Here is a 57,671-nt window from a genome sequence, read left to right as displayed (position 1 = left end):
CGCGGCTTCGAGGTGACGGTGGCGGAGCCCGCCGGCTGGGGTGGCAAGGCCCGCAGTGCGTGGGTGGCGGGGACCGGCCGCGGCGGGCGGCTGGACCTGCCCAGTGAGCACGGGTTCCGTTTCTTCCCCGGGTTCTACCGGAGTCTGCCGGACACTCTGCGCCGTATCCCTGTCGACGGCAGCACGGAAGGGGTGGCGGGCAATCTTCGGGAGGCGACACAGATGCTCTCCGCGCGCTCGGGCCGGGTGGGTGAGCGGGTCACGGACGTGTCCGCGGCTGCGAGTACGCGCACTCCGATGGAGTTCCTGCGTGCTGTCGGGTTGGAGGCGGGTGGCAGGGGGCTGACGAGCGAGGAACTGCTGTTCTTCGCGAACCGGATGCTCGTCTACATGACGAGCAGTGACGAGCGGCGGCTGGGCCAGTGGGAGTCGACCTCCTGGTGGGACTTCGCCGCGGCCGACGGCGCCTCCGAGGAGTACCTCAAGGCGTGCGTGGTGGGGGCGACCCGCACGGTGGTCGCGGCACGGGCCGAGGTCTGCAGCGCGCATACGGTCGGTGGGTTCCTGGAGGCGTTCAGTTTCGGATTCCTCGGCCGGGGTGAGGAACCGCAGTCGGCGGACCGGGTGCTCAACGGCCCCACCACCACAGCCTGGATCGACCCGTGGATCCGTCATCTGATGTCCCTGGGAGTGCGGCTGGAACTCGGATGGGGGGTCGAGCGGCTGGCCCTGAGCGGTCGCCGTGTCACCGGGGCCCACCTGCGCGATCCGGCCGGTCGGCGGCGGGAGCTGGAAGCTGACTGGTATGTCTGCGCGCTGCCGGTCCATCGCATCGGCGCGCTGCTGGACCGCGGACTGGCGGAGGCCGACGCCGAGCTCAAGAACGTGACGGGACTGCACACGGACTGGATGGTCGGCATGCAGTTCTACCTGACCCAGCCGGTGCCGGTCATCCACGGCCATGTCCTGTTCCTGGACTCGCCCTGGGCGCTCACCTCGATCAGCCAGGCCCAGTTCTGGGACTGCGACTTCCCGTCCACCTACGGCGACGGGACGGTGGCCGACTGCCTGTCGGTGGACATCTCCTCCTGGGACACCCCGGGCATCCTGTACGGCAAGCCGGCCCGTGAGTGCAGCCGGGCGCAGATCGCGGCCGAGGTCTGGGCGCAGCTGTGCGACGGGCTCAACGGATCTGGTCGAACCCGCCTGCACAAGGGGTTGCTGCACTCCTGGGAGCTGGATCCGGCGGTGCGGAACCTGGACGAGCCGGGGCCGGCCGTCAACGACGAGCCGCTGCTGATCAACACCACCGGTTCCTGGGAGGCGCGCCCACGGGCGGTGACGGCGGCGGCGAACCTGTTCATGGCCGGGGACTACGTGCGCTCCCCGGTGAACCTGGCGACGATGGAAGGCGCGAACCAGGCCGCCCGCCTCGCCGTGAACGCCCTGCTGGAGGCTGCCGGTGACACCGGGGTCCCCGCGGCCGTGCACGCCCTCTACCAGCCGCAGGAACTGCGCAGGCTCAAGGAGGTGGACGCCGAGCTGTTCGAGCAGGGCCGCGCTCACCTCATGGACGGGCCGCCTCCGTGGAAGGTCAGTGCACGCGACTGATCACGACCGTGCACAGCGCTTCAAGGTCTTCGAGAGCCGAGGGTACGGTGGTGAGGCGGTGCAGGCGGTCGCGTGCGGCCGTCGCGTGCTGGGCGGCGCGGTCGCTGGTCCAGCGCCGGCCGCCCGCCTCCTCGACCAGGCGGGCGATGCCGGCCGTATCGCCCCCGGGCTGCGAGTACAGGAGAGCGAGTTCGTCGCCGGCCGGGGTCGCGGACGTCAGCGCGGCAACCACGGGCACCGACATCTTGCGGTTCTTCAGATCGTTGAAGACGGGCTTTCCGGTCACCGCCGGGTCGCCCCAGATGCCGAGCAGGTCGTCCACGAGCTGGAAGGCCATGCCGAGGTCGTGTCCTGCCTCCGCCCATTGGGCGCAGACGGCCGGGTCGGCGCCTCCGTAGAGGGCACCCAGTCGGCAAGCGCAGGCGAACAGCGAGGCGGTCTTGCCCGAGACCATCTCCAGACACTCCGCCAAGGTCACCCGGGTCCGTCCTTCGAAGACCAGGTCCAGACTCTCGCCGACCGCCAGTTGGATCAGCACGTCCACCAGAGCGGCCGACGCCTCACGAGCCACCGGCCCGTCCGGCCCGTCGGCTTCCGACAGGACGTCGAACGCGGTCAGCATCATCGCGTCCGCGGACCGGACGGCGGACGACGGGCCGAAAACCTGCCAAGCGGCCGCACGGTGGCGCCGCACCGTGTCACCGTCCAGAACATCGTCGTGGAGAAGCGACAGGTTGTGCACCATCTCCACCGCCGCGGCCGCCGGCACCGCCCGCCGGTCCACACCTCCCACCGCACGCGCACACGCCAGAGTCAGGGCAGCACGAACGTACTTACCGCCTTGACGTACGCCCTCCCCCGACCAGCCGAACTGATAGGCAGCCACCTCAGCAGCGGGCCCCTGCAGCGATCCCACCCACCGCCGCAGCTGCTCCTCGCAAGCCTCGCTCGCGCTCCGCAGCACCTCATCGACCGTGCCCACCGTCAAACCCCCGTCGTCAGCTCCACACGAAACCATGCTGCCCCGGCTGTCGGCGGGCAGGATCCGTCCTGGGCCCCATGATGGTGGGTCCGACAGGTGCAGAACTTCGCCGCCACCTCGGCAGTGCGTCCGAGCGGGCACGAGAAGCGTCAGAAATACTGCTGCACATGAATGAACCCCTACCCACCAGCACGTCCGGCAGGTCCGGACTGTCGCGACGGCTGGTCCCCATGACCGGCCGTGACCCGGACGAGCACGGACGGACCGCCTCACCGCTGGAGCTCTTGTTCGATCTGACGTTCGTGGTCGCCGTCGGTACGGCGGCGTTCCAGTTCGCCGAGATGGTGGCCGGGGGGCATGCCGGGCAGGCGGTCATCGCGTTCGTACTGGCGATGTTCGCGATCAGCATCGCCTGGATCAGCTTCAGCTGGTTCGCCTCCGCCTTCGCCACCGACGACTGGCTCTACCGGGCCCTGACGATGCTGCAGATGATCGGCGTCGTCGTGTTCTCACTCGGCCTGCCGGCGATGTTCCACTCCGTAGAGGAGGGCAGCCACCTCGAACTGCGCGCCATGGTCATCGGCTACGTCGTCATGCGGATCGCGATGGTGCTCCAGTGGTGGCGCGCCGCCCGGCAGTCTCCCTCGTTCCACGACGTCGGCATGGCCAACATCCGCTGGACGCTGATCGTCCAGGCGGGCTGGATCGTCGCGGCCTTCGTCCACATGCCGATCGCCGTCGTCTTCGCTGCGTTCGGCGTCCTGGGCGCCCTCGAACTCGTCCTGCCGGTGCTCACACAGGGGTCCGCGGGCGGCACGCCCTGGCACCCGCACCACGTCGCCGAACGGTACGGACTCTTTGCGATCATCGTCCTCGGCGAGGGCGTCGTCGGTACGGTCGCTTCCTCCGGCGATCTCCTGGGCGGCGGGGACGGCACGCACTGGACCTGGAACGCCATCGCCGTGGTCATTGCCGGTGTCGGGCTGACCTTCGGCATGTGGTGGATGTACTTCCTGACGCCGTTCGGCGACATCCTGGTACACCGACGCAAGCGCGGATATCTCTTCGGCTACGGCCACATCCCGCTGTTCATCGGCGTCGCCGCAGCCGGCGCCGGGCTCCACGTCGCGGGCCTGTACATGGAGCATCACGCCAAGACCTCCGGCACCGCCGTCGTCCTCGCCCTCGCGCTCCCGGTCGGCCTCTACATGCTGATGGTCTATCTCCTGCATACCCTGCTGCTGTCCACGGCCGACCGCTTCCACCTCCTTCTGGTCGCCCTCACCATCGCCGTGCTGCTCACTGCGGTTCTCCTGGCCGCCGCCGGCGTGGGCATCGCGGTATGCCTGCTGGTCGTCATGCTCGCGCCGTTCGTCACCGTGATCGGCTACGAGACGGTCGGACACCGCCATCAGCAGAAGATGCTGCGAGAACTTGGCGCGCAGTAGGCAGGGCGCCACCTTCATCGGACAACACATCTCACCAGCAACGCGCACAGTACGGGCGGTGCAGGCCCCACCCCTCACGGCTGCATCTAAAGGCCGGGCTCTCCCCGGTCCGCGGTGAGGAGTGTGGAGATCGGCCTGCTCTGCCGGAATCCGCCGGAACCGCGTAGCCGGTGCGCGTCTCATGGGTACAGCGCGCACCGGATCGCGGAACCTGCACCCGCCGGGACCGCCGCGGCTATCCGTGCCAGGACCGCCACAGCGCCGCGTACGCCCCGTCGGCGGACACCAGTTGGTCGTGGCTGCCGAGTTCACTGATACGGCCGTTCTCGACCACCGCGATGACGTCCGCGTCGTGCGCGGTGTGCAGGCGGTGGGCGATCGCCACGACGGTGCGGCCGTCCAGGACGCGGGCGAGCGAGCGTTCCAAGTGCCGTGCGGCACGCGGGTCGAGCAGCGACGTCGCTTCGTCCAGGACCAGGGTGTGCGGGTCGGCGAGGACGAGCCGGGCGAGCGCGATCTGCTGGGCCTGTGCGGGTGTCAGCGCGAATCCGCCGGAGCCGACCTCGGTGTCCAAGCCGGCGTCGAGCCCCCGTGCCCAGTCGGCCGCGTCGACGGCGCCGAGCGCGGCCCACAGCTCGGCGTCCCGCGCACCGGCCCGGGCGAGCAGGAGGTTGTCGCGGAGGGAGCCGACGAAGACGTGGTGCTCCTGGTTGACCAGGGCCACATGGGCACGGACTTCCTCGGCCGGCATGTCCGACAACGCGGCACCGCCCAGCGTCACCTGACCGGTGCGCGGACCGTAGATGCCGGCGAGGAGCCGGCCCAGCGTGGACTTGCCCGCCCCCGAAGGGCCGACGAGAGCGACGCGCGAGCCGGGCTTGACGGCGAGGGACACCTCGCGCAGCACGTCCACGCCTTCGCGGTAGCCGAAGTGCACGTCGTCCGCGAGGACGTCACGGCCCTCGGGGACCACGGACGCGTCACCCGCGTCCGGCTCGATGTCGCGCACGCCGACGAGCCGGGCCAGCGACACCTGCGCCACCTGCAGCTCGTCGTACCAGCGCAGGATGATTCCCAGGGGGTCGACGAGCATCTGGGAGATCAGCACACCCGCGGTGAGCTGGCCCACGCCGATCCAGCCCTGGAGGACGAAGACTCCACCGATCATCAGCGTCGAACAGAGCACGGTGGTGTGGGTGAAGTTGATCACCGGGAAGAGGACCGAGCGCAGGTAGAGGGTGTAGCGCTCCCAGGCGGTCCACTCCTTGACGCGGCGTTCGGACAACTCGATGCGGCGCTCGCCGAGCCGGTGGGCCTCGATGGTGCGGCCCGCGTCGACGGTCTCCGCGAGGGCGGCGGCCACGGCGGCGTATCCGGCCGCCTCCGAACGGTAGGCGGCGCCCGCCCGCTTGAAGTACCAGCGGCAGCCCACGACGAGGAGCGGCACGGCGACGAGGACCGCGGGAGCCAGCGGCGGCGCGGTCACGACCAGGCCGCCGAGCAGCAGCGCCACCCACACCACGCCGATCGCGAGCTGCGGAACGGCCTCGCGCATGGCGTTGGCCAGGCGGTCGATGTCCGTGGTGATCCGGGAGAGCAGATCGCCGGTCCCCGCGCGCTCCAGGACACCCGGCGGCAGCCCGACGGACCGCACGAGGAAGTCCTCCCGCAGGTCGGCCAGCATCCGCTCGCCGAGCATCGCCCCGCGCAGCCGCACCTCCCGTACGAAGTAGGCCTGCACGGCGAGGGCGAGCGCGAACAGGCCGATGGTGCGCTCCAGATGGAGGTCACGGGCACCGTGAGAGACCTTCTCGACGAGGTCGCCGAGAAGGTACGGGCCGGCCATCGAGGCGACCACGGCGAGTGTGTTCACCGCGATGAGCAGCAGGAAGGCCCTGCGGTGGCGTCGGAACAGGTCGCGGACGTAGGAGCGGACGGTCGCGGGCGCGCCGATGGGCAGGGTGTCCGCGGTCGTGGGGGCCGCCGGGTCGTACTCCGGTGGCGCCAGGCCGATCATGCCGTCTCCTCGATGTCGAATGCCGTGAGGGCGTCCGCGCGGGCGCGCTCGTCGTCGGTCTCGCGGGTCACGACCGCGCGGTATCGCGGTTCGCCGTGCACCAGTTCGCGGTGCGAGCCCACTGCCGTGACCTCGCCGTCGGCCAGGAAGACCACCCGCTCGGCGCGGTCCAGGAGCAGGGGCGAGGAGGTGAGCACCACGGTGGTGCGTCCGGACCGCAGCCGGCGGATGCCGTCGCCGACCCGCGCCTCCGTGTGCGAGTCGACGGCGGAGGTCGGCTCGTCGAGGACCAGCGCCTCGGGGTCGGTGACCAGCGAGCGGGCCAGGGCGAGGCGCTGGCGCTGGCCTCCGGAGAGGGAGCGGCCGCGCTCCGTGAGGTGGGCGGCCATCGGGTCGTCGTCCACCGAGGTCTGGGCCAGGGCGGTCAGTACGTCCGCGCACTGGGCGGCCGCGAGAGCTTCCTCGGGAGTGACGGCCCCGGAGGCGGGCACGTCGAGGAGGTCACGGAGCGTCCCGGAGAGCAGGACGGGATCCTTGTCCTGGACCAGGACGGCGGTACGGGCGGCGGACAGCGGCAGCTCATCGAGCGGTACGTCCCCGAGGCGTACGGACGGCAGGTCCGAGGCCTCCTCGAAGGCCGGGTGGCCGCCGAGGCGTTCGGCGAGTCTGCCCGCCTCGTCCGGGTCACCGCAGACCACGGCGGTGAAGCGGCCGGCCGGGGCGAGGAGCCCGGTCACGGGGTCGTACAGGTCGCCGGTGGGCCGGACGCCGCCCGGCCACGGGCGTGCGGCGCGCCTGCCGCCCATGACTGCGCCGGCTGCCGCGGCGGCCGGCGGCTCGGCCGGGCCGCCGGGCTTACCCGGGGTGTGTTCCCGGTCCTGCCCCGAGGTCCGGCCCGAGGCCTGCTCCGGCATCCGCGCCGCACCGGACCCGGCCGTGGGCTCAGCCGTCCGTTCCAGGGCCAGCACCCGCGCCGCCCGCTTCGCGGAGGGGCGGGAGAAGGAGTACGCCATGGCGATCTCCTCGAAGTGCCGCAGCGGGTAGTTGAGCAGCATCACCGCGCTGTAGACGGTGACCAGTTCGCCGACGGTGATCCGGCCCTCGCGGGCCAGATGCACGCCGTGCCAGACGACCGCGATGAGCAGCAGTCCCGGCATCAGGACCTGGATGGCGGAGATCGCCGCCCACATGCGGGCGCTGCGCACCGCTGCCGTTCGGACCTCCTGCGAGGCGCGGCGGTAGCGGTCGAGGAAGAGTTCCTCGCCGCCGATGCCGCGCAGGACCCGCAGACCGGCGACGGTGTCCGACGCCAGTTCGGTGGCCCGTCCGGCCTTCTCGCGCTGGAAGTCGGCCCGTCGGGTGGCGCGCGGCAGCAGAGGGAGCACGGCGAGCGCGAGCACCGGCATCCCGGCGGTGACGACGACGCCGAGGGCGGGCTGGTAGACGAGGAGGCCGACGCAGACCAGGACGACCGTCAGGGCGGCCGCGGCGAACCGCGACAGCGTTTCCACGAACCAGCCGATCTTCTCGACGTCACCGGTGGAGACCGCGACGACCTCACCGGCCGCGACGCGCCGGGTGAGGGCGGAGCCGAGCCGAGCGGTCTTACGGGCGAGGAGCTGCTGCACGCGGGCCGCCGCCGTGACCCAGTTGGTCACGGCGGTGCGGTGCAACATCGTGTCACCCAGGGCGATCCCCACGCCGAGGAGACCGATCAGCATGCCCGCGAGGGCGAGCCGTTCCCCGGACCGGTCGAGTACGGCCTCGACGGCGAGGCCGACCATGTAGGGCAGGCCCGCGATGGAGGTGAAGTGCAGCAGGCCCCAGGCGAGGGACTTCAACTGCCCCCCGAGTTGGTTGCGGCCCAGCCACCACAGGAAGCGTGGCCCTGACCGGACATCGGGGAGGCCGGGGTCGGAATACGGAAGATCGCGAATCTGCATGACGTCCCAGGACTCGGAGCGGCTGCCGTCGGCTCGGGTGGGCCGCGAGGCGACGAGATCTCGCACGTGAGATCACGGTCGGGCTCGGACCGGGGGAAGCGGGCGGCGGTGACGAGCGGTGAAAGGTTCGCCTCGGACGGTGGTCCGAGGCAAACGGTTTTCCGGCCGGGGGTAAAGAATCGGCTCCGAACTTCGCGTCGGCTCCGGGGCTGGAGGGGGGAACCGGACGCCGGATGCGACCATGGGCGGATGCGTATAGCCGGTGCGGTGCGAGCGGTGGTCGCGGCAGCGGCCTGCGGTGTCCTTCTGACGTCCTGTGGGAGCGGCGGTTCGTCACAAGCGAAGACGAAGGATGACACCAGAGCCGGGGGAGCGGGCGGGGCGGGGGGTGCCGACCGGCGTGCCACCGGTCTGAAGAGCATCCCCGAGGTCGGCGCCCGCTTGCAGGCGCGGATTCCCGAGGACTCCCGGCAGGTCGTCGCCGTGTACGGCGACGGTGAGAACTCGGCGAAGTCGACCGTCGTGCTCTACACGAAGGCCGCGAAAGCCGCAAAGCCCACGAAAGCCGGGCGCGGGGAGAAGGGCGCCACCTGGTCGAAGGTCCGCGGTTGGTCCGCGCACAACGGCAAGAAGGGCTGGACCACCGACCACCGCGAGAACGACAAGCGAAGCCCGGTCGGAGTGTTCACGCTCAGCGACGCGGGCGGTGTCCTCGCGGACCCGGGGTCCAAGTTCCCGTACACGATGTCGTCCTCCATGCAGGCGCCGCACTACTGGCCCAAGACGCACTGGCACGATTTCGACTACGTGATCGCCATCGACTACAACCGTGCCAAGGGCACCCCGCCGAACGACCCGACGCGCCCGCAGGGGCAGGCGAAGGGTGGCAGCATCTGGCTGCACATGGACCACGGCAGCGGCACATCGGGCTGTGTGAGTCTGTCCAAGTCGGCCATGGAGTACCTGCTGCGCACCCTGGACCCGAAGCAGCACCCGGTCGTGGTGATGGGGGACAAGGCGCACCTCAAGGCGTGAGCGCGGCCATGAGGGCCGCAGACGCAAGCGGGAGCACGAACACCGGTGAGGCCCCATTGCGGTGCACGACGACCGCCCCATAGAACACCTCCATGAGAAGACGCGTCATGTCCATGCTCGTGGGGCTCACTCTCGCCGCGAGCGCACTCCTCGGCACGGGCCAGGCCACGGCCACGGCCGCCACCACACCCCCCGCCGAGTTCGGCACCGACTGGCACGACCCGATCACCGCCGCGCCCCCGGTCCCCAAGCCGCGCACGAAGTCCTGTGCGGTGACGGTCGCCGAGGCGCGGTTCAAGGACTTCACGCCCTTCCGGGGGCGCTACACGCCTCCCGAGGAGTGCGGTGACCGCTGGGAGAAAGTGGTGCTGCGTCTGGACGGCAAGGTCAAGGGGCGGCAATACGACCGGCTCGGCTATCTGCGCATCGGGGGTGTGGAGGTGTTCCGCACCTCCACTCCGGAGCCGTCCCCCGAGGGCATCACCTGGTCCGTCGAGAAGGACGTCACCCGCTACAGCGAGACGCTGGGGCACGACCAGCCGGTCGAGATGCTCATCGGGAACGTCGTCGACGACACCTACACCGGAATCATCGACGTCAAGGTCACACTGACGTTCTACGCGAAGAAGAAGGCCACGGCCGGGGCGAAGGCCGAGGCTGCCGCCCAGGCGAAGGCCCAGGTGAAGGCCAAGGCGGAGAACGCGCCGCCCGACCGCGTCCTCCCCCTCGGGGACGCCGTGGGGGACGGCGCCGTCCTCACCACCCCGCGCAACAGCGAACGCATCGTCGCCGAGGTCTACGCGACCGGCTCCGGCGGCGGCTGCGAGGAGTACTGGTACCTGACGGTGCCCGACACCGCGCCCTACTCCTGCACAGCGGACAACGGCCCCTACCGCGAGGTCCAGATCAAGGTCGACGGACGACTGGCCGGGGTCGCCGCGCCGTTCCCGACCGTGTGGACCGGCGGCTGGTCCAACCCGTTCCTCTGGTACGTGATCCCGGGCCCCCGCGCCTTCGACGTCAAGCCCGTCGAGTACGACCTGACGCCGTTCGCCGGGCTCCTCAACGACGGCCGCCCGCACGACGTGGAGGTCTCCGTCGTCGGCGTACCAAAGGCGCGGGCCGGCTGGAGCACCCCGGCGAACGTGCTGGTCTGGCAGGACGAGAAGCGCGAGCGCGTCACCGGCGCCCTGACCCACCACAGGGTGGGCACCCCCGCGAACACATCGACGTACACCCCTGGTTCGGGGGATGTCGCGCACCGGCTCGACACCAGGGGCGGCCACCGTCTGAGCGTCTCCGGGTACGTGAACACCTCGCACGGCCGCGTCGCCACGACCGTGACCCGCACCCTCGCCACCACCTCCGCGCACCGATGGACCGACGGCGAGTCGATGGACGCGCTCAAGGCCACCTGGACCGACCGTGAGACGGTCACGACGGGCGCTGGGGCGGTGCGCACCGACCGCACGTACACGATGGACGGCACAACGACGCTCGGCACGGGGGAGCGGCTGCGCACCGCGATCTCGCTCGGTGACCGCGCCGAGAAGGTCACGACCCGCGGCCACCGGCGTGTGGGTGGGTCGGTGACCGACGACCGGTACGAGGGCGACGCGTCGTACCTCACTCAGGTGCCCCGCGAGGAGCGGCACGCCGTGGGCACCTCCCGCGAGCGCTATCGGCAGTACGGCGACACGGGGTGCCACGACCGTACGTTGACCACCGTGCAGGGAGTACTGACGGAGGACCGGCTGCGCTGCTGAGGTGGCCCACGGCCTGTGGCCCGACGCCCCGGGGGCTCACGCCGAAGCCGGCAAGTACGCCTACGCGTCAGGCTTCGGCGAGTCCACCCCCGGACGCTCCCTCTCCCACAGCCCGCGAGTGAAGTCGGGGATCGCCTGCGGCGCGCCCTTCGCCTTGATCGACAGGTGGCTCAGCGGCACGGGTGCCGTCCATGTCGCGGCGTCGTACACGTCGAAGTCCGGGACGAGGCCGAGCCGCATGGTCTGCATCAGCCGGAAGATCATGATGTAGTCCATGCCGCCGTGCCCGCCCGGCGGGTTGGCGTGCTCCTTCCACAGCCAGTGGTCGAAATCGGCGTACTTGGAGAAGTCGGCCCACTTGTCGTCCGTGTGGTCCGGTTCGAGGTAGATGCGGGCGGGGTAGTCCTCGAAGACGCCCTTCGTGCCGCCGAGGCTGTTGACGCGGCTGTAGGGGTGCGGCGTCGAGACGTCGTGCTCCAGGCGGATCACCCGCCCCTTCGCCGTCTGGACGAGACTGATGGTGCGGTCGCTCTCGATGTACGTCTCCTTCCAGCTCGGGTCGCCCGCAGGCATGTGCGCCTCGCGGTACTCGGCGAGGCCGAGCGCGGGAGTGCCGAAGCTGGATATGTGGGTCACACGGTCGCCCCGGTTGACGTCCATGTAGTTGGCGACCGGGCCGAAGCCGTGGTTGGGATAGAGGTCACCGCGCAGCCGGGTGTGCCAGAGGCGGCGCCATGGCCCCTCGTAGTACCCGGGGTCGAACATCAGGCCGCGCAGGTCGTGGTTGTAGGCGCCCGCGCCGTGCAGCAGCCGGCCGAACTTGCCCGCGTGCGCCATCCGCAGGACCCGCATCTCGTTCTTGCCGTAACAGCAGTTCTCCAGCTGCATGCAGTGTCTGCGGGTGCGCTCCGAGAGGTCCACCAGCTCCCACAGCTCGTCCAGACGCATGGCGAGGGGACACTCCACGCCCACATGCTTGCCGCCCAGCATCGCCGACTTGCAGATGGCGAAGTGGGAGTCCCAGGGCGTCGCCGCGTACACGAAGTCGATGTCCCCGCGCCGGCAGAGGTTCTCATAGTCGTGCTCGCCCCTGGTGTACGTCGCCGGGGCCGGCTGACCGGCGGCGGTGACCTTCTTCGCGGCGGCCGCCGCCTTCTCCTTGACCGGGTCGCAGAGGGCGACGACGCGGACACCGGGAATCGCGAGGAACAGATCGATCATGGAGCCGCCGCGGTTGCCGAGCCCGACGATGCCGACCCGTACCGTGGAGCGCCGCTGGAACGGCACGCCGATCATCGTCCTGCCCTTGCGGGCCGGCGCCTGCCCGGTGTCCTCGGCAGCGGCGCCGGCGTGGGCGGGGGCGGCGGTAGGGGCGGCGGCCGGAGTACCGGCGTGTGCCGTGCCGCCCGCGAAGGCGCCGACACCGAGCCCGGCCCCGGCGAGCCCCGCCGTGCGCAGCACCGCGCGGCGTGAGCGGCCGTCTCCAGGTGTGCTCGTCGTGCCCGCCGCACTCTCCTCGGGAGTGGCGCCGTCAGGGGTCGGTGTCGCGTTCTCGTCGTGCATCGGACCTCCGTAGCCGTATGTCGGGTGGTCTCCGCCACTGGGGCGGAAGCCACCCTGAGGGGGCCGCGACGGGGACGCAAGAGGCTGAAGTGGTCGAGGAGTTGGACTTCTCTGCGGGGGGATCCGGATCGCACGGCGCCAGAGGTGAGGCGAGGTCCGGGAGCGAGGCCCCTCGGTCACCAGTCACATGCGGGGGCGCGGGCGCGTCGCACGCTCCAGTTCCAGAAGTACGGAGTAGTAGTCGCGGCCCGTGGCATGGTCCATGCCGACCTCACACATGCGGTTCGCCGAGAGGTGGGCGTCGAAGGGGCGGGCGGTGACCTCGGCGGCCTCCTTGCGGGTGGCCGACTCGGTGAGCTCCCGGTGGAGCATGCCTCGGTCGCCCGCGAACGCGCAGCACCCCGCGTCGTCCGGCACGACCACCTCGTCCGCGCAGGCCTCCGCGACGGCGCGCAACTGCGGCTCGTCCCCGAGGTGGTGCGTGGAGCACGTGGGGTGCAGGACCGCGGAGGCGATCGTGCGGTGCACGGTCAGGTGGGGGAGCAGCTCGTCGGCGGCCCAGACGACGGAGTCGACGACCGTCAGTTCCCGGTGCAGCGCGCGGTTGTCGGCCGTCAGGTACGGCACCACCTCGTGGGCGATGCCGAGCGTGCACGACGAGGCGTCGACGACCAGCGGCAGCCGGCCGCCCGCGGTCCAGCCCCAGGCCGCCTCGACGACGCGATTGGCCATGACCCTGTTACCGGCGTCGTACCCCTTGGAGTGCCAGATCGTCGCGCAGCACGTCCCCGCGACGTCCTCGGGAATCCAGACGGGCCTGCCCGCGCGCGCGGAGACCGCGACGACCGCCTCGGCCAGCGTACGGTCGCCCGGACCACCGAAGACGCGGTTCACGCACGCCGGGTAGTAGACGGCCGCGGCGCCCGTGCGCGCGGTGCGGGGCAGGGTGCGCGGCGCGGCCCCGGGCATCCGCGGCAGCCACTCCGGGACGAGGTCGTGGCGTACGGCCTTGCGGGCGGTGCGGGTCACCGCGGTGAGCAGGCGGTCGTTGATCCGGTCCGCGGCGGCCACCGCGAGCCGCGCGGCCGCCTCGACGCCCTTGAAGTGGCGCGCGGCGAACGCGGCCGCCCTCTCCTCGCGCCGTGAGTGCCGCGCGTGCCGGAAGTCCTTCATCAGGGCGCCCGTGTCGATGCCGACGGGGCAGGCCAGTTTGCAGGTCGAGTCGCCCGCGCAGGTGTCCACGGCGTCGTATCCGTACGCCTCCACCAGGCCGTCCTCGACCGGGGAGCCCGGCGCCTGGCGCATCATCTCGCGGCGCAGGACGATGCGTTGACGCGGTGTCGTGGTCAGGTCCCCGCTGGGGCAGGTGGGTTCGCAGAAGCCGCACTCGATGCACGGGTCGGCGAGGGGCTCCACCTTGGGGATGGTCTTCAGGCCCCGCAGATGGGCCTTGGGATCACGGTCGAGCACCACGCGCGGGGCGAGCACGCCGCCCGGGTCGATGGTCTGCTTGGTGCGCCACATCAACTCCGTCGCCTTCGGGCCCCATTCGAGCTCCAGGAAGGGTGCGATGTTGCGGCCCGTGGCGTGCTCGGCCTTCAGGGAGCCGTCGAAGCGCTCCACGGTCAGGCGGCAGAACTCGTCCATGAAGGCGGCGTAGCGCTGCACGTCGGACGGCAACGCCGCGTCGAAGGCGAGCAGGAAGTGGAGGTTGCCGTGCGCGGCGTGGCCCGCGACGGCGGCGTCGAAGCCGTGCCGCGTCTGGAGGTCGAGGAGTGCCTCGCAGGCATCGGCGAGCCGGCCCGGGGGCACCGCGAAGTCCTCGGTGATCAGCGTGGTCCCCGCGGCGCGGGCGCCGCCGACGGCGGTGACGAACGCCTTGCGCGCCGTCCAGTAGCCGCCGATCGTCCGCGCGTCGCGCGTGAAGGTGTTCGTCACCGACGGTACCGGCGCGATCAGTTCGAGCCGCCGCACCACCTCGGCGGCCGCCGCCTCGTACGCCTCCCGGGTCGCCTCGTCCGGCGCGCGGAACTCCACCAGGAGCGCTGCCGCCGACTTCGGGAGCCGGGCCCAGTCGGCCGGCACCCCGCGCACGCTGACCGAGGCGCGCAGCGTATTGCCGTCCATCAGTTCGACGGCGAGCGCGCCCGCCGCGTTGAACAGCGGCACCGCCGCCGCGGCCGCCGGCAGTGAGGGGAAGAAGAGCAGCGCGGCGCTGAGGTGCCGCTCCAGCGGCAGCGTGTCGAAGACGACCTCCGAGATGAAGCCGAAGGTGCCCTGCGAGCCGACCATCAGACCGCGCAGGATTTCCACGGGCGTCACACCGTCGAGGAAGGCGTCCAGGCGGTAGCCGTTGGTGTTCTTGATCTGGTGCTTGGCGCGGATGCGGGCCACCAGCTCCGGGTCCGCCTCGATCTCGCGTTTGATCGCGAGCAGCCCCTCGCACAGGGCGGGCTCGGCGTGCGCCAACCGCTCGTCGGCGTCCGGCCCGCCCGTGTCCACGACCGTGCCCGAGGGCAGGACGAAGGTGAGCGAGGCCACCGTGCGGTAGGAGTTGCGGGTGGTGCCCGCGGTCATGCCCGAGGCGTTGTTCGCCACGACGCCGCCGATGGTGCAGGCGATGGCGCTCGCCGGGTCGGGGCCGAGCACCCGGCCGAAGCGGGCGAGGGCGGCGTTGGCGCGGACGACCGTGGTGCCGGGGCCGATCCGGGCCCGCTCGCCCGAGCCGAGCACCTCGACGCCCGCCCAGTGCTTGCGCACGTCGACCAGGATGTCCTCGCCCTGGGCCTGGCCGTTGAGCGACGTGCCCGCGGCGCGGAAGACGACCTCGCGGCCCTTGCCGTGCGCGTACGACAGGACGGCCGAGACGTCGTCGATGTCCTCGGGGACGACCACGACCCGCGGCACGAAGCGGTAGGGGCTCGCGTCGGAGGCGTACCGCACCAGGTCGGAGACCTTGGTGAGGACCTTGTCGGCGCCGAGCAGCGCGGTCAGTTCGCGGCGCAGCGGCTCCGGGGTGCCGGCGGCCCCGCGGTCCGGCACCCGGTCCGGTGACGGGCCCTCGGCGCGCGCCGGGGGGCGCAGGGCGTCCGGCTCGGGCTCCAGCAGCGGCATGGGCTCTCCCTCGACGGTGGCGGCGTGCCGGCGACGACTGCTTCCGGCGTGCCGGTGAGCACTCCCTCCGGCGCGTCAGCAGCGGCCTTCCGGTCCTTCCGCCGGGTCAGCAGCGGCCTTCCGGTCTGTCCGGCGCGTCCGCAACAGCCTTCCGCTCCTCCCGGCGGGTCAGCAGTGGCCTTCCGGGTCGTCCAGCAGCGTGGTCAGCAGACCGCCGAGGACTTCACGCTGGTCGGCGGTCAGTGGAGCCAGGATGTCCTCCGCGGCGGCCCGGCGCGCGGCGCGCAGCTCTTTCAGGGCACTGTGCCCCGCATCGGTCAGTTCGATCCGGATGACCCGGCGGTTGCTCGGATCCGGCACGCGCCGCACCAGAGCGTCCGACTCCGAGGTGCCCGATTCCAGGGCGTCCACCAGGCTTGTCACCGCGCGCGGCACCACTTCGAGGCGCTGCGCGAGGTCGGCCATGCGCGGCGGCGCCTCGTAGTGCGCGAGGGTGCGCAGCAGCCGGGACTGGGCCGGGGTGATGCCGACCGGCCCCAGGTGGTGCTTCTGGATGCGGTGCAGCCGGCGGGTGAGCCGCAGCAGCTGTTCGGCGAGAGGGCCGTCGGTGTCCGGGGCGCTCATGACGGGAAGTCCGGGGTACGCATGGCGGGAACATTATCAGGACCTAGTGCATTGTGAGTATAGGTAACAGTGAGCTATGCTCCCCGAAGAGCACCGTCCGACCTCCCGTAGGAGCCCATGCGTCACGACGAACCCACCTGGACGCCGCCGCCCCAGGCCCCCGACCAGGAACCGCCGCGGCAACTGCGCCGCATCCTCCGTCTCTTCCACCCCTACCGGGGCCGTCTCGCGATCGTGGGCCTGCTGGTCTGCGCCGCCTCCCTCGTCTCGGTCGCCACCCCCTTCCTCCTGAAGGAGATCCTCGACACCGCGATCCCGCAGGGGCGCACCGGCCTGCTGAGCCTGTTGGCGCTCGGCATGATCCTGAGCGCGGTCGTCACGAGCGTCTTCGGGGTCCTGCAGACCCTGATCAGCACCTCCGTGGGGCAGCGGGTCATGCACGACCTGCGCACGGCCGTCTACGGCCGGCTGCAGAGCATGTCCCTGGCCTTCTTCACCCGCACCCGCACGGGCGAGGTCCAGTCCCGCATCGCCAACGACATCGGCGGCATGCAGGCGACCGTCACCTCCACCGCGACCTCGCTGGTCTCGAACCTCACGAGCGTGATCGCGACCGTCGTCGCCATGCTCGCCCTCGACTGGCGGCTGACCGTCGTCTCGTTGCTGCTGCTCCCGGTGTTCGTGTGGATCAGCCGCCGCGTCGGCCGCGAGCGCAAGAAGATCGCCACCCAGCGCCAGAAGCAGATGGCGGTGATGGCCGCGACCGTCACCGAGTCGCTCTCCGTGAGCGGCATCGTCCTCGGCCGCACGATGGGCCGCGCCGACTCGCTCACCCGGTCCTTCGCGGACGAGTCCGAGCGGCTGGTCGACCTGGAGATCCGGTCGAACATGGCGGGGCGCTGGCGCATGGCCGTCATCTCGATCGTCATGGCCGCCATGCCCGCCGTCATTTACTGGAGCGCGGGCCTGGCCTTCCGGCTGGGCGGCCCGACCGTGTCGATCGGCACGCTCGTCGCCTTCGTGTCGCTCCAGCAGGGGCTGTTCCGGCCGACCGTCAGCCTGCTCTCCACCGGCGTGCAGATCCAGACCTCGCTCGCGCTCTTCCAGCGCATCTTCGAGTACCTGGACCTGCCTGTCGACATCACCGAGCCGCGCCGGCCGGTCCGCCTCGACGTGATCAGGGGCGAGGTCCGCTTCGAGAACGTCGAGTTCCGCTACGACGAGAAGTCCGCGCCCACGCTCCAGGACATCGACATCGCGATACCCGCGGGCGGCAGCCTGGCCGTCGTCGGGGCCACCGGCTCGGGCAAGTCGACCCTGAGCCACCTCGTCCCCCGGCTGTACGACGTCACGGGCGGCCGGGTCACCCTCGACGGTGTCGACGTGCGCGACCTGGACTTCGACACCCTCGCGCGGGCCGTCGGCGTGGTCTCCCAGGAGACCTACCTCTTCCACGCCTCGGTCGCCGACAACCTCCGCTTCGCCAAGCCCGACGCCACCGACGAGGAGCTGGCCGCCGCGGCCCGGGCCGCCCAGATCCACGACCACATCGCCTCCCTGCCCGACGGGTACGACACGGTCGTGGGCGAGCGCGGCCACCGCTTCTCCGGAGGCGAGAAGCAGCGCCTGGCCATCGCCCGCACCATCCTGCGCGACCCCCCGGTCCTCATCCTCGACGAGGCGACCAGCGCCCTGGACACCCGTACCGAACGGGCCGTGCAGGAGGCCATCGACGCTCTGTCGGCCGACCGCACCACCCTCACCATCGCCCACCGCCTCTCCACCGTCCGGGGCGCCGACCAGATCGTGGTCCTGGAGGCGGGGCGCACCGCCGAGCGCGGCACGCACGAGGAGCTTTTGGCCCGCGACGGGCGGTACGCCGCCCTGGTCCGCAGGGACGCCCAACTGGAGCCGACAACCTAGATATATGTCGGGATTAAGACTATTTACGGGTTAATGTGCCCCCATGCAGACCAAGACTCCGCGACGGGGCACGATTCGACTGACGCGGCGGGGCCGGATCGCCCTGATCGCGACCGGAGCCGTCGTGGCGGCCACCGCCGTGGCGGTGCCGCTGCTGCTCCCGGACGACAACGCGCACCCTCAGACCCTGACCATCCCCGAGGGCTGGCGATCCACCCAGGTGTACGCGGCCGTGGACAAGGCCTTGAAGGTGCCGCCCGGCACCACGAAGAAGGCCGTGCCCAAGGCCGGTCTGAAGCTCCCCCGCGACGCGGGCGGCAATCCCGAGGGCTATCTCTTCCCGGCGACGTACCCGATCGGCTCGCGGTCGACCCCGGCGTCCGTACTGTCGTACATGGTGGACACGGCCAACAAGAAGTTCGGCGGCGGCCAGGTCACGGCGGGCGCCGAGCGCAACACGGTGAACGTCTACCAGACCGTCACCATCGCCAGCATGATCGAGGCGGAAGCGGGCTCGAAGCGGGACATGGGCAAGGTGGCCCGGGTCATCTACAACCGCCTGGATCGGGGCATGCCGCTCCAGATGGACTCCACCATCAACTACGCCCTCAATCGCTCCACGCTGGCCACCAGCGACCGCGACACGAAGGTCGACAGCCCCTACAACACCTACGCCCGCATGGGGCTGCCGCCCACGCCCATCGGCAATCCCGGTGAGGCGGCGATGCGGGCGGCGGTCAGCCCGACCGCGGGGGACTGGCTGTACTTCGTGACGGTAAAGCCCGGGGACACGCGCTTCACGGCGAACTTCGAGGAGCACCAGAAGAACGTCGTGGAGTTCAACAAGCAGAACGCCTAGGGCGAGCGGTGCGGGCGGTGGCGCGTGTGCCGCGGCCTCGCGGGGGGCGGGCCGAGTGGGCCAAGTGGCAGTACGCCGAGGTCCGTTCGGGTGGAGAGCGGGTGCTGCACCGTTAGGCGGCCCGGTTGTCGCGGCAGATGACATGGCGACAGTACCGGCATATTCCTGGAGGAATATACTCATGCGTGTTCGCTCGACCATCCTCGCCGCCGCTCTCACCGTCTCCGCCCTGGCCGTCGGGGCCGGCGCGGCCGTCGCCGACGAGGACCACGACCGCTACACCCCACGCCACGAGACGGGCTACGACCACGAGGGCTACCACCGCTCGTACGACAGCGTCGGCGGCCCGCTCGGCATCGTCTGGGCCGAGGCGTCGGGCTACGACCACGAGGGCTCGGGCCACGCGCCCGGCCACGGGCGCTGACGCAGCCGAAGGCGGCGCGGTGGCGAGAAGGGGTCAGCCCTTCTCGCCACCGCGCCCTGCTGTGCCGCCGGGCGGGCGCCCCGGCGAGGGCGGGGTTCACACCGCCGCCGGCGCCCCCGCCAGCAGCCGCTGGATGTCACGTACGGCGGCGCGTCCGGCGCGGTTCGCGCCGATCGTGCTGGCCGAGGGGCCGTACCCCACCAGGTGGACGCGGGGGTCGGCGGCCGCCCTGGTGCCCTCCATGCGGATGCCGCCGCCGACCTCGCGCAGCCGCAGCGGCGCCAGGTGGTCGAGCGCGGCGCGGAAGCCCGTGGCCCAGAGGATCACATCCGCCTCGACGTGGCGCCCGTCGTCCCACGCGACGCCGGTCGGGGTGATCCGGTCGAACATCGGCAGCCGGTCGAGGACCCCCTCGGCCCGGGCCCGCCGGATCGCGTCGTTCACCGGCAGGCCCGTCACCGACACGACGCTGCGCGGCACCAGCCCCCGACGGACGCGCTCCTCGACCATGGCCACCGCCGAGCGGCCCCGCTCCTCGTCGAACGGCCCCTCGCGGAACACCGGCGGGCGCCGGGTGACCCAGGTGGTCCCGGCCGCGTACGGGGCGATCTCCAACAGGTGCTGCGTGCCGGACGCGCCGCCGCCGACGACGACCACCCGCTGCCCGGCGAAGGCCTCGGGCCCCGGGTAGAGCGCCGTGTGCAGCTGTCGGCCGAGGAAGGTGTCCTGGCCCGGGTAGCGCGGCCAGAACGGCCGGTCCCAGGTGCCGGTCGCGTTGATCAGCGCACGGGTCGACCAGGCACCCGCCGAGGTCTCCACGAGCAGCCGCCCGTTCTCGCCCTCACGCACCCGGCGCACATCGACGGGGCGCCGCACCCGCAGGTCGAACCGGTTCTCGTACGCCGCGAAATACGCCCCCACGACCTCCGACGAGGGCCGCTCGGGGTCGGCGCCGGTCAGTTCCATGCCGGGCAGCGCGTGCATGCCGTGCACCTTCCCGTACGTCAGGGAAGGCCAGCGGAACTGCCAGGCGCCGCCCGGCCGGGGCGCGTGATCGAGGACCACGAAGTCCCGGCCGGGCTCGAGGCCGACCCGCCGCAGGTGGTAGGCGCCGGACAGGCCCGCCTGCCCCGCGCCCACGACGACCACGTCCACGTCCTGCGCCGCCGCTCCGGCGACCGCGTCTCGTACCCCGATGTCGTTCACGTTTCTAGTAACTTCCTCGGGGTCCGGGATCTTCCCCGCTACCGAGGCGCGCCCGGTGTCCGCCGGGCAGGGGCACCGGCGGAAGGGATGTCCGGTACCGCCCGGTGCAGCAGACCGCGCTGAGCCAGGTCGGGGATGACGCCCTCCCCGAACCAGTACGCCTCCTCCAGATGCGGATAGCCGGACAGCACGAAGTGCTCGACGCCGAGCGCGTGGTACTCCTCGATCCGGTCCGCGACATCCGCGTGGCTGCCGACCAGGGCGGTGCCCGCGCCCCCGCGGACGAGCCCCACCCCGGCCCAGAGGTTCGGCGCGACCTCCAACTGGTCGCGGGAGCCGCCGTGCAGCGCGAGCATCCGCTGCTGGCCCACCGACTCGCTGCGTCCGAGCGCCTCCTGGGCCGCGGCGACCGTCTGCGGGTCGAGATCGTCGAGCAGCCGGTCCGCGACCGCCCAGGCCTCGGCGGCCGAGTCGCGGGAGATGGTGTGCAGGCGGATGCCGAAGCGGACCGTGCGCCCCTCCCGCTCGGCGAGGTCCCGGATCCAGTCGATCTTCTGCTTGACCTGCCCCGGCGGCTCGCCCCACGTCAGGTACACGTCCGTGTGCCGCGCCGCGACCGGGCCGGCCGCCGCCGACGACCCCCCGAAGAAGATCTCCGGCAGCGGATCGGGCGGCAGCGCGGTCAGCCCGCCCTCGACCCGGTAGTGCTCGCCGGTGAAGTCGAAGGGTGTGCCGCTCCACACCCCTCGTACGACCGAGAGGAACTCATCGGTGCGGGCGTAGCGGCGATCGTGGTCCAGGTGGTCGCCGAACCGCCGCTGCTCGGTCGAGTCGCCGCCCGTGACCACATTGAGCAGCAGGCGGCCGCGCGTGATGCGCTGATACGTCGCCGCCATCTGCGCGGCGAGTACGGGGGAGAGGACCCCAGGGCGGAAGGCGACGAGGAACTTGAGCCGCCGCGTGTGCTGGGCGAGCGCCACCGTCGTCAGCCAGGCGTCCTCGCACCACGTGCCGGTCGGCGTCAGCACCGCCTCAAAACCCAACTGCTCGGCCGCCTTGGCGATCTGCGCCAGATACTCGATGTCCGGCGCCCGCACGCCGCTCACCGGCGTGACGCGGGAGCGCGTGATGCCGCCGTCGGTGTACGCGTGCCGGTCCACGAGGGTGCGGCCGTCGCCGCCGGTCGGCAGGAACCAGTGGAGATGGACGTTCACGGTCAGGACTCCTCGCGGTAGGCGCGCGGCTCGCTGGTGGAGGGCGGCAGGTCGCCGTTGAACCGGGTGTCGACGAAGTCGCCGAAATCGACGCGGCGCGGGATGAGCTTGAGCCCGGCGAAGGTGTCGGCGATCTCCTGCTCGGACGACACGACGTTCTTGTCGACGGCCACCGGGATCCGGGTGCCGTTGGTCCGCTTGACGGCGTCCAACGCGACGTCGTAGGGCAGGCCGGTGTCCTTCGCCCAGACCTTCGCCCACGCCCGGGGATGCTTGTACACCCACTCCTGTGCGGTGCGCAGGCGCCGCAGATAGTCGGAGACGGCAGCGGACTTCTTCTTGTCCCGCAACGTGCCGGGCGCCGCCACCTGGAAGCCGAGGCCGTTCACGACGCCGTCCCCGTCGGTCAGGACACGGCCCTTCTTCCCCCGCAGCACCTGCGAGGTGTACGGGTCCCAGACGGCCCAGGCGTCCACCTTGCCGCTCGTGAACGCCGCCAGCGCGTCGGCCGGCTGGAGGTACTTGACCTCGACGTCCTTCAGGCCGAGGCCCGCCTTCTCCAGGGAGGCGATCAACTGGTAGTGCGCCGACGAGCCCTGGGCCACGGCGACGGACCTCCCCTTCAGGTCGCGCGGCGCCTTCAGGGGCGAGCCGTTCGGCACGAGGATCGCCTCGCCCGCCGCGGTACCGCGCGTCGCCGCGATCACGGAGATCTTCGAGCCCGCGCCCGCCGCGAAGACCGGCGGTGTGTTGCCCACCCCGCCGACGTCGACCGCCCCGGCGTTCACGGCCTCCAGGAGGGGCGGTCCCGAGGTGAAGGTCGACCAGCGGATCTTGTACGGCAGGCCGTCGAGCTGCCCGGCCGCGCGCAACACGGCCTCCGAGCCGCCCTTCTGGTCACCGACATCGAGGGTGAGCGACCCCTGGCCGTCGACGCGTCCGCCGGAGCCGCCCACCGAGGTGCCGGCGGCGGAGGTGCCGGAGCAGGCGGTGAGCAGCATGGCCACAGGGAGCAGGAGAGCGGCCGGGGCGTGGCGGGGCCGTCGCATGGTCTTGTTTCCGGGCATGGTGGTGATTCCGATCGTCGGATGTGGCACAGGAGCGGTTCAGGTGGTGGCGGTCCCGGCGGGCGTCTCGACGCCGAGCCGCTGGAGCAACTCCTCGCGCAGCGCGGTGAAGCGGGGGTCGGAGATCCCGCGCGGCCGCTCCAGGCCGATCCGGGTCTCGTACGCGATCACGCCGGCGTCCATCACGAGGACCCGGTCGGCGAGGAGCACCGCCTCCTCGACGTCGTGCGTGACGAGCAGCACCGCGCAGCCGCGCCGCTGCCACAGCTCGGCGACGAGCCGCTGCGCCTTGACGCGGGTGAGGGCGTCGAGCGCGCCGAACGGCTCGTCGAGCAGCAGCAGATCGGGCTCGCGCACCAGCGCGCGGGCCAGTGAGGCACGCTGGGCCTCGCCCCCGGAGAGCGTCTTGGGCCAGGCGTTCGTCCGGTGCTCCAGGCCCACCTCGGCCAACGCCCGCTCGGCGAGGCCCCGTTCGGGCCTGCCCGGCAGGCCGAGCAGCACATTGCGCCACACCCGCTTCCAGGGCATCAGCCGCGGCGCCTGGAAGGCGACGGCCTTGCGGCGCGGCACGAGCACCGTGCCCGTGATGTCGCGGTCGAGGCCGGCGAGGACGCGCAGCAGCGTCGACTTGCCGCAGCCGCTGCGTCCGAGCAGCGCGACGAACTCGCCGGGCCGGACGTCGAGGCGCAGGTCGTCGAGGACGGCACGGCCGTCGAAGGCGCGGGTGAGCCCCTCGACGCGCACGGCCGGCGCCGTGTCCGCGGCGGGGGTCACCGGCCGGTGAACGTCGGTCGCCATTGCAGCAGCAGCCTTTCGAGGGTGCGGACGAGGAGATCGGCGAGGAGGCCGAGGAAGGCGTAGACGATCAGGCACACCACGATCACGTCGGTGCGCAGGAAGTCACGGGCCTGGACCATGAGGAAGCCGAGACCTGAGTCGGCGTTGACCTGCTCGGCGAAGACGAGCGCCAGCCAGGCGATGCCCAGCGAGTAGCGCAGGCCTGTCAGGGCGCCGGGCAGCGCGCCGGGCAGGACGACGTGCCGCACGAGCCCCCACCGCGACAGGCCGAGCGATTCCCCGGCCTCGATCAGCTGCGTGTCGACGCCCCGGATGCCCGCGTACACGTTGAGGTAGAGCGGGAAGGAGACACCGAGCGCGATGATGGCGATCTTCGGTGTCTCGCCGATGCCGAACCAGATGATGAACAGCGGGATGAGCCCGACGAACGGCACGGTGCGCAGCATCTGCACCCCCGCGTCCACGAGGTCCTCCCCGACGCGGAAGAGCCCGGAGAGCAGCGCGAGGGCCGCGCCGGCGACGGTGCCCAGCAGCAGACCGACGGCGACCCGGCGCAGCGAGACCCCCATGGCGGACGGCAGCGAGCCGTCCGAGATCAGCTCGGCGGCGACGCGGGCGACGGTCCCGGGTGAGGCCAGCACGTCCTCGGCCAATACGCCGGTGGCGCTGAGCAGTTGCCAGACGGCGAGGAGAAGCACCGGCCCCGAGGTGCGGCGGAGCCAGCGGGGGACGAGGGCACGACGGCTGGAGGAGGGGACGAGGCGTTCGAGTGCCGGAGCGGGGTCCGGTCCGGGTCCAGGCGGTGATGTCTTGGATATGACGGAAATGTCGGGTGAGGCGTGCGATGACGCATGACTGATGCTCACAGGCGCTCCATGGTGGGGCGGGGGAGGTCGGCGGCGGTGGCGGGTCTCAGCACGCTTCAGATCCGCGTACGCGCGTCAGATGGACGGCGCGTACGGCCGCTCGCCCCCGCTCGGTGACCGCGAGGAGCACGGCGGACCGAAAGAGGGGGAGCGGGAAGAAAGGAAGAGGCGAAGGGGCGGGCCGACCGGCCGGGGCAACGGTGAAGAGCAGGAGGGCGAAGCCGTGAAAGGGCGTCAGCGGCCGCGGCGACACGCGGCGGAGGCCACCCGCAGCAGGTCGATGTGACCGCGCGTGATGAGCAGGGCTGAACGCGACATGCCGCAGAACGTAGCCACGCCTTGCGCGCAGGGTCAACGGCGTCTCGAAAGGCGGACGCCCGGTATCGCGGACCGAGAGGCGGGATGGGGGAGGATGGGGGTATGTCCGATGCGTTCACCACCCGAGTCCTGCGAGTCACCACCGGTTCCCGCGAGACGGTCCTCGACCTCACGCGCGACTGCGAGGCCTTCCTGCGCGAGGCGGCGGCCGGCCGTGACGGCCTGCTCAACATCTTCGTGCCGCACGCCACGGCGGGCGTCGCGATCCTGGAGACGGGCGCGGGCAGCGACGACGACCTGCTCGCCGCGCTGCACACCCTGCTCCCCGCCGATGACCGCTGGCAGCACCGCCACGGCAGCCCCGGCCACGGCCGCGACCACGTCCTGCCGGCCCTCGTCCCGCCGCACGCGACCCTGCCGGTGGTGGCCGGGGCCCTGGAGCTCGGGACCTGGCAGTCGGTGTGCCTGGTCGACACGAACGTCGACAATCCCGAGCGTCAGGTCCGCCTGAGCTTCCTCGGCTGACCGGGAGCACCGGCGCGACGGGACGGCGACCTCGCAGGTGAGCCGCGTCTCACTGGGCCGGTGCCGCTTGTCTATGCAACGAATTGCATAGAAGGATCGGCACATGGCGCTAGAGCACGCGATCCTCGTCTCGCTGCTGGAGAAGCCGGGCTCCGGCTATGAGCTGGCCCGGCGGTTCGAGCGGTCCATCGGATATTTCTGGACCGCCACCCATCAGCAGATCTACCGCGTCCTCAAGCGCATGGAGGGCGACGGCTGGATCGACGCCCGTGCGGTGGCGCAGCAGACCCGGCCGGACAAGAAGGAGTACTCCGTCACCGACGCCGGGCGGTCGGCCTTGACCGCGTGGCTGCACGAGCCCATCGCGCCCGAGAGCGTCCGGCACGAGCTGGCCGTGAAGATCCGCGGCGCGGCGTTCGACGACCCGGCCGCACTGATCCGCGAGGTCGAGCGGCACCGCCAGGAGCACGCCGACCGGCTCGCGCGCTACCTCGCGGGCGAGCGGCGCGACTTCACCGACCCGCAGGCTTCCGCGGCGCCCGACGCCGGGCGGGAACTCCAGCACGTCGTGCTGCGCGGCGGCATCGCGTACGAACGCATGACGCTCGACTGGCTCGACGACGTGATCGCCACCCTCCACCGGCTCGGCCCCCAGGCCTGAACCGGCCCACCCATCCCGACCCCCGACCAGGAAAAGGCGACCCCTCATGGCCGACGCGCTGCTGTTCAACCCGCGCACCTACGACCCGACGCACTTCGACCCCGAGACCCGCAGGCTGCTGCGCGCGACCGTCGACTGGTTCGAGGCCCGCGGCAAGCGCAGGCTGATCGAGGACTACCGCTCGCGCGCCTGGCTGGCGGACTTCCTGGAGTTCTCCGCCAAGGAGAAGCTGTTCGCGACGTTCCTCACCCCCGAGTCCGCCGCCGAGGGGCACCCGGACAAGCGCTGGGACACCGCCCGCATCGCCGCCCTCAACGAGATCTTCGGCTTCTACGGCCTCGACTACTGGTACGCGTGGCAGGTCACCGTGCTCGGCCTCGGCCCGGTCTGGCAGAGCGACAACGCCGCGGCCCGTGCCCGGGCGGCGGAACTCCTTGAACAGGGCGAGGTGTTCGCCTTCGGCCTGTCCGAGAAGGCCCACGGCGCCGACATCTACTCCACCGACATGCTCCTCACGCCCGACGGCGACGGCGGCTTCCGGGCGAGCGGCTCCAAGTACTACATCGGCAACGGCAACGCCGCCGGCCTGGTGTCCGTCTTCGGCCGCCGCACCGACGTCGAGGGCCCCGAGGGCTACGTCTTCTTTGCCGCCGACAGCCGCCATCCCGCGTACCACCTCGTGAAGAACGTCGTCGACTCCTCGAAGTTCGTCAGCGAGTTCCGCCTCGACGACTACCCGGTCACGCCCGACGACATCCTGCACACGGGCAAGGCGGCCTTCGACGCCGCCCTCAACACCGTCAACGTCGGCAAGTTCAACCTCTGCACCGCCTCCATCGGCATCTGCGAACACGCGATGTACGAGGCCGTCACGCACGCCCGGGGCCGCATCCTCTACGGCCGGCCCGTCACCGACTTCCCGCACGTGCGGCGCGAGCTGACCGACGCCTACGTACGCCTCGTCGGCATGAAGCTGTTCAGCGACCGCGCCGTCGACTACTTCCGCTCCGCGGGGCCCGACGACCGCCGCTACCTCCTCTTCAACCCGATGACGAAGATGAAGGTGACCACCGAGGGCGAGAAGGTCATCGACCTGATGTGGGACGTCATCGCCGCCAAGGGCTTCGAGAAGGACAACTACTTCGCCCAGGCGGCGATCGAGATCCGCGGCCTGCCCAAGCTGGAGGGCACGGTCCACGTCAACCTCGCGCTCATCCTGAAGTTCATGCGCAACCACCTGCTGGACCCGGTCGCCCACCCGCCGGTGCCCACCCGCCTGGACGCGGCCGACGACGCCTTCCTCTTCCGGCAGGGCCCCGCCCGCGGCCTCGGCGCCATCCGCTTCCACGACTGGCGCACCGCCTTCGACGCCTACGCCGAGGTGGCGAACGTCGCCCGCTTCCGCGAGCAGGCCGACGCGCTGTGCGAGTTCGTGACGAGCGCCGCCCCCGACGAGGCGCAGAGCCGCGACCTGGACCTCCTGCTCGCCGTCGGGCAGCTGTTCGCGCTCGTCGTGCACGGCCAGCTGATCCTGGAGCAGGCACGCCTGACGGGCCTCGACGGGGACGTCCTCGACGAGCTGTTCGCCGTCCTGGTGCGCGACTTCTCCGCCCACGCCGTCGAACTGCACGGCAAGGACTCGGCCACCGAGGAGCAGCAGCGCTGGGCGCTGGGCGCGGTACGGCGCCCGGTCGTCGACGACGCCCGCTCGGCGCGCGTGTGGGAGACCGTCGAGTCGCTGGCCGGAGCGTACGAGATGGCGCTCTGACGGTCCTGGGGACGGGCGCGACCGGGCACGGAGCGGCCCGGCCGCGCCCGCCTCATGTGCGGGCGCACTCGGGGCACCGGCCGCGGTAGGTCACCTCGACGTCCGAGACGGCGTAGCCGAACCGCTCGGAGTCCGGCAGGTCGGTCAGAGGGTCGCCCCCGGGGTGCACGTCGCGGATCGTGCCGCAGTCCGAGCACACCAGATGCTGGTGCGGGCGGCGGGCGTTCGGATCGTAGAGCTTGGCGCGGCCGTGGGTGGTCACCTCGATCACCTCACCGAGCGAGACCAGCTCGCCGAGCGTGTTGTAGACCGTGGCGCGCGAGATCTCCGGCAGCCGGACCGTGGCGCGCGCGAGCACCTCGTCGGCGGTGAGGTGGATGTGGTCGCCGTCGAGCACCTCGGCGACCACCCGGCGCTGGGCGGTCATCCGCCAGCCGCGTCCGCGCAGTCGTTGCAACAGGTCACTCATGGCCACCAGCCTTACTGTGTGTCGTCCGGGAAATGACTTCGTACGGTCCTGTCTGTCGTATTGACTTGGACTAGGTCCATCGTAGGATCGGATCCGGCCGTCGGCCAAGAGTCAGGGCAACAGCGGGGAAAAGTACGTGACTTGACCCGGGCCAGGTTCGTGGACGCGACCGTCCGCAGTTTCGAGCATCGTGATCCGCCCCGTCCGGAAGGATTCCCATGACCGAGAACCATGACGCGATCGTCACCGACCCGAAGCCCGAGGAGGTGTCCGGCTGCCCGGTCGCGCACACGCGCGCCCCGCACCCGACCCAGGGCGGCGGAAACCGCCAGTGGTGGCCGGAGCGGCTCAATCTGAAGATCCTCGCCAAGAACCCCGCCGTGGCCAACCCGCTGGGCGAGGAGTTCGACTACGCCGAGGCGTTCGGCTCCCTGGACCTGCCGGCCGTGAAGCGGGACATCGCGGAGGTCCTCACCACCTCCCAGGACTGGTGGCCCGCCGACTTCGGCCACTACGGCCCGTTCATGATCCGCATGGCCTGGCACAGCGCGGGCACCTACCGCATCAGCGACGGCCGCGGCGGTGCCGGCGCCGGACAGCAGCGCTTCGCGCCCCTCAACAGCTGGCCGGACAACGTGAGCCTCGACAAGGCCCGCCGCCTGCTGTGGCCGGTCAAGAAGAAGTACGGCCAGAGCATCTCGTGGGCCGACCTCATGATCCTCACCGGCAACGTCGCCCTGGAGTCGATGGGCTTCGAGACCTTCGGCTTCGCCGGTGGCCGCGCGGACGTCTGGGAGCCCGACGAGGACGTCTACTGGGGCCCCGAGACCACCTGGCTCGGCGACGAGCGTTACACCGGCGACCGCGAGCTGGAAAACCCCCTCGGCGCGGTCCAGATGGGCCTCATCTACGTCAACCCCGAAGGCCCCAACGGCAACCCGGACCCGATCGCCGCGGCCCGCGACATCCGCGAGACGTTCCGCCGGATGGCGATGAACGACGAGGAGACCGTCGCCCTGATAGCGGGCGGTCACACCTTCGGCAAGACCCATGGCGCGGGCCCCGCCGACCACGTCGGCGCCGACCCCGAGGCCGCCCCGATGGAGCAGCAGGGGCTGGGCTGGAGGAACTCGTACGGCACCGGCAAGGGCGCCGACACGATCACCAGCGGCCTCGAGGGCATCTGGACCAACACGCCGACCACCTGGGACAACAGCTTCTTCGAGATCCTCTTCGGATACGAGTGGGAGCTGTTCAAGAGCCCGGCGGGCGCACACCAGTGGCGGCCGAAGGGCGGCGCGGGGGCCGGGACCGTCCCCGACGCCCACGACGGGTCGAAGACCCACGCCCCGACGATGCTCACGACCGACCTCTCGCTCCGGTTCGACCCGGCCTACGAGCAGATCTCGCGCCGCTTCCTCGCCGACCCCGGCGCGTTCGCGGACGCCTTCGCCCGCGCGTGGTTCAAGCTGACCCACCGCGACATGGGCCCGGTCGCGCGCTACCTCGGTCCGGAGGTTCCGCGGGAGACGCTGGTGTGGCAGGACCCGCTGCCCGCGCGCACGCACGAGCTGGTCGACGCGGCCGACGTCACCGCCCTCAAGGCCCAGGTCCTCGCCTCGGACCTGACGGTCTCCCAGCTGGTGTCCACCGCGTGGGCCTCCGCGTCCTCCTTCCGCGGCAGCGACAAGCGCGGCGGCGCCAACGGCGCGCGTATCCGCCTGGAGCCGCAGAGCGGCTGGGAGGTCAACCAGCCCGACCAGCTGGCCACGGTGCTGCGCACCCTCGAAGGGATCAAGGAGACCTTCGACTCCGCGCAGAGCGGCGGCAAGCGGATCTCGCTCGCCGACCTCATCGTGCTCGCCGGCGCCGCGGGCGTCGAGCAGGCCGCCAAGGACGCCGGCTTCGACATCGAGGTGCCCTTCACGCCGGGGCGCGTCGACGCGACGCAGGAGCAGACGGACGTGGAGTCGTTCGCCGCGCTGGAGCCGGCCGCCGACGGGTTCCGCAACTACCTCGGCAAGGGCAACCGCCTGCCCGCCGAGTACCTGCTGCTCGACAAGGCCAACCTGCTGACCCTGAGCGCCCCCGAGCTGACGGTCCTCGTCGGCGGTCTGCGCGTCCTCGGCGCCAACCACCAGGGGTCACGGCACGGCGTCTTCACCGCCACCCCCGGGACGCTGACCAACGACTTCTTCGTCAACCTGCTCGACCTGGGCACGGAGTGGAAGTCGACGTCCGAGGCCCAGGACGCCTTCGAGGGGCGCGACCTCGCCACGGGCGAGGTCAAGTGGACCGGCACCCGCGCCGACCTCGTCTTCGGCTCGAACTCCGAGCTGCGCGCGGTCGCGGAGGTCTACGCGAGCGATGACGCGAAGGAGAAGTTCGTCAAGGACTTCGTCGCGGCGTGGGACAAGGTCATGAACCTGGACCGGTTCGACCTGGTCTGATCTGTCCGGCCTGTTCCCCTCCGGTCGACGGAGTCCACGCAGGTCAGGTGCGGCGCCCGGCTCGGGCGGCCCTCGCGGGCCGCCGCCCGGACCGGGCGCCGACGTCCAGGACGACCCATAAGGCAGCCTTATGGGGCCATAAACCCGACCCGGCTACTTACTTAGGCTTGCCTCAGTTTAGGCTTCCCGGTGATTACCTGATCACCGCTCGAAGGGAACCTGAACATGCCTCGCCCTCTGCGGGTCGCCATTGTCGGAGCCGGCCCGGCAGGGATCTACGCCGCCGACGCGCTGCTGAAGTCCGCGGTGGCCGTCGAACCCGGTGTGTCGATCGACCTCTTCGAGCGGATGCCGGCCCCCTTCGGCCTGATCCGTTACGGCGTGGCCCCCGACCACCCGCGCATCAAGGGCATCATCACGGCCCTGCACCAGGTGCTCGACAAGCCCCAGGTCCGCCTGTTCGGCAACGTCGACTACCCGCGCGACATCAGCCTGGACGACCTGCGCTCCTTCTACGACGCGGTGATCTTCTCCACGGGCGCGACGGCCGACCGCGCCCTGGACATACCCGGCATCGACCTCGACGGCTCCTACGGCGCCGCGGACTTCGTCTCCTGGTACGACGGCCACCCCGACGTGCCGAGGACCTGGCCGCTGGATGCGCAGAAGGTCGCCGTCCTCGGCGTCGGCAACGTCGCGCTCGACGTGGCGCGCATCCTCGCCAAGACCGCCGACGAGCTGCTGCCGACCGAGATCCCGGCCAACGTGTACGACGGCCTCAAGGCGAACAAGGCGCTGGAGGTCCACGTCTTCGGCCGCCGCGGCCCCGCACAGGCCAAGTTCAGCCCGATGGAGCTGCGCGAGCTGGACCACTCCCCGAACATCGAGGTCATCGTCGACCCCGAGGACATCGACTACGACGACGGCTCGATCGCCACGCGGCGCGGCAACAAGCAGGCCGACATGGTCGCCAAGACCCTGGAGAACTGGGCGATCCGCGACGTCGGCGACCGCCCGCACAAGCTCTTCCTGCACTTCTTCGAGTCGCCGGTCGAGATCCTCGGCGAGGACGGCAAGGTCGTCGGCCTGCGCACCGAGCGCACCGCCCTGGACGGCACCGGCAACGTCAAGGGCACCGGCGAGTTCAAGGACTGGGACCTCGGCGCCGTCTACCGCGCCGTCGGCTACCTCTCCGACGAACTGCCCAAGCTGCCCTGGGACGTCGCCTCGGGCACCGTCCCCGACCAGGCGGGCCGCGTCATCGAGGAGACCGGCGAGCACCTGCGGTCGACGTACGTGACCGGGTGGATCCGCCGCGGGCCCGTCGGCCTCATCGGGCACACCAAGGGCGACGCCAACGAGACGGTCGCCAGCCTCTTGGACGACCGCGAGAACGGCCGCCTGCACACGCCTCAGGCGCCCGCCCCGGAAGCCGTGGAGGCCTTCCTCGACGAGCGGAACGTCCGCTACACCACCTGGGAGGGCTGGTACCGCCTCGACGCCGCCGAGAAGGCGCTGGGCGAGCCGCAGGGCCGCGAGCGCGTGAAGATCGTCGAGCGTGCGGACATGCTCGACGCCAGCGGCGCCTGAGGAGCACGCCGTCAGCGGTGCCTGAGGAGCACGCCCGGGTCGTCGGCCGAGGTGACGCACGTCGCCGGCCGGCGACCTGCTCGTTGCGGAGAAGCCGCCCTCCCGCCGCGACGCTCTCCCGCCTTGACGCCCTGGCGCCGTGCCGAACGGCGGGTGAAGCCGTGCGTCACGACGATCCGGTGGCGGCCGGGGCGGCGCACCAGCTCTTCCCCGAGCCCGCAGACATGCCGCGCGCACTCTCCCCTGAACCCGGCCCCGGGTTCGGGGCGCCCGGCATGGTCGCGCATGGCTGATTCCCTGTGCACCAGGTGGAGTCGGCGCCGAGTGGACGTACGATGACCAGTCGATCGGGGGCGCGATCAGGGTGAGGGGCCGGGGAGCGGGGATTCGGGGAGCGGGGGCGGTGCGGGGCTGAGGACCCATGGAGATGGGCGTGGACACGGACATGCACTACCGCTTGCTGGGGCCGGTCGAGGCGTGGCGCGAGGGCCGTCGCCTGGCCCTCGGCGGCCCCAAGCCCCGGGCGCTGCTCGCGGCCCTGCTCCTGGAGCCGGGCCGGGTGGTCTCCGCCGACGCCCTGATCGACGCGATCTGGGGGGACCACCCGCCGGACACCGCCCGGTCCCTGATCCAGTCGTACGTCTCGGCGCTGCGCCGCGCCCTGTCCGCCGACGTCATCGAGACACAACCGCCCGGCTATCTGATCCACGCCGACGCCGAGGTCGTCGACCGCGCCGCGTTCGAGAGGCTCACGGCCCTCGGCCGGCGGGCGGCGGCCGAGGGCGACCACGCCGGCGCGGCCCGGCTCCTGAGCGAGGCCCTCGCCCTGTGGCGGGGCCCCGCACTGGGCGGCATCGGCGAGACCCTGCGGGCCATGGCCGACCAGCTCGAAGAGGCCCGGCAGGCGGCCCTGGAGGAGCGCATCGCCGCCGACCTCGCCCAGACGGGCCGCGAGACGGAACTGGTCGCCGAACTCACGGCCCTCGTCGCCACCCACCCCACCCGCGAGCGCCTGCGCGGCCAGCTGATGCTCGCCCTGTACCGGCTGGGCCGCCAGGCCGACGCGCTCGCCGTCTACGCGGAGGGCCGCGAAGTGCTCGCCGAAGAGCTGGGCATCGACCCCGGCCCGGGACTGCGGGCGATGCACGAGGCGATCCTGCGGGCGGACGAGGACCTCCTGCCCGGCGCCCAGGACGCCCCGACCGCCGCCGCCCCCGGCGCCCCATCCCCCTCCCGCTCCCGCTCTCACGACACGGGTCCGCCGCCCGCCCCCGCTCTCCTGCCGCCCGCCATCGGCGACTTCACCGGACGCGAGGAACAGCTCGCCGAGATCCGGGCGGCGCTGACGGGCCCGGGAACGCGCGAGGCCATGCCCGTCGTCGCCGTGACGGGCCCCGGCGGTGTCGGCAAGTCCGTCCTCGGCGTCACCGCCGCACACCGGGTCGCCGAGGCCTACCCGGACGGGCAGCTCTACGCCGAACTGCGCGGCGCCACCGACCCCGTGGCCCCCGGCGAGGTGCTCGGACGCCTGCTGCGCGCCCTCGGCGCCGACCCGCCCGAGGGCGACGCCGAGCGCCGGGACCTCTTCCGCAGCCTGGTCGCGGGGCGCCGCCTGCTCCTCGTCCTGGACGATGCGGGCAGCGAGGCACAGGTGCGGCCGCTGCTCCCCGGCAGCGCCACCTGCGGCGTACTGATCACCGCCCGCGCCCGCCTGGGCGCCCTGCCCTGCACCCACCGCACCGAACTCGACGTGCTGGACACCCGGCCCGGCGCCGAGCTGCTCGCCAGGATCGCCGGTGAGCGGCGCGTGCGCGACGAGCCCGACGCCGTGCGCCGCGTCGTCGAACTGTGCGGCGGCCTCCCGCTCGCCCTGCGCATCGCCGGCGCCCGCCTCGCCACCCGCAGACACTGGACGGCGCGCGCACTCGCCGAAAGGCTCGCCGACGAACACCACCGTCTGGACGAACTCGCCGTCGGCGATCTCGAGGTCCGCGCCGGCCTCGGCCTGAGCTACCGCGCCCTGGACGCCTCCGCCCGCACCGCGCTGCGCCGCCTCGGTCTGCTCGCCGCGCCCGACGTCGCCTCCTGGGTGATCGCGGCCCTGCTCGACGTGCCGGAGGCCGAGGCGGACCGCGTCGTGGAGCAGCTCATCGACGCCCAGCTGCTGCACTGCACCGTCGTCGACCGCGCCGGACAGGCCCGCTACCGGCCGCACGACCTCGTACGGGTCTACGCGGCCGAACGCGCCGAGGCCGAGGACTCGCCCGCGGAACGCTCGGCCGCCCTCGGCAGGGCGCTGGGCGCCGGGCTCTGGCTCACCGCCCGCGTCGCCTCCGCGACCCCCTCCGGAGCGGTCGAACTGCACCGCGGCTTCCTCGATTCGGGCGGCCCGGTCGGCGCCGCCTCGGACGCCCTGCACCACCTCGTGCGTCCCGTCGGCCCCAAGGCCACCAGGCGGGCGCTCGCCGACCCGGCCGCCTGGTTCGAGGCGGAGGCCGACGCCTTCGCCGCCGCCGTCGAACGCGCCGCCGCCTACGACCTGCACACCCTGGCCTGCGAGGCCGCCGCGGCCCTGTGCTCGTCCGCGTACGCCGTCGGCAACCGCTTCGAGGCCTGGTGGCGCAGCCACGACGCGGCGCTCGCCGCGGCCCGCCGCGCCGAGGACCGCTCCGGCGAGGCGCTGCTGCTCATCGGACTCGGACAACTGCGCTACGAGCAGGACCGGTTCGCCGAGTCCCAGGACTACTTCCGCCAGGCGGCCGGGCTCTGCGCCGAACTCGGCGACGCGCGCGGCCGGGCCGCCGCCCTCGCCGGCCTCGGCAGCGCCCTGCGCGAGGCGGGCAGACTGCGCGGCGCGCTGGACGTGCTCACCGAGGCGGTCGAGGGCTTCCGCGCCCTGCGCGACGACCCGGGGCTCGGGCTCTCCTGCCGGTTCGCCGGCACGGTCCACCTCGAACTGGGCGAACACCAGGAGGCGTTCGCCCACCTCGACGCCTCGCTGCGCGCCTACCGCCGGCTCGGCAGCCGCCGCGGCGAGGCGCTCACCCTGCGCTCGCTCAGCCTCGTGCACCGGGCGCTCGGCGCCTACGAGCAGGCGGAGGAGCTGGCGGACCGCGCGGTGGACCTCCTGCGCGCACTGGGCGACCCGCTGATGTCGGCGTACGCGGTGCAGGCGCGGGCCAAGTGCCGCTTCAGGCGGGGCAGGTGGGCCGAGGCGGCCGTCGACCTGCGGGGCGTCCTCGCCACCTGCCGCTCGCACCACGACCGCTTCGGCGAGGCGCTCGCCCTGCGCACCCTCGGCGAATGCGACCTCGCGGCGGGCCGTCCCGAGGCCGCCGAGAGACACCTCACCGCCGCCGCCGACCTCTGGGCCGCCCTGGAACTGCCCCTGCCCAGGGCCCGCACGCTGCGCGACCTCGCCACGGCGCGCGAGGCACAGGGCGACCGGGCACGGGCGCTCGCGCTGCGTGCCGAGGCGCGGGAGGTCTTCGCCGCGTACGAGGCCCGGGAGCTGGCCGAACCGGCCGGGTGACCCGCCCGGCCGGGGCACGGGCCGCTTGGCGCGGATTTGCAGAGAACTTGCAGCGGCGTGCGACATGCTTTCCATGTCGGCGGAACCAAAGGGTCGACAGCAACGGGGGACCCGACGGGGGAAAGGCCGCTGTTGCCTCGCACGGCCCATACGACCGCGAAGTCGGTCGTATGGGCCGTAGCTCGCGTGGAGCCACTGGAAGGCGGGGGACTCCGGGGGCGGGCGACGGCCCGCCCCCGGAGCTGTGCCCGCCACTCCTGTCACGAAGGGGCCGAGCATGCCGCCGATCGTCCTCATGAGCGACCCACGCGTCACCGGCATCCCGGTCCGGGAGTGCGGCGAACCACTCGTCGACCTGCGCCGGCTGCCCTTCGTCGACGTCGACGAGCGCCTCGCCGACCCCGCCGGGGCCTACGCCCAGCTGCGCGAGGGCGTCGCCTGGCGCCTGGCCCGTGCCGCCCGGCTGCTCCCGGAGGGGCTGCGCCTGCTCGTCACCGAGGGCTACCGCCCGCTCGACCTGCAGATCAAGTACTTCGAGGAGTACGCCGCCGAGCTGAGAGATGCCCACCCCGACTGGTCGGCGGAGCACCTGCACCGGCAGACGAGCCGTTCGCTGGCACCGCCGGAAGTGGGCCCGCACGTCGCGGGCGCCGCCGTCGACGTGACGCTGTGCACGACCGACGGGGCCGAACTGGATCTCGGCACCCCGGTGAACGCCAGCCCCGAGGAGAGCGACGGCGCGTGCTACACCGACGCCGACCGCATCTGCGCCACGGCCCGCCGCAACCGCCGCACGCTGAGCGCGGCGCTGGTCACGGCCGGCCTGGTCAACTACCCCACGGAGTGGTGGCACTGGTCCTACGGCGACCGCTACTGGGCCCACGCGACCAGGGCCGCGACCGCCCGCTACGGGCCCGTGACCCGGGCGGCGGGGGAACCGGCAGGGTGAGGTGAGGGTGATGGGGGACATGTGGGCCGTGGGGCTCGCGGCGACCGCGCTTCTGGCGGCCGTGATCGCCGTCGCGGAGAAGGCCAGGAACCGGCCCGAGCGCAAACCCGGCACGGACGCGCGGAGCGCGCCGCGACGGGGCGAGGGCGAGAGCTGGGCCGCGGGCGGCGCGGTGGCGGGCTGCGGCGGCTGGGCGCCCGGCCGCGGCGCGTCGCACGACAACGACTCGTCGTGCGACGGAAGCTCGTCCTCCTGCGGGGACGGGGGCGGCGGGTGCGGGGGGTGTGGATGCGGCGGGTGACCCCGGGCGGTCGCACCGCCCGGGGTCACCCGTCCTGTCTCGTCGCGGGCGGCGCCGTCGCCGCCCTTCAGGTCAGCGACGCGAGGTCTGGCCGAGCGGCACGTCGAGACGGGCGCGGCGGTGGCTGAACGCGGCGATGGAGTGCGGGCCGTGGTAGCTGCCCATGCCGCTCTCGCCCACACCGCCGAACGGCAGCTCGGGCACGCGCAGGTGGGCCATCGGGAGCCCGAAGCCGAGACCGCCGGACGAGGTCTCGGCGGCCAGCCGCCGCCGGGTGGTCTCGTTCTCCGTGAATCCGTACAGGGCGAGCGGCTTGTCCCGGTCGTTGATGAAGGCGATGGCCTCGTCCAGGCCGGCGACCTCCACGAGGGGCAGCACGGGGCCGAAGATCTCCTCCCGCATGACGGGGTCGTCCCCCCGCACGCCGGCCAGGACGGTCGGCGCGATGTAGAGGTCGTCGCGGTCGGTGCGCCCGCCGAACACCGTGGTGCCGGAGCCGAGCAGCCCGGACACCCGGTCGAAGTGCCGCTCGTTGACCATGCGGCCGTACGCCTGGCTGGTCTGCGGGTCGGGACCGAACATGCCCTCCACCGCCTCGGCGAGGGCGACTTCGAGGGCGCGGGCGGTGGCCGGGTCGGTCAGCACGTAGTCCGGGGCGACGCAGGTCTGCCCGGCGTTGCGGAACTTGGCGTCCGCCAAGCGCCTGGCGACGGTGGTGACGTCCGCGTCCCGGTCGACGAACACCGGTGACTTGCCGCCGAGTTCGAGCGTGACCGGGGTGAGGTGTTCGGCGGCGGCGCGCATCACGATGCGGCCCACCGTGCCGTTGCCCGTGTAGAAGATGTGGTCGAAGCGCTGGGCGAGCAGCGCCGTGGTCTCCGGAATGCCGCCCTCGACGACGGCGACCGCCTCCGGGTCCAGGTACCGCGGCACCAGGCGGGCCATCAGCGCCGATGTCGCCGGGGCCAGCTCGCTCGGCTTGAGTATGACGGCGTTGCCCGCGGCGAGGGCGCCCGCGACCGGCACCAGTGAGAGCTGGACCGGGTAGTTCCAGGGCGCGATGACCAGGACGGTGCCCAGCGGCTCGTACTGCGTCCCCGCCGTCGATCCCTCGGGGAGCCCGGCGAGAGCCTTGGGGTCGAGGTGGCGCGGGGCGAGCCACTGGGCCAGGTGGGTCAGTGTGTGGTCGATCTCCTGTACGGGCAGGTCGATCTCGGCGCCGTTCGCCTCGGGGCGGGGCTTGCGCAGATCGCTGTACAGCGCGTCGGCGATGGCCTCGCGGTTCTCGGTGAACAGCGCGCGCAGCCGGGTCAGCTGCTCCTCGCGCCAGGCCAGGGGCCGGGTGCGGCCGGTGGCGAAGGTGGCGCGCAGCCGGGTCACGAGGGCCGCGATGTCTTCCTCGGTGAGCGTGGCGGCTTCGGTGGGGGTGTTGGACGTGACGCTGGTGGTCATCAGGATGTTCCTCGGGGAGTGGGGGGAAGAGGGTCGGTGCCGGGGGTGGGGGGAGCGCCGAGCAGGCCCGTCGCGAGGGCGGTGGTCGCCGGGGCCAGCAGCTCCCTGGCCCGGGGCATCGGCTCGAGGCCGACGACCAGCGCGACGCAGATGTCGGCGGCCTCGGCCGGCTCGATGCCCGGGGTGGTACCCGCCTCGGTGAACAGCGCGGTCAGCAGGTCGCGCAGGTCGGAGCCGAACGTCGTACAGATCTCGCCGAACAGCCGGGCCTTGCCGTCGAGCAGCTCTGTGGCATGCGGGGAGTCCCCGGTCAGCTGGAGCACGAGATCGAGTTTGGCGGCCAGTATGCCGTGCAGCCGCTCCCCGTAAGGGGCGTCCGCTTCGGCCGCCTCCCGGGCCCGCAGGAGCGCCTGCTCGTGGAGGCGGCCCGCGAGCCGGCGGAAGGCGTCGTCCTTGTTGCGTACGTACTGGTAGACCGCGGACCGGGACACGCCCATGGTGGCGGCGATGTCGTCCATCGTGGTGCGTCGCGCGCCGTACCGCTTGAGGCAGTCATAGGCGGCGTCGAGGACCTCGTCGAGCCGGTCGGTGCCCATGGGTCAGGCCAGCTTCTTCAGGAGTTCCTCCGCCAGCGGGGCGGAGGAGGCGGGGTTCTGGCCCGTGACGAGGTTGCGGTCGACGACCACCTTCGGGGCCCAGGGCTCGCCCTCCTGGAAGTCGGCGCCGAGGGCGACGAGACGGTCCTGGAGCAGCCACTTCGCCCGCTCGGCGAAGCCCGCCTGCCGCTCCTCGGCGTTGGTGAAGCCGGTGAGGCGGTATCCCGCGAAGGGGTTGGTGCCGTCGGCCTTGGTGGCGGCGAGCAGGGCGGCCGGGGCGTGGCAGACCACACCCAGGGGCATGCCGATCTCCAGGGCCAGCGTGAGAAGCCTGCCGGAGTCGGCGTCGACGGCGAGGTCCTCCATGGGGCCGTGACCGCCGGGGTAGAAGACGGCGGCGTACTCGGCGAGGTCCACGTCCGCCAGCTCGACCGGCCGCTGGAGCTCGGGGAAGTCGGCGAGTGAGGCGGCGACCTTGTCGGCGCCCTCCTGTCCGCCGTTCACCTCGGGGGCGAGGGAGCCGTGGTCGACGGTGGGGACCACCCCGCCCGGGGTGGCGACGACGATCTCGTGGCCCGCCGCCTTGAACGCCTCGTAGGGGGCGACGGCCTCCTCGGCCCAGAAGCCGGTCGGGTGCGTGCTGCCGTCGGCCAGGGTCCAGTGGTCGGCGCCGGTGACAACGAAAAGGATCTTCGACATGGGGGAGGTCTCCGGGGTTGGTGGTTCTGACGTTCCGTGCTCAGATCGTCAGTACGGCGATACCCCGACGGTAGACCCATCGGACATAACTATCCAATGCGGAAATAAATACCTGACATCGAAAATCCGATGGGAGCATGCGGAATAGAGGCGGGAAGGGGAGGGGACGCGATGGCGGGGCGGGGCGGCGACCAGGAGGCATCCTCGGTCCCCACGGTCATGCGCGTGTGCCGGCACCTGCTCGCACTCGATGCCGAGCACGGCCCGCGGGCCGCGGTACCGGCACTGCGCACGGCCGTGCGGGACGTGCCGGAGCTGTCCGTCGAGCCCGAGAGGCTGCGGCACCTGGACGGTGAACTGCTCGCGGCACTCGCGGAGTTGTGCGAGGTGATCGGCTGGATCCTCTTCGACGCCGGGCTCCACCGCCGTGCCCACCGGGCGAACGGGCGGGCGCTGGCGCTCGCGGAGCTGTGCGGCGACCGCTGGACGGCGCACCTCGTGCTCCTGAACCACGCCATGCTCCAGACCCACGTCGGCCGCCCCCGCGCCGCCCTCGCGACCACCGCCCGGGTGGCGGGCCCCCGGCCCCTCCCGGCCAGGGTCGGCGCCCTCGTCCTGATCCGCCGGGCCCACGCCGTCGCCCTGCTCGGCGGGGACCACGCGGCCGTGAAGCTGGTCTCCCGGGCCGGGAGCCGCTTCCTGGACGGTGCCTGCCGCCACGACCCGCCCTGGGCGTGGTGGTTCGACGAGACCGAACTGCTCGGCCACCAGGGCTGGGTCCTGGCCCGGCTGCGGCGCTGGCACCAGGCCCTGCCCCTCCTGCACCGGGCGGCCACCGCCCCCGGCGGCCCCTCCTACCGCGACCTGTTCGGCGCGGAACTGCTCTCGGCGCTGGCGGCGGCCGGTGACTGGCGCGAGGCGCAGACCCTGGTCACGGACCTCGTGCCGCGCGTCGGCGGCGTCGCCTCCGCCCGCACGGCGGAGTCCCTCACCGCCACGGCGACCCGGCTGAAGGCCTGTGCGGCCGCCCCCGCCTCCCTGCGCGACGGGGCGGCACACCTGCTCGCGCTGCTCGGCGCCCGGAAGTGAGCGCCGGCCTCTGAAGGTGACCGCTCAGCATGCGTGGGCGACTGCGCGGCGCCCGAAGGCGACCGCTCGGCATCCGTAGGTGGCCACCTCGCGTCCGTAGGCGGCCACGCCATATCCGACGACGGCCGCTCAGCGTCCCGGGGCGCCGGCCCGCAGCCCGTCCATGACCAGGTCCATCAGACGCCCCGCCCGCGCCTGCCAGTCACCGTGCGGGTCGATCTGCCACAGCCCGGCGATGGCCAGCAGGAAGTCGTCGGGCGTCACCCCGGGGCGGATGGTGCCCGCCTCCTCGTTCGCCTGGAGGAGGAGCGTCACGGCCTGGGTCAGCGGCCCGGGGCCCACCCCGGCCAGCGAGCCGAGCGCGCTGGTCGCCCGGCGTATGGCATCCGCCAGACCGGCCTTGGCCATGGCGTACCGGACGAGGCGGTCCATCCACTCCCGCAGGGCCTGGTCGGGCGGGCGGGTGTGCAGCAACTGGCAGGCCGCGTCGGAGACCTGCTGCACCTCATAGCGGTAGACCTCGAGGACGAGGGCCTCGCGGTTGGGGAAATTGCGGTAGAACGTGCCCTGCCCGACGCCCGCCTTCCGCGCGATCGCGCTCAGGGGTGCGTCGCTCGCCCGGGTCAGCTCCGCCAGGGCCACTTCCAGGATGCGCTCGCGGTTGCGCTGCGCGTCCGAGCGCAAGGGTGCGTCCTTGTGCTGCCCCACTCGCTCTCCTCCCGCGCCCCACGGCCCGATTCGGTCTTGCTAAGCGGACAGCTGTCCACTAAGTTTGAAAGCTAATGGACAACTGTCCGCTTAGGGCCACCATAGCGCCGCACGCGTCCGCGCGGGGACAGTCCGTTCTCCCGGACCGCCCTCGCCGCGCGCTCGCCCGGGCCGCTCTGTCCCGCAGAGGCGCCCGCACCGACCTCCCTCACCTTCTCCTGATCAAGCGCCTGACTCCCGGCCCGCGGCCGGGACCGCCTCGTTCGACGCGATTCGCGAAAGAAGGCAGCTCATGGCTCCACCGACGTCCAGTGCTCTCACGCTCCGCATCAACGGCGAACAGCACACGCTGACCGTCGACCACCGCACCACCCTGCTCGACGCGCTGCGCGAGCGGCTCGACCTCACCGGCACCAAGAAGGGCTGCGACCAGGGCCAGTGCGGCGCCTGCACCGTGCTGATGGACGGCCGCCGCGCCCTGTCCTGCCTGCAACTCGCGGTCGCCGCCGAAGGACGCGAGATCACCACCATCGAGGGCGTCGCCGACGGCGACCGGCTGCACCCCGTGCAGCAGGCCTTTCTCGACCTCGACGGCCTCCAGTGCGGCTACTGCACCCCCGGACAGATCTGCTCCGCCCTCGGCGTGATCGAGGAGCACGCGGCGGGCTGGCCGAGCGCCGCCACCGCCGACCTACGGCCCGAGGCCGGCGTTCCCGAACTGACCGCGGAGGAGATCCGCGAGCGCATGAGCGGCAACCTCTGCCGCTGCGGCGCGTACGTGTCCATCGTGCGGGCGGTCGCGCGGGCGGCGCACGCCGAGGAGGAGGCGGTATGAGGGACTTCCGATACCAACGGGCGCACGACGTGTCCGGTGCGGTCGCCTTACTCGGCGCCCACCCCGAGGCGCGCTACCTCGGCGGCGGCACCAACCTCGTCGACCTGATGAAGACCGGCGTCGAGCGCCCGGCGCTCCTCGTCGACGTACGTGAACTGCCCCTGGACGGCATCGAGTCCACGGACGACGGCGGACTGCGCATCGGGGCGACCGTCACCAACAGCGACCTCGCCGCCCACCCCGACGTACGGCGCCGCTACCCCGCACTGGCACAGGCCGTCCTCGCCGGCGCCTCCGGGCAGCTGCGCAACATGGCGACCGTCGGCGGAAATCTGCTCCAGCGCACCCGGTGCGCATACTTCACCGATCCGCACACGCCCTGCAACAAACGCCGCCCCGGCAGCGGCTGCGCCGCCCTCCAGGGCGAGCACCGCAACCACGCGATCCTCGGCGCCACCGACCACTGCGTGGCCACCCACCCCTCCGACATGGGAGTCGCGCTCGCCGCGTTCGACGCCACCGTCACCTACGAGAGCGCCGAAGGACCGGGCCGGCTGCCGCTCGCGGAGTTCTACCTCCCGGTGGGCGACACCCCACACCTGGAGACCGCCCTGCCACCCGGCGCGCTGATCACCGGCGTCACGCTGCCGCCCGCCCCGGTCGCGGCCCGCTCCGGCTACCGCAAGGTGCGCGAACGCGCCTCGTACGCCTTCGCCATCGGCTCCGTCGCCGCGGCCCTGGACGTGCGCGACGGTGTCGTGCGCGAGGCACGCCTGGCCTTCGGGGCCGTCGCGTCCCGGCCATGGCGCGCCCACGAGGCCGAGCGGGCGCTGACCGGGGGCCCGGCGAGCGCCGAGGCCTTCGCCGCCGCCGCGGACGCCGAACTGGCCACGGCCCGGCCCCTGCCCGACAACGCGTACAAGGTGACGCTCACGCGCAACCTCGTCGTGGCCCTGCTGACCGAACTCGCCGAGGAGGCCGCCCGATGACCACGACGACCGGACCCAGCACGGTGACGGGATCCGTCGGGGCCCCGCGCACCCGCGTCGAGGGCGTGGACAAGGTCACCGGCGCCGCGCGCTACGCGGGCGAGATCCCCTTCGTCGGGCTCGCCCACGGTTGGCTGGTGCTGTCCACCGTCGCCCGCGGCCGCGTCACCCGCGTGGACACCGGGCCCGTCCTCGCGATGCCCGGCGTGCTGACCGTCCTGCACCACGGCAACGCCCCGCGTGTGGACACCGGTTACGAGGGACTCCTCGGGCGCCCCGACCCCACCGTCGGGCTCTTCCAGCACGACCGGGTGCCCTTCGCGGGCTGGCCGGTGGCCCTCGTCGTCGCCGAGACGCCCGAGCAGGCCAGGGAGGCCGCGGAGACGCTCGTGGTGCGGTACGACCAAGAGCCCCACGACATCACGTTCTTCGCCGGGCGAGCCGGCACCTACACGCCGGACACCGACGGCACACGGACGGCGAAGGGCGACCTGGAAGCCGAGTTGAAGGCTTCCGCCCATGTCGTGGACGCCGAGTACACCACGCCCGAAGAGCACCACAGCATGATGGAACCGCACGCGGCCGCCGCGCGCTGGGACGGCGGCCGTCTCGACGTCGTCGACTCCAACCAGGGCAGCGCCTGGGTCGCCGACGAACTGGCGAAGCTGTTCTCGCTCGACCCGGCCTCGGTGCGGGTGCGCTCCGAGCACGTCGGCGGGGCCTTCGGCTCCAAGGGCCTGCGCGTCCACCAGGTCGCCGCCGTGATGGCGGCGACCGAACTGGGCCGGCCCGTACGCGTCGTGCTGACCCGCCGCCAGATGTTCTCCGTCGTCGGCTACCGCAGCCCCACCGCGCAACGCGTCCGGCTGGGCGCCGAACCCGACGGACGGCTGCGCGCCCTGGACCACCAGGGGCAGAACCTCACCTCGACCATCCACGAATTCGTCGAACCGAGCGCCGGCTTCGCCCGCCCCCTGTACGCCGCCGACGCGCACCACACCGTCCACCGCGTCGTGCCCCTGGACGTGCCGACGCCGACCTGGATGCGGGCTCCCGGCGAGGCCCCGGGGTCGTTCGCGCTGGAGTGCGCGCTCGACGAACTGGCCGAGAAGTGCGGCATGGACCCCCTCGCGCTGCGCGCCCGCAACGAACCGGAGGTGGGACCGGTCTCCGGGCTGCCGTTCAGCAGCCGCAACCTCACGGCCTGCTTCACCGAGGGCGCCCGCAGGTTCGGCTGGGCGGAGCGCGACCCGCGGCCCCGCGTGCGCCGCGAAGGGCGCTGGCTGCTCGGCACCGGCACGGCCGCCGCGACCTTCCCGGTGCTGGTGGGCCCGGCCACGGCCGCCGTGACGGCACGGCCCGACGGCACCTTCACCGTGCGCATCACCGCCGCGGACATCGGCACCGGCGCGCGGACCGCGCTCACCATGATCGCCGCGGACGCGCTGGGGGTCGCGCCGGAACGCGTCCGCCTCCACATCGCCGACAGTGACTTCGGGCCCGCGACGATCGCGGGCGGTTCGATGGGCACCCGCTCCTGGGGCTGGGCCATCACCCTCGCCGCGCGCGAACTGCGGGAGAAGCTGGTCCCCGGCGGTGACATCCCGGCGGACGGCATCACCGCGCGCTCCGACACCGGGGCCGCCATCGGCGCGCTCAGCGAGAAGGAACGTCACTCGTTCGGCGCGCAGTTCGCCGAGGTCGCCGTCGACGTCGCCACCGGCGAGGTACGCGTACGGCGGATGCTCGGCATCTTCGCCGTCGGGCGGATCATCAACCCGCTGACCGCCCGCAGCCAGTTGATCGGCGGCATGACGTGGGGCCTGTCCATGGCGCTGCACGAGGAGGCCGTCAGGGACCGCGCCTCGGGCGCCCCCGTCGGCCCCGACCTCGCGGGCTACCACGTCGCGGCGCACGCCGACGTGCCGCCCATCGAGGCGGACTGGGTGGACGACCCGGATCCCGACGACCCCCTCGGGATCAAGGGCGTCGGAGAGATCGGCATCGTGGGCTGTGCGGCGGCGATCGCCAACGCGGTCTGGCACGCCACGGGCGTCCGCCACCGCCATCTGCCGATCCGTCCCGACCGGGTCATTGAGGACCCGGCTACTCGGGCAGCAGGTGTCAGCGGTGCTTGACATCGCCGCTGACCTGCACCAATGGGTCCTGGAAGGCCGGGACTTCGCGGTCGCCACCGTCGTCGGCGTCGGTGGCAGCGCACCGCGCGGTCCCGGCGCCGCCCTCGCCGTCGACGGCGAGGGGACGGTCATCGGCTCGGTCTCCGGCGGCTGCGTCGAAGGCGCGGTGTACGACCTGTGCGTCCAGGCCCTCCAGGAGGGCAGGGCCACGGTCGAGCGGTTCGGCTACAGCGACGAGGACGCCTTCGCGGTCGGCCTGACCTGCGGCGGCGTCATCGAGGTGCTGGTCACCCCGGTGGCCGCCGACGCACCGGACAGGGCGGTGCTCGCCGCCGCCCTGGCGGCCGCCGCCGACGGGACGAGCGCGGCCTTGACGCGGATCACCCGGGGCCCCGCGGACCTGCTCGGCAGGCCGCTCCTGGTGCGCGCCGACGGGACGTACGAGGGAAGCCTCGGCGGTCATCCGGAGCTGGACCGCACGGCGGCGGGGGAGAGCCGGGCCCTCCTCGCGGCGGGCCGCACCGGCAATTTCGCCCTCTCGCGGAGCGGAGCGCGCTGCGAGAGCGACCTGACGTTCCTGGTCGAGTCGAGCGTGCCGCCGCCCCGCATGATCGTGTTCGGGGCCATCGACTTCGCGGCGGCCCTGGTGCGCGCCGGGAAGTTCCTCGGCTACCACGTCACGGTGTGCGACGCCCGCCCCGTCTTCGCCACGCGGGTCCGCTTCCCCGAGGCGGACGACATCGTGGTCGAGTGGCCGCACCGCTACCTCGAAATCACGGCGACGGACGACCGCACGGTCCTGTGCGTGCTCACCCACGACGCCAAGTTCGACGTACCGCTGCTCGCGGCGGCGCTGCGGCTGCCCGTCGCGTTCGTCGGCGCGATGGGCTCGCGCCGCACGCACGAGGACCGCCGGCGCAGGCTCCGCGAGGTCGGCGTCACCGAGGAGGAACTGGCCGCGCTCCACTCGCCGATCGGCCTCGACCTCGGCGCCCGCACACCCGAGGAGACCGCCCTGTCGATCGCCGCGGAGATCGTCGCGGCCCGGCAGGGCGGCACCGGCCTGCCGCTGACCGGCTCCCGGACGCCGATCCACCACGAGGCGCCCGGGAGCCGCCGTCAGCGGGTCGTCAGCTCGTAGAAACCCCGGCCGAACGTGGCGGCCACCAGGCGGCGGTGCCCGGCGTCGTACTCGATGTCGTCGACGGGCACCGCGGGCATGCCCCGGCCCAGCCGCGACCACGTCGGGCCGCCGGAGCGGGAGGTGAACACGCCCTGGTCGGTGCCGACGTGCAGCCGCCCGCCGTGTCCGAGGACGAGGTCGTTCACGGGCGCGTCCGGCAGATTGCCCGACAGGTCCTTCCAGTGCCGTCCGCCGTCGGAACTGGCGTACACATGCGCCTTGTGGGACCCGGAGCGATAGGCGGAATGGGTGGTGTACACGCGCTCGGGGTCGCGCGGGTCGACGACCACGCGGGTCACCCAGGAGCGGCCCTCGGCCAGCTTCGTCCAGTGCGCGCCCAGGTCCTCGGTCACCCACACGCGGCCGTCGTCGGTGCCCGCGTAGACCGTGCGGCCGTCCCCCGCGGGCGCGATCGAGGTGATCGTGCCGTAGTTGGCGTAGAGCGGGTCGGGCCCCGGGCCGCCGGACAGGTCGGGGCTGACGGGCCGCCAGGTCTCACCGCCGTCCGTGGAGCGGTTGAGCACCTCGGAGCCGTAGTAGAGGACCTTCGGGTCCTTGGGGTCGAGGACGACGGGCGTGAACCAGTTGCGCCGCTTGAACGTCGTGCGGTCCGCGAAGTAGGTGAGAGTGTCGCCGCCGTCCGTGGAGCGGAAGCAGTTGCCGTACTGGTAGCAGGCGAAGACGTTGTCCGCGTCGGTCGGATCGATCAGGTTCTCCTCGCCGTCACCGCCGAGGTACTCGTTGAAGCGGGGCCCGCCCCAGGAGCGCAGCGAGCCGTTGTCCTGGGCGCCGCCGGAGAGCCGGCCGGTGTCCTGCGGGGTGATGGCCGCGCTGTAGAGCTGGGTGTACGGCTCGTGCCGTGCCTTCACCCAGCCGCCGTCGCCGTTCGCGTCGGAGCGGTAGACGCCGCCGTCGTTGCCGAGATAGACGCGGCCCGGCCTGCGCGGGTCCCACACCATCGCGTGCTGGTCCGCGTGGATGCTGGTGCCGTCGGCGTTCCAGGTGGCGCCGCCGTCCTTCGTCGTCAGCAGCGGCACGCCCGCGACCTGCACGTGGTCCGCGTTCCTCGGGTCGGCCCACACCTTGCCGAACCACCAGCCGAACGTCGACTGCGACTCCGTCAGCTTCTGGTCGGCCGGGGTGCGCCGCCAGGTGTCGCCGCCGTCGGCGGAGGCGTAGAAGCCCTCGAAGGGCCCGCTGGTCCTGTTGACGATGGCGTACGCCTTGTCGCCCGCGACCGCGAGACCGATCCGCCCCACGTCCGGGCCCTGCGGGGGCAGTCCGCCGCCGAGGCGCCGCCAGCTCCTGCCGTCGTCGTCGCTGCGGTAGATCCCGGAGCCCACACCACCGTACGTGCGCAGTGCGGGCGTGCGGCGGTGGTCCCACAGCACGGCGTACAGCCGCTTGCCCCGCACGACGATCTCGGTCGCGCCGGTGAACTCGTCGGCGCCCGACAGGATCCGCCGCCAGGTCTTGCCGCCGTTCTCCGACCGGTAGACACCGCGGTCGCCGCCGCCGTTGTAGAGCGAGCCCGCCGCGGCCACGTAGATGCGGCGCGGGTCACGCGGGTCCACCGTGATCGCGCTGATGGCCCCGGAGTCGCGCAGACCGATCCGCCGCCAGTGCCTGCCCCCGTCCGCGCTGCGGTAGAGCCCCGTCCCCTCGTACGTGATGCTGCCGCCGCCCGGGTTGGGCTCACCGGTGCCCGCGTACAGGGCGCCGTCCGGGCCGGTGGCGACCGCTCCCATGGCCTGCGTGCCACCGACGGGCCAGGCGGACTCGAACGTCCGGCCCGCGTCCGTGCTGCGCCAGATCCCGCCGCTCGCGGCAGCCGCGTACACCGTGTCCGCCCGCTTCGGGTCGAGCGCGAGCGACACGATCCGGCCGCCGATGTTGGTGGGCCCCAGTGCCTTCCACCGCCCGCCGGTGGTGGGCAGCCGACGCGCCTGCGCGGCGGCGTTCTCGTGGGCGTGGCGGGGGATCGACTCGCCCGGCACGGTCTTTTGCAGGTAGCGGTACTCGGCCGGCGCGGCCGGCCCGCGGACGGGGCGGTAGACATCACCGGGACCGGGCGGCGCCGCGCCCGCCTGCCCGGCTGCCAGCAGGACGACGCCCGCGAGCGGGGCGAGAACCAGATGAAGCAGGCGTCTGCGCATGAGCACCCTCTTCTTCGGCATGGCCATAACAAACGGTGCCGACGTTACGAGAGGGGGCGGGGGAGCAGAAGGGGAAAGCAGGCCTTCCTAGGTGAGGCCACCGTTGCTCATCAGCAGCTGGCCGTTGACCCACTCGCCCTGCGGGGAGCAGAGGAAGTCCACGAGGTGCGCGGTGTCCCGGGGAGTGCCGAGCCTGCCGAGCGGGGTGCGGCGGACGCAGTGCTCGCGGACCTCGTCGGGCATCCAGCCGGTGTCGACCGGCCCGGGGTTGATCACGTTGGCGGTCACACCGAGGTGACCGAGTTCGTGGGCGGCGGCCAGGGTGATGCGGTCCAGGGCCCCTTTGCTGGCCCCGTAGGGCAGGTTGCCGACGGTGTGGTCACTGGTGAGGCCGACGATCCGGCCGGTGCCCCGTTCCGCGGCGAAGCGGCGTCCGAATTCGCGAATGAGCAGCCAGGTGGCGCGGGCGTTGACGGCGAAGTGCCGGTCGAAGCTCTCGACCGTGGTGTCGAGCAGCCCCGAGTCGACGGACTCGCAGTGACTCATCACCAGCGCGGTGACCCCGCCCCTCTCCTGTTCGACCTCGTCGAAGACGCGGGCCGGGGCGTCCGGGTCGGCGAGATCCGCTTCGATCGCGGTGGTGGCGGCGCCGAGTTCGGCGAGGGAGCGGCTGATCGTCGCCCGCGCGCCGGGCTCGCTGCCCCAGCTCATGCGGTCGTCGTAGGGGGTCCAGTAGGTGAAGGCGATGTCCCAGCCCGACGCGGCCAGCCGGCGGGCGATGCCCGCACCGATACCGACGCTGCGGCCCACGCCGGTGATCAGGGCGAGCGGGCGGTCCTCGCGCGCCGAAGAGCCTTGCTCGCGGGCTGGCCGGTCCATCGCGGTGTCGGTCGTCACGGGCCGGAATGCTCCCCGAACGACACCACGGCGTCAATCGCTTTCCGTCGCCGCGAGGCCCGGCCCAGGGACGTGGAGACGTGAGCCCCAGGCCTGGCCGAGCACTTGTGTCAGGGCGTCCCGGGCGGGCGCTCACGCCTCAGGTAGCTCCCTGGGTTCCAGGGGCTGCGTCGCCGGGCCCTGGAGGACCGTGCCGTCCGTGGCGAAGCGGGAGCCGTGGCAGGGGCACTCCCAGGTGGTCTCCGCCGCGTTGAAGGCGACCAGGCAGCCCAAGTGGGTGCAGCGGGCGGAGACGGCGTGGAGCGCGCCGCTCTCGTCGCGGTGCACGGCGCAGCGGCGCCCCTCGACCCGGACCACTGCCCCGGAGCCCGCGGGGATCTCGTCCACCGAGTCGACGTGGGTGCGCAGCCGGTCCCCGACGAAGTGCTTGGCGACCTCCACCTGCTGGCCCAGCAGCGCGGGCGCCTCCCGTACGGTCTTGAGCAGCCGGCGCGGGTCGTAGAGGTCGGCCCAGGGGGACTTCTCCCCGCGGACGAGGCGGGCCAGCAGGCTGCCGGCCATGACGCCGCCGCTCATGCCCCAGCCGCCGAAGCCCGTGGCCACGTACGTGTGACGGGCCCCGGGGTGGAAGGGGCCGACCATGGGCACGCCGTCGGTCACGGAGTTGTCCTGGGCCGCCCAGCGGTAGGCCGTCTCCGCCACGTCGAAACGCTCCCGCATCCACGCGTCCAGCTTCCGGAAGCCGGCGGCGGCGTCGCCCGTGCCCGGGGTGAAGCCCTCACCCGTGACGATGAGGAGCCGCCCGCCGTCGTCGCCGTACGGCGCGGTGCGTACCGAGCGCTTGCCCTCCTCCTGCGTGATGTACATCCCGCCCGGGTCCTGCCCGGGGGCCAGGGGAGCCGCGACGACGAGTTCCCGGTTGGCCGAGAGCCGGGCGAAGAGCAGAGCGCGGTCGAAGACCGGGTAGTGGGTGGCGACGACGACGTCCTTCGCCGTGACCGTGTGCCCGGACTCGGCCGTCACCCTGCACGGAGAGCCCTCGCGCAGGCCGGTCACCCGGGTCCGCTCGTGGATGACGCCGCCCCGCGTCCGCAGGTCCTCGGCCAGCGCCAGCAGATAGGCGCGGGGATGGAACTGCGCCTGGTCGTCGACGCGCACCGCGCCCGCCACCGCGAAGGGCAGACCGGTGACCTCCGTGTACTGGGCGGGCAGCCCGGCCTCCCGCGCCGCCTCGGCCTCCGCGCGCAGCTCGTCCGTGCCGTCCGGGCGGGTGGTGTACGTGTAGGCGGGCGCGCGCTCCAGCTGGCAGTCGATGCCCAGCTCGGCGCCGACGTCCGCCACGTGCTCCACCGCCTCCTGCTGGGAGCGCGCGTACAGCCGGGCGGCCTCGGGCCCGCGGGTCCGGCGCAGCCGGTCGTACACCAGGATGTGCAGCGAGGACAGCTTGGCCGTGGTGTAGCCGGTCACCCCGGCGGCGATGCGGTCGGCTTCCAGGACGGCCACCGTGCGCCCCTCGCGGGCCAGCTCCCAGGCCGTGCTGAGCCCCGCGATGCCGCCGCCGACCACGGCGACGTCCACCTCGATGTCCTGCGCCAGCGGTGGGTACGACGTCGGGTCGCTGGTGTCCATCCAGTACGACTCGGGCCGGCCCGGCAGTGGCCCGGTGCGAGGTGCGTCGGCCATGGTGGCTCCCTGGTCTCGGGGGTGATCGTGGGTGGTACGGGTTCCCCCCTCCCCGCCGGGTCAACCCGGCGGGGATCTTGCCCACAGGCTACGCAAAGCGGACATCGCGCGCTTGTGGGGTCAGAGCCAGTCGCGGGGCAGCGTCTCGTTCCACGTCCGGGAGAAGACGCGGCGCTCGCCCTCGTAGCCGTCGAGCGTCGCGTCGACGAAGAAGCGGCCCTCGTCGCACCGCAGCACCGTGCGGGTGCGCACGCTCACATCCCAGTCGTCCCGCGTGAAACGCATGGTCCACGCCGACTCGCCGGACACCGAGGTGAAGTCCTCGCCGGTGGAGGTGTACCGCTCGAACGCGCGGCAGCCCACGTCGAGGCCGATGTCGTCGTACCGCACCGTCCCGCGGTCCTTGACGATCTCCAGCGCCGAGTCGTAGTTCACCAGGTCGCGCCGGACCTCCCAGCGCTGGTCCGGCGGCGAGAGGCGGGTGGTGGACAGCGGCTCCGCTCCCTCGGGCTCCTCGAAGGGACGCTGCGGCGCGTTGTCCGGTTCGGCGACCGGCCGCACCGGCAGCCGCAGCGCGCTGGAGCCCTCGTACACGCTGAGCAGCACCGGTCGGGGGGCGGGCCAGGCGAGCGGCCAGTACGAGGTGGACAGCGAGAGCCGGATGCGGTGCCCGGGCGGGAAGGACTGGGCCACGCCGTTGAGCTGGAGCGTCGCGCGGTAGCGGCGGCCCGGTTCCAGGGGCTCGGGCTCGCCCGTGCCGTCCCTGCGGGTCAGGTTGAGCACGCCGTACGTCACCCGGGTGGCCCGCCCGTCGGGGGCGACGTCGGAGATGCGGGCGGCGACCATGGCCACCGGCTCGCTGACCGACAGGTCCAGGTCGACGGCGGGCGAGCCGAGGATCTCCACCGCCTCGGTCAGCTCGGGGGAGTCGAAGACGAGCGAGCCGCCGTCCTCCTCGCGCTGGTCGTAGGGCAGGTCCGGCGGAGCGTTGTAGGACGCCCACTTGCCCGCGAACTGGCCCACCGACAGCGGGGACTGCACCGTCATGGCCTCACCGGCGGCGTCCGGCTCCGCCACCGGTTCGCCCTGCCAGGCGATGCGGTGGCGCATCAGGGGACGGGCGACGTCCTCGATGTGCGGCGAGGGCCAGTGGGGCTCGCCGACCCAGCGGCCGGGCCGCTCCTCGTAGGAGGTCGAGGGCGGCACACTGTCCTGCATCCAGGCCCGCAGCATCGGGCCGTCCATGACGCCGTTGTCCTCGCCCTTGAGCCAGTGGTCCCACCAGCGCACCACCTCCTGGAGGTAGCCGATGGCGGGGCCGGGCTCACCGAGGTGCGGATACTTGTGCGACCAGGGGCCGATGAGTCCCTTGCGCGGCACGTCCAGGTTGCCGAGCAGCCGCGTCACGGCGTTGGAGTAGCCGTCCGCCCAGCCGCTGGAGGCGAGGACGGGACAGCGTACGTCCTGGTAGTTCTCGCAGACCGAGGCGTGCTTCCAGTACGCGTCGCGGCGCTGGTGGCGCAGCCACTCCAGGACCCAGGGCCGGGTGCCCTCCATGCGCTCGTGCCACATCTCGCGCCAGCGGTCGCCGACCACGGCCGGGTCGGGCGGACAGGTGCCGTAGGCGAACATGGTGCCCGCCTCGGCGAGGTTGTCCGACAGCATCGCGCCGCCCATGTAGTGCATGTCGTCGGCGTACCGGTCGTCCGTGAACGAGGAGATGACGATGGCCTTCAGGCTCGGCGGCCGGCGGGCGGCGACCTGGAGCGCGGCGAACGCCCCCCAGGAGATGCCCATCATGCCGGTCGTCCCGTCGCACCAGGGCTGCTCGGCCAGCCAGGCGAGCACCTCCTCGGCGTCGGTCTGCTCCAGCTCCAGGTACTCGTCGCGCAGCACGCCCTCGGAGTCACCCGTGCCGCGCACGTCGACGCGCACGCACGCGTAGCCGTGCCCCGCGATGTAGGGGTGGTGGATCGAGTCGCGCACGGAACTCAGATCGCGCTTGCGGTACGGGATGTACTCCAGGACGGCGGGTACCGGAGTCTCGTCCGAGCAGGTCGGGCGCCAGATCCGCGCCGACAGACGGGTGCCGTCGGACATCGGGACGACGACATGCTCTTCCTCTTTGGTCGCGTACGGGAGATTGCCCACGTGACGCATGGGGCCGTGCCATCCTCTCGGTCGGTTCCTCCGCCGGGCAGGCGGAATCGGGGTCCAGGGGCGGGGTGCCCGCTCGCGCGCCCTAGTCGTTGGTCACGTCGCGGCCGCCGGGCTCGGTGCCGTCGAAGGTGAGCCCGAGCGCGGCCACGCACCGGTCGTACTTGCGCCGCAGGTCCTCCTCGTCGTCGCCGCCGATGGAGAAGTGCGCCAACTCGTAGCTGTAGCTGTCCTGGTGACCGGCGTCGGAGAGCCGCTGCCCCTCCTCGACCAGCACCTCGATCCGCACGTTCCCGATCTCCCGCTCGATGCGGTCGATCTCCTCGCGCGTCGGCACGTCGTGCACCACACCGTCGGCGAACCACCGGTAGTACCACTTGGCGGAGGTCGCGCAGGGGCCCTCGCGGTGCGGCAGCGCCGGGTCCTCGTCGAAGGCGAGGCTGACCATGCTGTGGTGGTTGGCGACGCCGTCGACGTACTCGAACAGCTCCGCGTGCGCCTGCGAGTGCCGGGGATTGATCTCCAGCAGGTTCAGCTCGTCGTTCGACGGGTCGTAGAAGTACTCGATGCTGAACGTCGCGTCGTCCATGCCTATCTGGCGCATCACCCGCTCGGACACGTCGTGCAGGCGCCGCACCACGGGCTCCGGCAGGGTGGAGGGGTACTGATGGCGCAGGAAGCACGAGGAGTCGGGGTAGTTGATGGAGTCGAGCACGCCGTAGACGGTGACCTCACCGTGACGGACGTATCCCTCCACCGCGACCTGGATCCCGGACAGCGCCTCCTCGGCGAGACAGACCTGGGCGCCGATCCCCGCCATCTCCCCGGGCAGCTCGATCTGGTCGAGGATGTACTCGAAGGGGCGGCCGACCGTGCCGATGCCCTCCTTGATCCTCGCCACGGCCGCGTCGAACTCCTCCTCGTTCTTCACGCCGTAGGCCAGCTTGGAGGAGTACGACAGCGCCGGCTTGAGCCACATCGGGAAGCGCACGCCCTCGGGCGGCCGCGGCGTCTCGGCCGTCAGGTCGACCCGTCCGAAGCGCGGGTGCTCGTCGATCACCTTCTGCTGCTCCAGGCGGCTCCAGTACTTGTGCTCGCACTTGACGACCGACTCCAGGCTGGTGCTGCGGGTGCCGTAGCGGTCGCCGAGCATCGCCACGAGCGTGCTCACCGGGAAGTCCCAGTAACCGACGATCGCGTCGATGCTGCCGTCGAAGGCGTCCAGCACCTTCTGCGCCTTCTCCAGGAGGTCGGGGACGGATACTTCGCCGCCCTGCAGCTCCTCGATCGTCAGCAGCGGATGGAACGTGCAGTCACCCGCGTGCGGGATGGCGTTCAGCGTGGGCACATTCGCTTCGTCCAGACCGATCACGAACACGTTCTTACGGCTCACAGCCACGAAAAGATCCTTTCCTAGGGGTCGAAGGGGGTGTGTACCCGAGGTGCCGACCCGCACACGTCGGCCATGAAAAGCGGAAAACCGGCCATGATGAACAGGGAGGAACCGACCGGGAGGAGAACCATGGCCGACCGACGCAGGCGGGACCAGGCCGTCGTCCGCGCCCTGCTCGACGCCCACGGCCGCACCTACGCCGAGGACGCCGGCATCCGGCTGCGGGACACCCCGCAACCGCTGTACCAGCTGCTCGTCCTGTCCGTGCTGCTCAGCGCCCGTATCCGCAGCGCCGCCGCCGTCGGCGCCGCCAGGGAGCTCTTCGCCGCCGGACTGCGCGATCCGCGGCGCATGGCCGGGGCGTCCTGGCAGCAGCGGGTCGACGCGCTGGGCCGCGGCGGCTACCGCCGCTACGACGAGCGCACCTCCACCCAGCTCGGGGACGGCGCGGAGCTGGTCGAACGGGAGTACGGAGGCGACCTGCGCCGGCTGCGGGAGGCGGCGGGCGACGACGACAGGGCGCTGCGCGGGCTGCTCCAGGAGGTGCCCGGCCTCGGCCCCACGGGTTCGGACATCTTCCTGCGGGAGGTGCAGCGCGTGTGGCCGGATGTGGCGCCCCGTCTGGGGGACAAGGCCTTGCAGGGCGCGCGGCGCCTCGGCCTGCCCGACGACCCGAAGGAGCTCGTGCGCCTCGCGGGCGACGCGGACCCGGCGGCTCTGGCGGCGGCGCTCGTCCGGGCCGCCCTGGACAAGACGATCACCGAGGAACTGACCGCCGAGCCGGACGTCTCCTGAGCGAGGCCCCGGCCGCGTACTGAGGGAGGGCCCGGCTGCGTGGAACCACGGCCGGCTGGTTGCTGCACGAAGGCCCAGCCGCGTAGAGCGAGGATACGGCCGCGTGCTGAGCCAAGGCCTGGCCGCGTGCTGGGCGAGCGGCCGGCCGCGTAGAGCGAACCCCGGCCGTGTGGAGGAAGCTCGGCCCCGTGGAGGGAAGCCCGGCCGCCTGTCGAGCGAGGACCCAGCCGCGTGGAGGGACGGCCCGGCCGCGTGCTGCGCGAAGGTTCAGCCGCGTAGGGTGACGGCCCGGCCGCGCGTCACACCGGGAGCAAGCGCGCGATCAGCGCGCCGAGCTGCCGGGCGTTGCGGCACTCGTGCATCTCGACCAGGTGGGCGTACGCGTACGCCGCCGAGTCGCCCGTCGACCACTGGGAGCGCTGCTCGGGGTTGAGCCAGTACACCTGGCGGGCCCGCTCGGCGATCCGCCGCAGCGCCGGGAGGTTCGGGTCGCTCATGTTCGTCCGGGCGTCCCCGAGGACGAAGACGGTGGAGCGCGGGCCGACCGCGTCGAGGTGGCGCTCCGCGAACTCGCCCAGGGACGTGCCGTAGTCGCTGCTGCCGTGCCACCCCGTCACCGTCGCCTCGCCGAGGATGCGGGCGCCGAGCCCCGCCGGATCGGCCGAGCCGTGCGTGAGCAGCCTCGTCACCTCGTCGACGCGGTTGACGAAGGCGAACACGCGCACCTTGCCGAACTGGTCGTGCAGCGCCTGCACCAGCAGCATCGTGAAGTTCGCGAACCCCGCCACCGAACCGGACACATCGCACAGCAGCACCAGCTCGGGGCGGGCGGGACGGCGCCGGCGCAGCACCGGCCGCATCGGCACCCCGCCGGTCGACAGGGAGCCGCGCAGCGTGCGCCGCAGGTCGATGGTGCCGTGCGCGGCGCGCCGGCGGCGGGCGGCCAGGCGGGTCGCGAGCCTGCGGGCCAGCGGATGCACGGTCCGGCGCAGCTCGTCCAGCTGGGCGCGGCCGGCGAGCAGGAAATCGACCCGGTCGGCGGTGGTCGCCACGGCACGGAGGGCGATCTCCTGCGTGCCGCGCCGCTCGGCGACCCGTCGGCGTGCCTCGGTCCGCACGTGCTCGCGGAACCCTTCGATGCGGCGCCGGATCTCATCGGCCTCCAAACGGTCCGTGAACGCGGCCTCCCCGATGGTCTCCTCGCCGGGCCCGCCGTCGGGGCGTGCCCGCAGGGCGGCCAGAACGCGGGCGAGGAGCGTTTCCGGCCGCAGCCGGCCGAGCGTCTGGTGGGCGGACCAGCCGTCCGAGCCCTGCCCGGAACCGCCCGAGCCGTAGCCGCCGAAGCCGTCCACCGCCTCCGCCGCCAACCGGCCGAGGAGGGCCTGGTCGTTCGCGGCGAGGGCGGCGACCAGCCGTTCGCGCAGCGCCTCCCGGTCGGGCTCGCCGTCCCCGCCTCGGCCGTCCGTACCGTCGGGCGCGCCCACACCCAGCGGGAAGTAGAGGTCGAAGACGGGATCGAAGACGGCCCGCTGGCCCTCCTTGTGGAGCAGCGCGGCGGCCAGGCCCTCCCGGACGCGTTCGCGGTCGGTGAGACCGAGCGCTTCCAGGGCGGCCGCCGCGTCGACGGTCTCACCCGTACCGATACGCAGGCCGTGGGAACGCAGGGTCGCGACGAGACCGGTGAGTCGACCGGCCAACCCCTCGGGAGCGGCCGTCGCAGGCGGCCCGTCGGGGAGTGCTGTCACAGCGCGTCCAGGTCGAGCTTGGCCGCCGCCTTCAGCACGTCGTCCTGGTGTTTGAGCAGGACGCCGAGGCTGTCCCGTACGACGGTCTCGTCCAGGGTGGCGGCGCCGAGCGCGAGCAGGGTGCGCGCCCAGT

44 protein-coding genes (2 of these 44 cut by a window edge) are annotated in these 57,671 nt (G+C 72.5%); 21 read left to right on the top strand and 23 right to left on the bottom strand.

Annotated elements, in window-relative coordinates; translation table 11 throughout:
- On the top strand, positions 1–1,611 hold the 3' portion of the coding sequence (locus ACZ5GP_RS11185) for a hydroxysqualene dehydroxylase (protein ID WP_468750584.1). 87 nt of this gene lie to the left of the window's left edge; only the last 1,611 of its 1,698 coding nucleotides appear in the window; the start codon falls outside the window, past its left edge; its stop codon occupies positions 1,609–1,611.
- Here the strand turns inward: ACZ5GP_RS11185 and ACZ5GP_RS11180 are convergent.
- Positions 1,595–2,593, bottom strand: a complete 999-nt coding sequence (locus tag ACZ5GP_RS11180) for a polyprenyl synthetase family protein (protein ID WP_468750583.1) — start codon at positions 2,591–2,593, stop codon at positions 1,595–1,597. The two genes, ACZ5GP_RS11185 and ACZ5GP_RS11180, sit on opposite strands and share 17 nt — an antisense overlap.
- Positions 2,594–2,760: 167 nt before the next feature.
- Here ACZ5GP_RS11180 and ACZ5GP_RS11175 point away from each other — a divergent pair, with 167 nt between their 5' ends.
- Positions 2,761–4,041: a low temperature requirement protein A gene (locus tag ACZ5GP_RS11175; RefSeq protein ID WP_468750582.1), complete on the top strand. Its 1,281-nt coding sequence runs from the start codon at positions 2,761–2,763 to the stop codon at positions 4,039–4,041.
- 235 nt (positions 4,042–4,276) lie between these two features.
- Here the strand turns inward: ACZ5GP_RS11175 and ACZ5GP_RS11170 are convergent, their stop codons facing one another.
- Positions 4,277–6,058, bottom strand: coding sequence for an ABC transporter ATP-binding protein (locus tag ACZ5GP_RS11170; RefSeq protein ID WP_468750581.1), 1,782 nt, complete (start codon positions 6,056–6,058; stop codon positions 4,277–4,279).
- A complete protein-coding gene (locus ACZ5GP_RS11165) occupies positions 6,055–8,001 on the bottom strand; it encodes an ABC transporter transmembrane domain-containing protein (protein ID WP_468750730.1) in 1,947 nt (648 codons plus the stop codon). The genes ACZ5GP_RS11170 and ACZ5GP_RS11165 overlap by 4 nt, the downstream gene beginning before the upstream one ends.
- Positions 8,002–8,250: 249 nt before the next feature.
- Between ACZ5GP_RS11165 and ACZ5GP_RS11160 the strand changes: the two genes are divergently transcribed.
- On the top strand, positions 8,251–9,036 hold the full coding sequence (locus ACZ5GP_RS11160) for a L,D-transpeptidase family protein (RefSeq protein ID WP_468750580.1): 786 nt from the start codon (positions 8,251–8,253) through the stop codon (positions 9,034–9,036).
- Positions 9,037–9,128: 92 nt separating this feature from the next.
- Positions 9,129–10,802, top strand: a complete 1,674-nt coding sequence (locus ACZ5GP_RS11155) for a peptide-N4-asparagine amidase (RefSeq protein ID WP_468750579.1) — start codon at positions 9,129–9,131, stop codon at positions 10,800–10,802.
- Positions 10,803–10,862: 60 nt separating this feature from the next.
- Here ACZ5GP_RS11155 and ACZ5GP_RS11150 read toward each other — a convergent pair whose 3' ends face one another.
- The 3 genes from ACZ5GP_RS11150 to ACZ5GP_RS11140 form a co-directional block, all read right to left on the bottom strand.
- On the bottom strand, positions 10,863–12,365 hold the full coding sequence (locus ACZ5GP_RS11150) for a Gfo/Idh/MocA family protein (protein WP_468750578.1): 1,503 nt from the start codon (positions 12,363–12,365) through the stop codon (positions 10,863–10,865).
- Positions 12,366–12,548: 183 nt separating this feature from the next.
- Positions 12,549–15,479, bottom strand: a complete 2,931-nt coding sequence (locus ACZ5GP_RS11145; protein ID WP_468750577.1) for an FAD-binding and (Fe-S)-binding domain-containing protein — start codon at positions 15,477–15,479, stop codon at positions 12,549–12,551.
- Positions 15,480–15,647: 168 nt separating this feature from the next.
- Positions 15,648–16,103: a MarR family winged helix-turn-helix transcriptional regulator gene (locus ACZ5GP_RS11140; RefSeq protein WP_468750576.1), complete on the bottom strand. Its 456-nt coding sequence runs from the start codon at positions 16,101–16,103 to the stop codon at positions 15,648–15,650.
- Between the two features lie 117 nt (positions 16,104–16,220).
- Here ACZ5GP_RS11140 and ACZ5GP_RS11135 point away from each other — a divergent pair, with 117 nt between their 5' ends.
- The 3 genes from ACZ5GP_RS11135 to ACZ5GP_RS11125 all read left to right on the top strand — a co-directional run bounded on the left by ACZ5GP_RS11135 (position 16,221) and on the right by ACZ5GP_RS11125 (position 19,309).
- Positions 16,221–18,026 carry an ABC transporter ATP-binding protein gene (locus tag ACZ5GP_RS11135; RefSeq protein WP_468750575.1) on the top strand — a complete coding sequence of 602 codons (1,806 nt, stop codon included), beginning with the start codon at positions 16,221–16,223 and terminating at the stop codon, positions 18,024–18,026.
- A 43-nt stretch (positions 18,027–18,069) separates the two neighbouring features.
- Positions 18,070–18,885, top strand: coding sequence for an endolytic transglycosylase MltG (gene mltG / locus ACZ5GP_RS11130; protein ID WP_468750574.1), 816 nt, complete (start codon positions 18,070–18,072; stop codon positions 18,883–18,885).
- A gap of 181 nt (positions 18,886–19,066) precedes the next feature.
- Positions 19,067–19,309, top strand: a complete 243-nt coding sequence (locus ACZ5GP_RS11125) for a hypothetical protein (RefSeq protein ID WP_468750573.1) — start codon at positions 19,067–19,069, stop codon at positions 19,307–19,309.
- A 96-nt stretch (positions 19,310–19,405) separates the two neighbouring features.
- On the opposite strand, the gene ACZ5GP_RS11120 is transcribed toward ACZ5GP_RS11125, so the two are convergent.
- From ACZ5GP_RS11120 to ACZ5GP_RS11100, 5 genes are read right to left on the bottom strand one after another with little or no spacing between them, the layout of a single operon-like run.
- Entirely contained in the window at positions 19,406–20,515 is a 1,110-nt protein-coding gene (locus ACZ5GP_RS11120; RefSeq protein WP_468750572.1) for an NAD(P)-binding domain-containing protein, read from the bottom strand.
- A 38-nt stretch (positions 20,516–20,553) separates the two neighbouring features.
- Entirely contained in the window at positions 20,554–21,729 is a 1,176-nt protein-coding gene (locus tag ACZ5GP_RS11115; RefSeq protein ID WP_468750571.1) for an LLM class flavin-dependent oxidoreductase, read from the bottom strand.
- A gap of 2 nt (positions 21,730–21,731) precedes the next feature.
- Complete coding sequence (locus tag ACZ5GP_RS11110) at positions 21,732–22,796, bottom strand: ABC transporter substrate-binding protein (RefSeq protein WP_468750570.1); 1,065 nt, start codon at positions 22,794–22,796, stop codon at positions 21,732–21,734.
- A 39-nt stretch (positions 22,797–22,835) separates the two neighbouring features.
- Positions 22,836–23,594, bottom strand: a complete 759-nt coding sequence (locus tag ACZ5GP_RS11105) for an ABC transporter ATP-binding protein (protein ID WP_468750569.1) — start codon at positions 23,592–23,594, stop codon at positions 22,836–22,838.
- Positions 23,567–24,460, bottom strand: a complete 894-nt coding sequence (locus ACZ5GP_RS11100; protein ID WP_468750568.1) for an ABC transporter permease — start codon at positions 24,458–24,460, stop codon at positions 23,567–23,569. Before ACZ5GP_RS11100 ends, ACZ5GP_RS11105 begins: the two co-directional genes overlap by 28 nt.
- 420 nt (positions 24,461–24,880) lie before the next feature.
- On the opposite strand from ACZ5GP_RS11100, the gene ACZ5GP_RS11095 reads away from it, so the two are divergent.
- The 3 genes from ACZ5GP_RS11095 to ACZ5GP_RS11085 all read left to right on the top strand — a co-directional run bounded on the left by ACZ5GP_RS11095 (position 24,881) and on the right by ACZ5GP_RS11085 (position 27,732).
- Positions 24,881–25,303, top strand: coding sequence for a secondary thiamine-phosphate synthase enzyme YjbQ (locus ACZ5GP_RS11095; protein WP_468750567.1), 423 nt, complete (start codon positions 24,881–24,883; stop codon positions 25,301–25,303).
- 103 nt (positions 25,304–25,406) lie between these two features.
- Positions 25,407–25,964, top strand: a complete 558-nt coding sequence (locus ACZ5GP_RS11090; protein WP_468750566.1) for a PadR family transcriptional regulator — start codon at positions 25,407–25,409, stop codon at positions 25,962–25,964.
- A gap of 46 nt (positions 25,965–26,010) precedes the next feature.
- Positions 26,011–27,732 (top strand): acyl-CoA dehydrogenase family protein, encoded by a 1,722-nt coding sequence (locus tag ACZ5GP_RS11085; protein WP_468750565.1) that lies wholly within the window; start codon positions 26,011–26,013, stop codon positions 27,730–27,732.
- 52 nt (positions 27,733–27,784) lie between these two features.
- Here the strand turns inward: ACZ5GP_RS11085 and ACZ5GP_RS11080 are convergent, their stop codons facing one another.
- Entirely contained in the window at positions 27,785–28,201 is a 417-nt protein-coding gene (locus ACZ5GP_RS11080; RefSeq protein WP_468750564.1) for a Fur family transcriptional regulator, read from the bottom strand.
- Between the two features lie 218 nt (positions 28,202–28,419).
- On the opposite strand from ACZ5GP_RS11080, the gene katG reads away from it, so the two are divergent.
- From katG to ACZ5GP_RS11055, 5 genes are all read left to right on the top strand, one after another.
- Positions 28,420–30,651, top strand: a complete 2,232-nt coding sequence (katG, locus tag ACZ5GP_RS11075; RefSeq protein ID WP_468750563.1) for a catalase/peroxidase HPI — start codon at positions 28,420–28,422, stop codon at positions 30,649–30,651.
- 225 nt (positions 30,652–30,876) lie between these two features.
- Entirely contained in the window at positions 30,877–32,241 is a 1,365-nt protein-coding gene (locus tag ACZ5GP_RS11070; RefSeq protein ID WP_468750562.1) for an FAD-dependent oxidoreductase, read from the top strand.
- Positions 32,242–32,674: 433 nt separating this feature from the next.
- Positions 32,675–35,773: an AfsR/SARP family transcriptional regulator gene (locus ACZ5GP_RS11065; protein ID WP_468750561.1), complete on the top strand. Its 3,099-nt coding sequence runs from the start codon at positions 32,675–32,677 to the stop codon at positions 35,771–35,773.
- A 277-nt stretch (positions 35,774–36,050) separates the two neighbouring features.
- Positions 36,051–36,722 carry a M15 family metallopeptidase gene (locus tag ACZ5GP_RS11060; RefSeq protein WP_468750560.1) on the top strand — a complete coding sequence of 224 codons (672 nt, stop codon included), beginning with the start codon at positions 36,051–36,053 and terminating at the stop codon, positions 36,720–36,722.
- Between the two features lie 10 nt (positions 36,723–36,732).
- A complete protein-coding gene (locus ACZ5GP_RS11055) occupies positions 36,733–37,023 on the top strand; it encodes a hypothetical protein (RefSeq protein WP_468750559.1) in 291 nt (96 codons plus the stop codon).
- A gap of 72 nt (positions 37,024–37,095) precedes the next feature.
- On the opposite strand, the gene ACZ5GP_RS11050 is transcribed toward ACZ5GP_RS11055, so the two are convergent.
- Genes ACZ5GP_RS11050 through ACZ5GP_RS11040 form a run of 3 tightly spaced genes read right to left on the bottom strand, consistent with a single transcriptional unit; the run spans position 37,096 to position 39,770 of the window.
- On the bottom strand, positions 37,096–38,475 hold the full coding sequence (locus ACZ5GP_RS11050; protein ID WP_468750558.1) for an aldehyde dehydrogenase family protein: 1,380 nt from the start codon (positions 38,473–38,475) through the stop codon (positions 37,096–37,098).
- Entirely contained in the window at positions 38,475–39,071 is a 597-nt protein-coding gene (locus tag ACZ5GP_RS11045) for a TetR/AcrR family transcriptional regulator (RefSeq protein ID WP_468750557.1), read from the bottom strand. Before ACZ5GP_RS11045 ends, ACZ5GP_RS11050 begins: the two co-directional genes overlap by 1 nt.
- 3 nt (positions 39,072–39,074) lie before the next feature.
- A complete protein-coding gene (locus ACZ5GP_RS11040) occupies positions 39,075–39,770 on the bottom strand; it encodes a type 1 glutamine amidotransferase domain-containing protein (RefSeq protein ID WP_468750556.1) in 696 nt (231 codons plus the stop codon).
- A 171-nt stretch (positions 39,771–39,941) separates the two neighbouring features.
- Here ACZ5GP_RS11040 and ACZ5GP_RS11035 point away from each other — a divergent pair, with 171 nt between their 5' ends.
- The gene (locus ACZ5GP_RS11035) at positions 39,942–40,859 is read left to right on the top strand and encodes a DNA-binding protein (protein ID WP_468750555.1); all 918 of its coding nucleotides are present in this window, start codon (positions 39,942–39,944) and stop codon (positions 40,857–40,859) included.
- A gap of 129 nt (positions 40,860–40,988) precedes the next feature.
- Here the strand turns inward: ACZ5GP_RS11035 and ACZ5GP_RS11030 are convergent, their stop codons facing one another.
- Positions 40,989–41,567, bottom strand: coding sequence for a TetR/AcrR family transcriptional regulator (locus ACZ5GP_RS11030; RefSeq protein WP_468750554.1), 579 nt, complete (start codon positions 41,565–41,567; stop codon positions 40,989–40,991).
- A gap of 292 nt (positions 41,568–41,859) precedes the next feature.
- On the opposite strand from ACZ5GP_RS11030, the gene ACZ5GP_RS11025 reads away from it, so the two are divergent.
- The 4 genes from ACZ5GP_RS11025 to ACZ5GP_RS11010 are packed head-to-tail and all read left to right on the top strand — an operon-like array spanning position 41,860 to position 46,670.
- Positions 41,860–42,402, top strand: coding sequence for a (2Fe-2S)-binding protein (locus ACZ5GP_RS11025; protein WP_468750553.1), 543 nt, complete (start codon positions 41,860–41,862; stop codon positions 42,400–42,402).
- Positions 42,399–43,391 carry an FAD binding domain-containing protein gene (locus ACZ5GP_RS11020; protein ID WP_468750552.1) on the top strand — a complete coding sequence of 331 codons (993 nt, stop codon included), beginning with the start codon at positions 42,399–42,401 and terminating at the stop codon, positions 43,389–43,391. The genes ACZ5GP_RS11025 and ACZ5GP_RS11020 overlap by 4 nt, the downstream gene beginning before the upstream one ends.
- Positions 43,388–45,529 (top strand): xanthine dehydrogenase family protein molybdopterin-binding subunit, encoded by a 2,142-nt coding sequence (locus tag ACZ5GP_RS11015; RefSeq protein WP_468750551.1) that lies wholly within the window; start codon positions 43,388–43,390, stop codon positions 45,527–45,529. The genes ACZ5GP_RS11020 and ACZ5GP_RS11015 overlap by 4 nt, the downstream gene beginning before the upstream one ends.
- Positions 45,522–46,670, top strand: coding sequence for an XdhC family protein (locus tag ACZ5GP_RS11010; RefSeq protein WP_468750550.1), 1,149 nt, complete (start codon positions 45,522–45,524; stop codon positions 46,668–46,670). Before ACZ5GP_RS11015 ends, ACZ5GP_RS11010 begins: the two co-directional genes overlap by 8 nt.
- On the opposite strand, the gene ACZ5GP_RS11005 is transcribed toward ACZ5GP_RS11010, so the two are convergent.
- The 5 genes from ACZ5GP_RS11005 to ACZ5GP_RS10985 all read right to left on the bottom strand — a co-directional run bounded on the left by ACZ5GP_RS11005 (position 46,649) and on the right by ACZ5GP_RS10985 (position 55,004).
- Complete coding sequence (locus tag ACZ5GP_RS11005) at positions 46,649–48,889, bottom strand: glycosyl hydrolase (RefSeq protein WP_468750549.1); 2,241 nt, start codon at positions 48,887–48,889, stop codon at positions 46,649–46,651. The two genes, ACZ5GP_RS11010 and ACZ5GP_RS11005, sit on opposite strands and share 22 nt — an antisense overlap.
- Before the next feature lie 66 nt (positions 48,890–48,955).
- Positions 48,956–49,747, bottom strand: a complete 792-nt coding sequence (locus ACZ5GP_RS11000) for an SDR family oxidoreductase (protein WP_468750729.1) — start codon at positions 49,745–49,747, stop codon at positions 48,956–48,958.
- Between the two features lie 150 nt (positions 49,748–49,897).
- Complete coding sequence (locus ACZ5GP_RS10995; protein WP_468750548.1) at positions 49,898–51,448, bottom strand: FAD-dependent oxidoreductase; 1,551 nt, start codon at positions 51,446–51,448, stop codon at positions 49,898–49,900.
- A gap of 120 nt (positions 51,449–51,568) precedes the next feature.
- Positions 51,569–53,608 (bottom strand): CocE/NonD family hydrolase, encoded by a 2,040-nt coding sequence (locus ACZ5GP_RS10990; protein WP_468750547.1) that lies wholly within the window; start codon positions 53,606–53,608, stop codon positions 51,569–51,571.
- 82 nt (positions 53,609–53,690) lie between these two features.
- Positions 53,691–55,004, bottom strand: a complete 1,314-nt coding sequence (locus tag ACZ5GP_RS10985; RefSeq protein ID WP_468750546.1) for an ATP-grasp domain-containing protein — start codon at positions 55,002–55,004, stop codon at positions 53,691–53,693.
- Between the two features lie 123 nt (positions 55,005–55,127).
- Here ACZ5GP_RS10985 and ACZ5GP_RS10980 point away from each other — a divergent pair, with 123 nt between their 5' ends.
- Positions 55,128–55,793: an endonuclease gene (locus tag ACZ5GP_RS10980; RefSeq protein ID WP_468750545.1), complete on the top strand. Its 666-nt coding sequence runs from the start codon at positions 55,128–55,130 to the stop codon at positions 55,791–55,793.
- A gap of 299 nt (positions 55,794–56,092) precedes the next feature.
- On the opposite strand, the gene ACZ5GP_RS10975 is transcribed toward ACZ5GP_RS10980, so the two are convergent.
- The gene (locus ACZ5GP_RS10975) at positions 56,093–57,538 is read right to left on the bottom strand and encodes a VWA domain-containing protein (RefSeq protein ID WP_468750544.1); all 1,446 of its coding nucleotides are present in this window, start codon (positions 57,536–57,538) and stop codon (positions 56,093–56,095) included.
- Positions 57,535–57,671, bottom strand: partial view of an AAA family ATPase gene (locus ACZ5GP_RS10970; RefSeq protein ID WP_468750543.1) — the 3' portion only. 733 nt of this gene lie beyond the right edge of the window; the window shows 137 of its 870 coding nt (coding positions 734–870); its start codon lies off the right edge, out of view — the gene reads right to left on this strand; its stop codon occupies positions 57,535–57,537. Before ACZ5GP_RS10970 ends, ACZ5GP_RS10975 begins: the two co-directional genes overlap by 4 nt.

It is taken from the genome of Streptomyces sp. NPDC031466, assembly GCF_055581265.1.
The sequence above is the reverse complement of the archived record's forward strand: the minus strand, read 5'-3'. Positions and strand labels throughout refer to the sequence as shown.

Excerpts from the sequence above, each read along its gene's own strand:
- ACZ5GP_RS11175 (WP_468750582.1), top strand. The coding sequence starts at position 2,761 with ATGAATGAACCCCTACCCACCAGCACGTCCGGCAGGTCCGGACTGTCG.
- ACZ5GP_RS11170 (WP_468750581.1), bottom strand. The coding sequence starts at position 6,058 with ATGATCGGCCTGGCGCCACCGGAGTACGACCCGGCGGCCCCCACGACC.
- ACZ5GP_RS11165 (WP_468750730.1), bottom strand. The coding sequence starts at position 8,001 with ATGCAGATTCGCGATCTTCCGTATTCCGACCCCGGCCTCCCCGATGTC.
- ACZ5GP_RS11160 (WP_468750580.1), top strand. The coding sequence starts at position 8,251 with ATGCGTATAGCCGGTGCGGTGCGAGCGGTGGTCGCGGCAGCGGCCTGC.
- ACZ5GP_RS11155 (WP_468750579.1), top strand. The coding sequence starts at position 9,129 with ATGAGAAGACGCGTCATGTCCATGCTCGTGGGGCTCACTCTCGCCGCG.
- ACZ5GP_RS11150 (WP_468750578.1), bottom strand. The coding sequence starts at position 12,365 with ATGCACGACGAGAACGCGACACCGACCCCTGACGGCGCCACTCCCGAG.
- ACZ5GP_RS11145 (WP_468750577.1), bottom strand. The coding sequence starts at position 15,479 with ATGCCGCTGCTGGAGCCCGAGCCGGACGCCCTGCGCCCCCCGGCGCGC.
- ACZ5GP_RS11140 (WP_468750576.1), bottom strand. The coding sequence starts at position 16,103 with ATGAGCGCCCCGGACACCGACGGCCCTCTCGCCGAACAGCTGCTGCGG.
- ACZ5GP_RS11135 (WP_468750575.1), top strand. The coding sequence starts at position 16,221 with ATGCGTCACGACGAACCCACCTGGACGCCGCCGCCCCAGGCCCCCGAC.
- mltG (WP_468750574.1), top strand. The coding sequence starts at position 18,070 with ATGCAGACCAAGACTCCGCGACGGGGCACGATTCGACTGACGCGGCGG.
- ACZ5GP_RS11125 (WP_468750573.1), top strand. The coding sequence starts at position 19,067 with ATGCGTGTTCGCTCGACCATCCTCGCCGCCGCTCTCACCGTCTCCGCC.
- ACZ5GP_RS11110 (WP_468750570.1), bottom strand. The coding sequence starts at position 22,796 with ATGCCCGGAAACAAGACCATGCGACGGCCCCGCCACGCCCCGGCCGCT.
- ACZ5GP_RS11105 (WP_468750569.1), bottom strand. The coding sequence starts at position 23,594 with ATGGCGACCGACGTTCACCGGCCGGTGACCCCCGCCGCGGACACGGCG.
- ACZ5GP_RS11095 (WP_468750567.1), top strand. The coding sequence starts at position 24,881 with ATGTCCGATGCGTTCACCACCCGAGTCCTGCGAGTCACCACCGGTTCC.
- ACZ5GP_RS11090 (WP_468750566.1), top strand. The coding sequence starts at position 25,407 with ATGGCGCTAGAGCACGCGATCCTCGTCTCGCTGCTGGAGAAGCCGGGC.
- ACZ5GP_RS11085 (WP_468750565.1), top strand. The coding sequence starts at position 26,011 with ATGGCCGACGCGCTGCTGTTCAACCCGCGCACCTACGACCCGACGCAC.
- ACZ5GP_RS11080 (WP_468750564.1), bottom strand. The coding sequence starts at position 28,201 with ATGAGTGACCTGTTGCAACGACTGCGCGGACGCGGCTGGCGGATGACC.
- katG (WP_468750563.1), top strand. The coding sequence starts at position 28,420 with ATGACCGAGAACCATGACGCGATCGTCACCGACCCGAAGCCCGAGGAG.
- ACZ5GP_RS11070 (WP_468750562.1), top strand. The coding sequence starts at position 30,877 with ATGCCTCGCCCTCTGCGGGTCGCCATTGTCGGAGCCGGCCCGGCAGGG.
- ACZ5GP_RS11060 (WP_468750560.1), top strand. The coding sequence starts at position 36,051 with ATGCCGCCGATCGTCCTCATGAGCGACCCACGCGTCACCGGCATCCCG.
- ACZ5GP_RS11055 (WP_468750559.1), top strand. The coding sequence starts at position 36,733 with ATGGGGGACATGTGGGCCGTGGGGCTCGCGGCGACCGCGCTTCTGGCG.
- ACZ5GP_RS11050 (WP_468750558.1), bottom strand. The coding sequence starts at position 38,475 with ATGACCACCAGCGTCACGTCCAACACCCCCACCGAAGCCGCCACGCTC.
- ACZ5GP_RS11045 (WP_468750557.1), bottom strand. The coding sequence starts at position 39,071 with ATGGGCACCGACCGGCTCGACGAGGTCCTCGACGCCGCCTATGACTGC.
- ACZ5GP_RS11040 (WP_468750556.1), bottom strand. The coding sequence starts at position 39,770 with ATGTCGAAGATCCTTTTCGTTGTCACCGGCGCCGACCACTGGACCCTG.
- ACZ5GP_RS11035 (WP_468750555.1), top strand. The coding sequence starts at position 39,942 with ATGGCGGGGCGGGGCGGCGACCAGGAGGCATCCTCGGTCCCCACGGTC.
- ACZ5GP_RS11025 (WP_468750553.1), top strand. The coding sequence starts at position 41,860 with ATGGCTCCACCGACGTCCAGTGCTCTCACGCTCCGCATCAACGGCGAA.
- ACZ5GP_RS11020 (WP_468750552.1), top strand. The coding sequence starts at position 42,399 with ATGAGGGACTTCCGATACCAACGGGCGCACGACGTGTCCGGTGCGGTC.
- ACZ5GP_RS11015 (WP_468750551.1), top strand. The coding sequence starts at position 43,388 with ATGACCACGACGACCGGACCCAGCACGGTGACGGGATCCGTCGGGGCC.
- ACZ5GP_RS11005 (WP_468750549.1), bottom strand. The coding sequence starts at position 48,889 with ATGCCGAAGAAGAGGGTGCTCATGCGCAGACGCCTGCTTCATCTGGTT.
- ACZ5GP_RS11000 (WP_468750729.1), bottom strand. The coding sequence starts at position 49,747 with ATGGACCGGCCAGCCCGCGAGCAAGGCTCTTCGGCGCGCGAGGACCGC.
- ACZ5GP_RS10995 (WP_468750548.1), bottom strand. The coding sequence starts at position 51,448 with ATGGCCGACGCACCTCGCACCGGGCCACTGCCGGGCCGGCCCGAGTCG.
- ACZ5GP_RS10990 (WP_468750547.1), bottom strand. The coding sequence starts at position 53,608 with ATGCGTCACGTGGGCAATCTCCCGTACGCGACCAAAGAGGAAGAGCAT.
- ACZ5GP_RS10980 (WP_468750545.1), top strand. The coding sequence starts at position 55,128 with ATGGCCGACCGACGCAGGCGGGACCAGGCCGTCGTCCGCGCCCTGCTC.